Source organism: Lysinibacillus zambalensis (assembly GCF_040183165.1).
Classification (GTDB): domain Bacteria; phylum Bacillota; class Bacilli; order Bacillales_A; family Planococcaceae; genus Lysinibacillus; species Lysinibacillus zambalensis.
Genome location: NZ_JBEGDG010000009.1, coordinates 1 through 57,671 on the forward strand (window position 1 = coordinate 1; position 57,671 = coordinate 57,671).

The 57,671-nt window shown below is 36.8% G+C and carries 49 protein-coding genes (1 of these 49 running past the window's edge); 36 read left to right on the top strand and 13 right to left on the bottom strand.

Annotated features, from left to right (window positions below):
• Positions 1-527 precede the first annotated feature (527 nt).
• The 7 genes from ABNX05_RS13055 to dnaA form a co-directional block, all read right to left on the bottom strand.
• Positions 528-1,610 carry an HD-GYP domain-containing protein gene (locus ABNX05_RS13055; RefSeq protein WP_349660152.1) on the bottom strand — a complete coding sequence of 361 codons (1,083 nt, stop codon included), beginning with the start codon at positions 1,608-1,610 and terminating at the stop codon, positions 528-530.
• A gap of 148 nt (positions 1,611-1,758) precedes the next feature.
• Positions 1,759-4,245 carry a DNA gyrase subunit A gene (gene gyrA, locus ABNX05_RS13060; RefSeq protein ID WP_349660153.1) on the bottom strand — a complete coding sequence of 829 codons (2,487 nt, stop codon included), beginning with the start codon at positions 4,243-4,245 and terminating at the stop codon, positions 1,759-1,761.
• Between the two features lie 25 nt (positions 4,246-4,270).
• Positions 4,271-6,205, bottom strand: a complete 1,935-nt coding sequence (gyrB, locus tag ABNX05_RS13065) for a DNA topoisomerase (ATP-hydrolyzing) subunit B (RefSeq protein ID WP_349660154.1) — start codon at positions 6,203-6,205, stop codon at positions 4,271-4,273.
• Positions 6,206-6,297: 92 nt separating this feature from the next.
• On the bottom strand, positions 6,298-7,413 hold the full coding sequence (recF, locus tag ABNX05_RS13070; protein ID WP_349660155.1) for a DNA replication/repair protein RecF: 1,116 nt from the start codon (positions 7,411-7,413) through the stop codon (positions 6,298-6,300).
• Between the two features lie 3 nt (positions 7,414-7,416).
• Positions 7,417-7,641, bottom strand: a complete 225-nt coding sequence (gene yaaA / locus ABNX05_RS13075) for a S4 domain-containing protein YaaA (protein ID WP_349660156.1) — start codon at positions 7,639-7,641, stop codon at positions 7,417-7,419.
• Positions 7,642-7,807: 166 nt separating this feature from the next.
• Positions 7,808-8,944, bottom strand: coding sequence for a DNA polymerase III subunit beta (dnaN, locus tag ABNX05_RS13080; protein ID WP_349660157.1), 1,137 nt, complete (start codon positions 8,942-8,944; stop codon positions 7,808-7,810).
• 170 nt (positions 8,945-9,114) lie between these two features.
• Positions 9,115-10,464: a chromosomal replication initiator protein DnaA gene (gene dnaA, locus ABNX05_RS13085; protein ID WP_349660158.1), complete on the bottom strand. Its 1,350-nt coding sequence runs from the start codon at positions 10,462-10,464 to the stop codon at positions 9,115-9,117.
• A gap of 557 nt (positions 10,465-11,021) precedes the next feature.
• Here dnaA and rpmH point away from each other — a divergent pair.
• The 11 genes from rpmH (at position 11,022) to ABNX05_RS13140 (ending at position 22,319) form a co-directional block, all read left to right on the top strand.
• Positions 11,022-11,156 carry a 50S ribosomal protein L34 gene (rpmH, locus tag ABNX05_RS13090; RefSeq protein WP_004233310.1) on the top strand — a complete coding sequence of 45 codons (135 nt, stop codon included), beginning with the start codon at positions 11,022-11,024 and terminating at the stop codon, positions 11,154-11,156.
• A 101-nt stretch (positions 11,157-11,257) separates the two neighbouring features.
• Complete coding sequence (gene rnpA, locus ABNX05_RS13095; RefSeq protein WP_197142962.1) at positions 11,258-11,602, top strand: ribonuclease P protein component; 345 nt, start codon at positions 11,258-11,260, stop codon at positions 11,600-11,602.
• Between the two features lie 289 nt (positions 11,603-11,891).
• Entirely contained in the window at positions 11,892-12,662 is a 771-nt protein-coding gene (gene yidC / locus ABNX05_RS13100; protein ID WP_349660159.1) for a membrane protein insertase YidC, read from the top strand.
• Positions 12,659-13,456: an RNA-binding cell elongation regulator Jag/EloR gene (jag, locus tag ABNX05_RS13105; RefSeq protein WP_349660160.1), complete on the top strand. Its 798-nt coding sequence runs from the start codon at positions 12,659-12,661 to the stop codon at positions 13,454-13,456. Before yidC ends, jag begins: the two co-directional genes overlap by 4 nt.
• 436 nt (positions 13,457-13,892) lie before the next feature.
• On the top strand, positions 13,893-15,278 hold the full coding sequence (mnmE, locus tag ABNX05_RS13110) for a tRNA uridine-5-carboxymethylaminomethyl(34) synthesis GTPase MnmE (RefSeq protein WP_349660161.1): 1,386 nt from the start codon (positions 13,893-13,895) through the stop codon (positions 15,276-15,278).
• A gap of 28 nt (positions 15,279-15,306) precedes the next feature.
• Positions 15,307-17,202 carry a tRNA uridine-5-carboxymethylaminomethyl(34) synthesis enzyme MnmG gene (gene mnmG, locus ABNX05_RS13115; protein ID WP_349660162.1) on the top strand — a complete coding sequence of 632 codons (1,896 nt, stop codon included), beginning with the start codon at positions 15,307-15,309 and terminating at the stop codon, positions 17,200-17,202.
• Between the two features lie 426 nt (positions 17,203-17,628).
• Positions 17,629-18,345 (top strand): 16S rRNA (guanine(527)-N(7))-methyltransferase RsmG, encoded by a 717-nt coding sequence (gene rsmG, locus ABNX05_RS13120; RefSeq protein WP_349660163.1) that lies wholly within the window; start codon positions 17,629-17,631, stop codon positions 18,343-18,345.
• A gap of 179 nt (positions 18,346-18,524) precedes the next feature.
• Entirely contained in the window at positions 18,525-19,424 is a 900-nt protein-coding gene (gene noc / locus ABNX05_RS13125; protein ID WP_349660164.1) for a nucleoid occlusion protein, read from the top strand.
• A gap of 497 nt (positions 19,425-19,921) precedes the next feature.
• A complete protein-coding gene (locus ABNX05_RS13130; RefSeq protein ID WP_079563360.1) occupies positions 19,922-20,683 on the top strand; it encodes a ParA family protein in 762 nt (253 codons plus the stop codon).
• Positions 20,676-21,524: a ParB/RepB/Spo0J family partition protein gene (locus ABNX05_RS13135; RefSeq protein WP_349660165.1), complete on the top strand. Its 849-nt coding sequence runs from the start codon at positions 20,676-20,678 to the stop codon at positions 21,522-21,524. Before ABNX05_RS13130 ends, ABNX05_RS13135 begins: the two co-directional genes overlap by 8 nt.
• A 78-nt stretch (positions 21,525-21,602) precedes the next feature.
• Positions 21,603-22,319 (top strand): DUF554 domain-containing protein, encoded by a 717-nt coding sequence (locus ABNX05_RS13140; protein ID WP_349660166.1) that lies wholly within the window; start codon positions 21,603-21,605, stop codon positions 22,317-22,319.
• Here the strand turns inward: ABNX05_RS13140 and yyaC are convergent.
• Positions 22,236-22,868 carry a spore protease YyaC gene (yyaC, locus tag ABNX05_RS13145; RefSeq protein ID WP_349660167.1) on the bottom strand — a complete coding sequence of 211 codons (633 nt, stop codon included), beginning with the start codon at positions 22,866-22,868 and terminating at the stop codon, positions 22,236-22,238. The genes ABNX05_RS13140 and yyaC overlap by 84 nt on opposite strands.
• Positions 22,869-22,961: 93 nt before the next feature.
• Here yyaC and ABNX05_RS13150 point away from each other — a divergent pair, with 93 nt between their 5' ends.
• The 4 genes from ABNX05_RS13150 (at position 22,962) to ABNX05_RS13165 (ending at position 26,557) form a co-directional block, all read left to right on the top strand.
• Entirely contained in the window at positions 22,962-23,846 is an 885-nt protein-coding gene (locus ABNX05_RS13150) for a mechanosensitive ion channel family protein (RefSeq protein ID WP_349660168.1), read from the top strand.
• 1 nt (position 23,847) lies between these two features.
• Positions 23,848-24,048, top strand: coding sequence for a DUF951 domain-containing protein (locus ABNX05_RS13155; RefSeq protein WP_349660169.1), 201 nt, complete (start codon positions 23,848-23,850; stop codon positions 24,046-24,048).
• A gap of 287 nt (positions 24,049-24,335) precedes the next feature.
• Positions 24,336-25,436, top strand: coding sequence for a redox-regulated ATPase YchF (ychF, locus tag ABNX05_RS13160; RefSeq protein ID WP_049662606.1), 1,101 nt, complete (start codon positions 24,336-24,338; stop codon positions 25,434-25,436).
• Positions 25,437-25,516: 80 nt separating this feature from the next.
• Positions 25,517-26,557: an acyl-CoA dehydrogenase family protein gene (locus ABNX05_RS13165; protein ID WP_349660170.1), complete on the top strand. Its 1,041-nt coding sequence runs from the start codon at positions 25,517-25,519 to the stop codon at positions 26,555-26,557.
• Positions 26,558-26,628: 71 nt separating this feature from the next.
• On the opposite strand, the gene ABNX05_RS13170 is transcribed toward ABNX05_RS13165, so the two are convergent.
• Complete coding sequence (locus tag ABNX05_RS13170) at positions 26,629-27,189, bottom strand: DUF3267 domain-containing protein (RefSeq protein ID WP_349660171.1); 561 nt, start codon at positions 27,187-27,189, stop codon at positions 26,629-26,631.
• Positions 27,190-27,362: 173 nt separating this feature from the next.
• Here ABNX05_RS13170 and rpsF point away from each other — a divergent pair, with 173 nt between their 5' ends.
• From rpsF to ABNX05_RS13210, 8 genes are all read left to right on the top strand, one after another.
• Positions 27,363-27,650 carry a 30S ribosomal protein S6 gene (gene rpsF, locus ABNX05_RS13175; protein ID WP_068985806.1) on the top strand — a complete coding sequence of 96 codons (288 nt, stop codon included), beginning with the start codon at positions 27,363-27,365 and terminating at the stop codon, positions 27,648-27,650.
• Positions 27,651-27,690: 40 nt separating this feature from the next.
• The gene (gene ssb / locus ABNX05_RS13180; protein ID WP_079563368.1) at positions 27,691-28,263 is read left to right on the top strand and encodes a single-stranded DNA-binding protein; all 573 of its coding nucleotides are present in this window, start codon (positions 27,691-27,693) and stop codon (positions 28,261-28,263) included.
• Between the two features lie 38 nt (positions 28,264-28,301).
• The gene (rpsR, locus tag ABNX05_RS13185) at positions 28,302-28,538 is read left to right on the top strand and encodes a 30S ribosomal protein S18 (protein ID WP_012296211.1); all 237 of its coding nucleotides are present in this window, start codon (positions 28,302-28,304) and stop codon (positions 28,536-28,538) included.
• A gap of 692 nt (positions 28,539-29,230) precedes the next feature.
• Positions 29,231-30,172: a YybS family protein gene (locus ABNX05_RS13190; RefSeq protein WP_349660172.1), complete on the top strand. Its 942-nt coding sequence runs from the start codon at positions 29,231-29,233 to the stop codon at positions 30,170-30,172.
• A 12-nt stretch (positions 30,173-30,184) separates the two neighbouring features.
• Positions 30,185-32,158: a DHH family phosphoesterase gene (locus ABNX05_RS13195; protein ID WP_349660173.1), complete on the top strand. Its 1,974-nt coding sequence runs from the start codon at positions 30,185-30,187 to the stop codon at positions 32,156-32,158.
• Positions 32,155-32,601 (top strand): 50S ribosomal protein L9, encoded by a 447-nt coding sequence (gene rplI, locus ABNX05_RS13200; RefSeq protein ID WP_349660174.1) that lies wholly within the window; start codon positions 32,155-32,157, stop codon positions 32,599-32,601. The genes ABNX05_RS13195 and rplI overlap by 4 nt, the downstream gene beginning before the upstream one ends.
• 13 nt (positions 32,602-32,614) lie before the next feature.
• Positions 32,615-33,976, top strand: a complete 1,362-nt coding sequence (dnaB, locus tag ABNX05_RS13205; protein WP_349660175.1) for a replicative DNA helicase — start codon at positions 32,615-32,617, stop codon at positions 33,974-33,976.
• A gap of 378 nt (positions 33,977-34,354) precedes the next feature.
• On the top strand, positions 34,355-35,647 hold the full coding sequence (locus ABNX05_RS13210) for an adenylosuccinate synthase (protein ID WP_349660176.1): 1,293 nt from the start codon (positions 34,355-34,357) through the stop codon (positions 35,645-35,647).
• 610 nt (positions 35,648-36,257) lie between these two features.
• On the opposite strand, the gene ABNX05_RS13215 is transcribed toward ABNX05_RS13210, so the two are convergent.
• Positions 36,258-37,070 (bottom strand): YitT family protein, encoded by an 813-nt coding sequence (locus ABNX05_RS13215; protein WP_346655559.1) that lies wholly within the window; start codon positions 37,068-37,070, stop codon positions 36,258-36,260.
• Between the two features lie 519 nt (positions 37,071-37,589).
• Here ABNX05_RS13215 and ABNX05_RS13220 point away from each other — a divergent pair.
• The 11 genes from ABNX05_RS13220 to ABNX05_RS13270 all read left to right on the top strand — a co-directional run bounded on the left by ABNX05_RS13220 (position 37,590) and on the right by ABNX05_RS13270 (position 51,790).
• Entirely contained in the window at positions 37,590-39,032 is a 1,443-nt protein-coding gene (locus tag ABNX05_RS13220; RefSeq protein ID WP_349660177.1) for a peptidoglycan DD-metalloendopeptidase family protein, read from the top strand.
• Between the two features lie 514 nt (positions 39,033-39,546).
• Positions 39,547-40,260 carry a response regulator YycF gene (gene yycF / locus ABNX05_RS13225; protein WP_053482923.1) on the top strand — a complete coding sequence of 238 codons (714 nt, stop codon included), beginning with the start codon at positions 39,547-39,549 and terminating at the stop codon, positions 40,258-40,260.
• Between the two features lie 6 nt (positions 40,261-40,266).
• A complete protein-coding gene (walK, locus tag ABNX05_RS13230; RefSeq protein ID WP_349660178.1) occupies positions 40,267-42,135 on the top strand; it encodes a cell wall metabolism sensor histidine kinase WalK in 1,869 nt (622 codons plus the stop codon).
• Entirely contained in the window at positions 42,132-43,451 is a 1,320-nt protein-coding gene (locus tag ABNX05_RS13235) for a YycH family regulatory protein (RefSeq protein WP_349660179.1), read from the top strand. Before walK ends, ABNX05_RS13235 begins: the two co-directional genes overlap by 4 nt.
• Entirely contained in the window at positions 43,438-44,265 is an 828-nt protein-coding gene (locus tag ABNX05_RS13240) for a two-component system regulatory protein YycI (protein ID WP_349660180.1), read from the top strand. Before ABNX05_RS13235 ends, ABNX05_RS13240 begins: the two co-directional genes overlap by 14 nt.
• Positions 44,265-45,053 (top strand): MBL fold metallo-hydrolase, encoded by a 789-nt coding sequence (locus tag ABNX05_RS13245; protein ID WP_349660280.1) that lies wholly within the window; start codon positions 44,265-44,267, stop codon positions 45,051-45,053. The genes ABNX05_RS13240 and ABNX05_RS13245 overlap by 1 nt, the downstream gene beginning before the upstream one ends.
• A 282-nt stretch (positions 45,054-45,335) precedes the next feature.
• Positions 45,336-46,634 (top strand): S1C family serine protease, encoded by a 1,299-nt coding sequence (locus ABNX05_RS13250; RefSeq protein ID WP_349660181.1) that lies wholly within the window; start codon positions 45,336-45,338, stop codon positions 46,632-46,634.
• Between the two features lie 239 nt (positions 46,635-46,873).
• Positions 46,874-47,038 carry a CxxH/CxxC protein gene (locus ABNX05_RS13255; RefSeq protein ID WP_082337409.1) on the top strand — a complete coding sequence of 55 codons (165 nt, stop codon included), beginning with the start codon at positions 46,874-46,876 and terminating at the stop codon, positions 47,036-47,038.
• Positions 47,039-47,128: 90 nt separating this feature from the next.
• Positions 47,129-47,608: a 23S rRNA (pseudouridine(1915)-N(3))-methyltransferase RlmH gene (gene rlmH / locus ABNX05_RS13260; protein ID WP_079563384.1), complete on the top strand. Its 480-nt coding sequence runs from the start codon at positions 47,129-47,131 to the stop codon at positions 47,606-47,608.
• A gap of 656 nt (positions 47,609-48,264) precedes the next feature.
• Positions 48,265-49,932 (top strand): methyl-accepting chemotaxis protein, encoded by a 1,668-nt coding sequence (locus ABNX05_RS13265; RefSeq protein ID WP_349660182.1) that lies wholly within the window; start codon positions 48,265-48,267, stop codon positions 49,930-49,932.
• A 457-nt stretch (positions 49,933-50,389) separates the two neighbouring features.
• Complete coding sequence (locus ABNX05_RS13270; RefSeq protein ID WP_349660183.1) at positions 50,390-51,790, top strand: TcaA 3rd/4th domain-containing protein; 1,401 nt, start codon at positions 50,390-50,392, stop codon at positions 51,788-51,790.
• A gap of 242 nt (positions 51,791-52,032) precedes the next feature.
• Here the strand turns inward: ABNX05_RS13270 and ABNX05_RS13275 are convergent, their stop codons facing one another.
• On the bottom strand, positions 52,033-54,387 hold the full coding sequence (locus ABNX05_RS13275; protein WP_349660184.1) for a M13-type metalloendopeptidase: 2,355 nt from the start codon (positions 54,385-54,387) through the stop codon (positions 52,033-52,035).
• A gap of 452 nt (positions 54,388-54,839) precedes the next feature.
• On the opposite strand from ABNX05_RS13275, the gene ABNX05_RS13280 reads away from it, so the two are divergent.
• Positions 54,840-55,157 (top strand): hypothetical protein, encoded by a 318-nt coding sequence (locus ABNX05_RS13280; protein WP_349660185.1) that lies wholly within the window; start codon positions 54,840-54,842, stop codon positions 55,155-55,157.
• On the top strand, positions 55,102-55,701 hold the full coding sequence (locus ABNX05_RS13285; protein ID WP_349660186.1) for a hypothetical protein: 600 nt from the start codon (positions 55,102-55,104) through the stop codon (positions 55,699-55,701). Before ABNX05_RS13280 ends, ABNX05_RS13285 begins: the two co-directional genes overlap by 56 nt.
• 117 nt (positions 55,702-55,818) lie before the next feature.
• On the opposite strand, the gene ABNX05_RS13290 is transcribed toward ABNX05_RS13285, so the two are convergent.
• Both ABNX05_RS13290 and ABNX05_RS13295 read right to left on the bottom strand, forming a co-directional pair.
• Positions 55,819-57,462, bottom strand: coding sequence for a thiamine pyrophosphate-binding protein (locus ABNX05_RS13290; RefSeq protein WP_349660187.1), 1,644 nt, complete (start codon positions 57,460-57,462; stop codon positions 55,819-55,821).
• 37 nt (positions 57,463-57,499) lie between these two features.
• A protein-coding gene (locus ABNX05_RS13295; RefSeq protein ID WP_349660188.1) for a bifunctional diguanylate cyclase/phosphodiesterase crosses the window boundary here: on the bottom strand, positions 57,500-57,671 show its 3' portion. 2,606 nt of this gene lie beyond the right edge of the window; the window shows 172 of its 2,778 coding nt (coding positions 2,607-2,778); its start codon lies off the right edge, out of view; it ends in the stop codon at positions 57,500-57,502.

Sequence of the window (57,671 nt, forward strand, 5' to 3'; positions counted from 1 at the left end):
TTTGATTAGCTCAAATTGTTTTGCTGGCATCATGTTTGATGTCCAAAATTTTGTTTCGTTCACCAACTCAAGGTTAGCTATTAAAAACTTTATTGATTACGTTTTGCTTGTTCAGTTTTCAAGGTTCATTAATCTTTTTTTAGTGTCACCTCTTGGCGACTCACTAATAATATCAAGAATCTAAAATTATGTCAACACTTTCTCAAAATTAATTAATAGTTTTTTAAAATCTATTATTCGTCTACACCACTATGTTCAGAGGATTAGTCCGGAAGTGAGAAACTTCAGTAGCTGACGTTTCACTTTCGTTACATAAAACATTTGCTGAAAGAAGTTAACTAATTTCAAAGAATTCATTTCTCTATGTGACTTGATTTTTATGAGATCCATCTTCTCGTACTTAGCTCGCTTCATTTAAACGTTGAAGTCTTTGTTGATACTTTTGTTTTATCACCTATATAATTTATCGATCGAATTAAAAAATAAAAAAAGGCGAACTCCAATGTAAATGGGTTGCCTTTCAACTATTATAAATTTGTTATAATACGTGAAATATAGAAGGTACGATTTTTACCTAAATCAAATATCTCCCCTGATTGGCTTAATTTGATAAGTGGTCGAGTTGGTGCAAATTTATTTACAAACATCACTTCGCCTTGTTCCAGATTAGATAGTTCAACGATTGTCCCTATAGGAAGGTCAGCAACAATATCTATCAGTGCACGTACTACTTTAATATCGAACTTCCCAAATTCAGATTCATTAATCATCTCTATGACTTTAAAAGAAGATTGCTTTGTTCTATACACTCGCTCACATGTCATTGCATGGAATACATCTGCAACAGCGATAATTTGAGCGAAAGTAGAAATATTAGCGATTTTTTCTCCTTTCGGATAACCACTACCGTTTAAACGCTCGTGGTGCTGGAAAATAGCCTCTTTCATTGTATCCTTTAAGATTGTTACATCTTTGACCATACTATAGCTATAAATCGGATGCTTATAAATTTCATTAAACTCCTGCTCTGTTAAGGTTGTTTTTTTATCGCGGATACGCGGATGAACTTTTGCCATTCCACAATCAGCTAATAACCCTCCAATTGCAACTTGAATTGTAATTCCTTTGTCATAGCCTAATTTTTGTGCAATCACCGAAGAAATCAATGCTGTTGCTACACAATGGTGGTACAAATAGTCTTTTGGATTTGAATACTCATTTAAATCAAAAATTATTGTACGATCTTCTAAAACCATTTCTAATAGTGGCAAAATAATTTTCCGTGCTTTCGCAATATCTACCTTTGCTCCAGCTTCCCAATTTTTAAATTCCTTTTTAAATTGTTCAACTGAATTGTCATAAATCTTTCTAAAAGTCGGTATAGGCTCTGTTGGAGCAATTAAATCTGTTTCTTTTACTTCTGATTGAGTTTCTACACCTTCTTTATAAACAGGAACTCTTGAAATATTAAAAGCAAAAAAAACTTGTAAATGCTCGTGAGAAATTATTGTGTTTTTAAAAATTATTGGATATTGTGTATTAACAAAAATATCTTCAGAAATTACTTTACCAATGCGTAACTCCGAAATTGGGACATGTATAGTTTCCACGCAATTAACTCCTCTTCACTATTTCACTTCCATAAATTTAAGGTTAAATTTATTTTATCATGGAATTCAAAATAATTACTTATTTTTAATGATTTATGTAAAAAAACCGATGAACGGCAAACATTAGCTGTCGTCATCGGTCTTTTTATTATTCTTCTACTTGGGCATTTTCTTCATTCGATTCTTCTTCGATCGATTCTTCTTCTTCTTCTTTTTCAACCTTCGCTACAGTTGCAACAAGCTCGTCATCGCCTAAACGAATTAAACGAACACCCTGTGTACTACGACCAATTAATGAGATATCATTCACATCCATACGGATTAGCATGCCGTTAATTGTGATCAGCATTAAATCTTCTGAACCATCAACCGTTTTTACAGCTACCATTGGACCGTTTTTATCAGTGATTTGAATTGTTTTTAATCCAACACCACCACGGCTTTGTAAACGATATTCCTCTTCAGATGTACGCTTACCGTAACCTTTTGCTGTAACAACTAAAATTTCCTGTTCCGGTTCAACGATTTCCATACCAACTACTTCGTCACCATCACGTAGTTTAATACCTCGCACACCACCTGCAGTACGGCCCATTGAACGAATATCATCCTCTTGGAAACGTACAAGCATTCCATCACGCGTACCGATAATCACTTGTTTCTCGCCATCTGTTAAACGAACAGAAATAAGATCATCATCTTCTCGCAAACTTATAGCTATTAAGCCGTTTGTTCGGATATTAGCAAATTGAGATACTGGTGTACGCTTTGTAATACCTGTTTTAGTAGTGAAGATAAAGTATGCATCCTCATCGAATGAACCTACACGGATCATTGCGGTTACTTTTTCACCTTTTTCAATATTGAGTAAGTTAACAATCGGTAATCCTTTCGCTGTACGACCATATTCCGGAATCTCATAACCTTTTGCTCTAAACACTTTCCCTTTTGTAGTGAAGAATAAAATTGTATCGTGTGTAGAAGTATTCATAAGATGCTCTACAAAATCATCTTCATTTGTGCCCATACCTTGTACACCACGACCGCCACGTTTTTGACTACGATATGTATTCGCAGCTAAACGTTTGATATAACCATTGTGCGTTAAAGTTACGACTGAATTTTCGACTGGAATTAAATCCTCGTCCTCAATCATTTCTAAACCGCCAGAAGTAATTTCAGTGCGACGTGTATCATTAAAGCGATCTTTTACTTCTAATATTTCAGTGCGAATAATATCAACAATTTTAGCCTCATCCGCTAAAATTGCTTTTAATTCAGCAATTAATATTTGAAGCTCTTGGTATTCTGCTTCAATCTTTTCACGTTCTAATCCACTTAAACGAACTAAACGCATATCTAAAATAGCTTGCGCTTGACGTTCAGATAAATTGAATCGCTCCATTAATTGAGGTTTCGCTTCATCACCACTACGTGAACCACGAATAATAGCAATAATTTCATCAATATGATCAAGAGCAATACGTAAGCCCTCTAAAATATGTGCGCGATCTTCCGCTTTCCTTAAGTCAAATTCAGTACGACGACGAATAATAACCTTTTGGTGCTCTAAATAATGATGCAACATTTCTTTTAAGCCCATTACTTTAGGCTGACCATTTACTAATGACAGCATATTAATACCGAAGCTCGATTGCATAGCTGTTTGTTTATATAAATTATTTAAAACGACATTGGCATTTGCATCTTTACGAACTTCAATGACTACTCGCATACCACGTCGGTCAGATTCATCACGTAAATTTGTAATACCATCAATTTTTTTATCGCGTACAAGCTCTGCTATTTTTTCAATAAGCTTAGCTTTATTCACTTGGTATGGTAATTCATGAATAAGAATCGTTTCTTTACCATTTGATTTTTGTTCAATCTCTACCTTTGCGCGAATAATGATGGAGCCACGACCAGTATCATAAGCACGGCGAATACCACTACGACCTAAAATTAATCCACCAGTTGGGAAATCAGGTCCTGGAATGATTTCCATCAATTCTTCTGTTGTGATAGCTGGATTTTCTGAAAGTGCTATCACTGCATCTATCGTTTCCCCAAGTTGATGTGGCGGAATATTTGTCGCCATACCAACTGCAATTCCTGCCGCTCCATTTACTAATAAGTTTGGATAGCGACTCGGAAGGACGATAGGTTCCTTTTCTGAACCATCATAGTTATCTGTATAGTCAATTGTGTCTTTATTGATATCACGAAGCATTTCCATTGCAATACGAGACATACGTGATTCTGTATAACGCATTGCTGCCGCTCCGTCGCCATCGACAGATCCAAAGTTACCATGACCATCGACTAACATGTAACGATAGCTGAAATCTTGCGCCATACGTACCATTGCATCATAAATAGATGAGTCACCATGTGGGTGGTATTTACCCATTACGTCCCCAACAATACGTGCTGATTTTTTGTACGCTTTATCAGCTGTATTCCCTAGTTCCTGCATGCCATATAAAATACGGCGATGTACAGGCTTTAATCCATCTCGTACGTCTGGTAATGCACGAGAAACGATTACACTCATCGCATAATCGAGGAAGGATGTTTCAATTTCTTTTGTTATATTAACTCCTTTAACACCGGAGCGTTCTTGTTCTGACAAAGTGTAGACCTCCTCTCAAGAAAAATTAAATATCTAAATTAGCATATACTGCATTCTCTTCGATAAATTGACGACGTGGTTCAACTTCATCGCCCATTAAACGCTCAAATGCTTGGTTTGCTTTAATTGCATCATCTAATTCTACTTGTAACAATGTGCGGTGCTCAGGATCCATTGTAGTTTCCCAAAGCTGCTCTGCATTCATTTCTCCAAGACCTTTGTATCGTTGTACATTTGGTTTTGGCATTTTCGGTAACCGTTCTAAAATTCCCTGAAGAGTAATATCATCATAGCAATACTCAACATGTTTACCTTGCTTAACTTGATAAAGAGGTGGCTGTGCAATATAAATATAACCTGCCTCTATGAGAGGTCGAAGGAAACGGAAGAAGAATGTTAAGAGTAATGTGCGGATGTGCGCACCATCAACATCGGCATCTGTCATAATAACGATTTTATGATAACGAGCCTTTTCTAAAGTAAACTCTTCACCAATACCTGTACCAAATGCTGTAATCATTGCACGAATCTCTGCATTCGATAAAATTTTATCTAAACGTGCTTTTTCAACGTTAAGGATTTTACCACGTAACGGTAAGATTGCTTGGAAGTGACGGTCACGTCCAGATTTCGCAGACCCTCCGGCAGAGTCACCCTCAACGATATAGATTTCACATTCAGATGGATTAGTTGATGAACAGTCAGCTAATTTACCTGGCAAACTCGATACTTCAAGTGCATTTTTACGACGTGTAAATTCACGTGCTTTTTTAGCAGCGACACGTGCACGAGCAGCCATTAAACCTTTTTCTACAACCTTACGAGCAACTGTAGGATTTTCTAACATAAATCGTTCAAAACCATCTGAGAACAAGGAGTTAGTAATTTGGCTAACTTCAGAGTTACCAAGCTTTGTTTTTGTTTGTCCTTCAAATTGTGGATCTGGATGCTTAACCGAAACAATAGCCGTTAACCCTTCCCGAACATCTTCACCAGTAAGATTTGCATCTGACTCTTTTAAAAGTCCATTTTTTCGTGCGTAATCATTAATAACACGTGTTAGAGCCGTTTTAAAACCAGACTCATGTGTACCGCCTTCATACGTATTAATGTTATTAGCAAATGAAAAAATATTAGAAGAGAATCCAGCGTTATATTGCATAGCAATTTCAACTGAAATACCATCCTTTTCTCCAAGAACATCTATCGGATCATGGATTGGCTCTTTAGATTGATTCAAATGCTCTACATAAGAACGAATACCACCTTCATAATGATACGTAGTAGAACGTTCTTCACCTTCACGTTCATCAGCAATTGTAATCTTAATACCACGATTCAAATAAGCTAATTCACGAATACGATGTGCTAAAATGTCATATTCATAAACAGTCGTTTCTTTAAATATTTCAGGGTCTGCTTTAAAACGTGTAGTTGTACCGTTACGATCTGAATCACCGATAATCATTAAATTTTGAATCGTTTTTCCACGTTCAAATTTAATTTCATGAATATGACCCTCACGATGAACTTGAACGATCGTCTCAATTGATAGAGCATTTACAACAGATGCCCCTACACCATGAAGACCGCCTGAAACTTTGTATCCTCCACCGCCGAACTTACCTCCAGCATGGAGCACTGTCATAATAACTTCAACAGCAGGCTTACCCATTTTCTCTTGAATACTTACCGGAATACCACGACCATTGTCCTCTACACGAATCCAATTATCTTGTTCTATCGTTACTTTTATATCTGTACAAAATCCTGCAAGTGCCTCATCTATACTATTATCAACAATTTCCCATACTAAATGGTGAAGCCCTTTAGAGCTTGTTGAACCAATATACATCCCTGGTCTTTTACGTACAGCTTCTAATCCTTCTAATACCTGTATCTGATCGGCTTCATAAGCTTGATTTTGTAAACCTTCGTTCTCTATAGCCACGGCTTTCATCTACTCCTTCATAACATCATTGTGTGTAAATGAATGAACAGTCAACCGAGCTGACTATTACCATTCTTTTGTAATCTAAAAAACTCCCCGGGCTAACTTTCTTCAATCGCTCCTTGTTTCACGTGAAACAGCTGTGCATGCTCCATCGTTTCATGATGAATTCCATCAACACTTGTAGTCGTAACAAAGGTTTGAACTTCACCTTGAATGGTGTTTAATAAATGCGATTGACGATAATCATCGAGTTCCGACAATACATCATCTAAAAGTAGTATGGGTGTTTCATTTGTTTCTTGTTTAATTAATTCAATTTCAGCAAGTTTTAATGAAAGAGCGGTTGTACGTTGTTGTCCTTGTGAACCGTATGTCTGAACATCGTAGCCATTTACTAAAAACTGTAGATCATCTCGGTGTGGACCAACTAGTGTTACACCTCGATCAAATTCACGGTCTTTAGCTTCTAGTAGCTTTTTATACAAAAAGCCTTCAATTTCACTGGAAGTATGTTCTTTTTCAACACCCGCTACTGTACGGTATTTAATAGATAACGTTTCTTTCCCTTGTGAAATACCTGCGTGAATTGGCTCTGCCCACTCTTGCAATAAATCCATAAATTGAAATCTTTTTCGAATAATTTGGGTAGCTGCGTGAATATATTGTTCATTATAAACTTCGTACATCACGTCATCTGACATTTTTTTACCTTGATTCATTTTTAAAAAATGGTTACGTTGCTTTAAAATTTTTTGAAAGGTTAATAAATCATGCAAATAAACAGGCGAAATTTGCCCAATCTCCATATCAATAAAACGTCGTCGTAATTGCGGACTCCCCTTTACGACGTTTAAATCTTCGGGTGCAAACATAACGACATTCATTTGGCCAATATAATGACTGAGGCGGCTTTGTTCTATATGATTTATCTTACCTTTTTTGCCTTTTTTCGTAATCGTAAGCTCAATCGGTAAAATACCATGCCTTTTTTGAACGGCCCCTTCTATTTTACCATAGTCTGAATCCCAACGTATTAATTCTTTATCGTTCGTCGTTCGATGGGATTTAGCCATCGCCAATACGTAAATAGATTCCATAACATTTGTTTTCCCTTGTGCATTTTCACCAATGAAAACATTAATTTTTGGAGAGAAGTTTAATGCTAAATCATCATAGTTACGGTAATTTGTAAGTTTTAACTGCTCTATCCGCATAATCTACTGTCCAGCTGTGCCAACGATACGAAATCGACCACATCCAGGAATATTTACAATGTCACCATCACGCAATTTACGACCGCGGCGATCATCTATTTCTCCATTTACATAAACATCATTTTCATGTAAAAACCACTTAGCCATGCCACCAGAGCTAATAGCATCGGTCATTTTTAAAAGTTGCCCTAATGTGACAAATTCTACATCAATTTTAATGTCCTTCATAGTTGAGTTCCCCTCCAAATACAGACTGTCTATCTCTCTATCATACCTAAAATTCCGCCATAAGTAAAAAAAGATAGCCGCAACTAGCGACTATCAGAACGTTTTTCAAAGCATTTAGAGCTTGAAGTTATGGAGTTTATTCTCTCCAACCAAAACTGTTTGAAATTTAATAAGTTCGTACAGGTAAAATTAACTGTAGAATTGCATCGTCATGAACAGAACGTAAAATAAACGGTCTCATAGCTCCTGTGAATTGAATAACTACTTCTTGACCATCTATTGCTTTCAATGCTTCCATCATGTACTTCGCACTGAAAGAAATTTTTAAGTTCTCCCCTTCTAATGACTCAACAGGAATTTCTTCTTGGACCTTCCCAATTTCTGGAGAGTTAGAAGAAACTTCAACAGATTGATTATCAAAAATCTCAAAACGTACAACATTATTACGGTCACCTCGAGCAACAAGAGATGCACGATCGATTGCTTGTAATAACGATTTACCGTTAATCGTTAGATTTGTTTGATATTCTTCTGGGATTAAACGAGTTGTATCTGGGTAGTTACCTTCAAGTAAACGTGAGAAGAATAATACTTCTCCAGTTTTAAATAACACTTGCTGGTTTGTAATAACGATTTGAACAAGATTTGTTGAATCCTCTAAAACTTTATTTAACTCATTTAAGCTTTTACCAGGAATAACAACACTATGTTCAACCTCAGGTAAATTTTCCAGTTGAACTTTACGTCTTGCCAAACGGTGGCTATCTGTTGCAACACAGATTAATGCTTCGTTTTTAATCTGCCAGTTTACACCTGTCAACACCGGTCTACTTTCTGAAGTGGCAACAGCAAATACTGTTTCACGGATAATTGACTTTAATAGGTCTGCGGGAATAGTAAATTTTTGATCCTCTGTTAATTCAGGTAATAAAGGATATTCTGTAGCATCTGAGCCAATTAAGTGGAATTCAGATTTACCTGAGCGGATATGAGTTTGGAAACCAGCTGTTACTTGAATTTCAACCTCATTTGTTGGTAACTTACGCACAATTTCATTAAACATACGAGCTTGTACAACAATTGATCCTGTTTCTGTAATATGAATTATTTGTTGGCCATCTTCTTCAACTGGAATAAATGTTTGTATAGTAATATCAGCGTCACTACCTGTTAAACGAATACCCTCTGTTGTTACATCGATTTTAATCCCCGTTAAAATTGGAATAGTTGTTTTAGAACTTACGGCTTTCATGACATCATTTAAACCCTCTAATAAACGGTCACGTAAAATATCAAATTTCATTCGTTTTCCCTCACATATTTATATTATTTATTATATATAAAATAAAAAAGATATAGTAATAGGCCCTGTGGATTTGTGGATAAGTGTGTTTAAGTGAATAAAATCAGTCTATCCACATGTAGATAGACTGTGTATAAGTTTGTGTTTAAACGTATGGGTTGTCCACAGTATTATTTCCCTAGCATGCTTCGAATTTGTTTAATATCTTGCTGAAGCTGAGTGTCATTTTTCAACATAGAAGATATTTTTTCGTGAGCATGTATAACAGTAGTATGGTCGCGTCCACCAAATTCTTCGCCAATTTTCGGCAGCGAAAAATCTGTTAATTCGCGAGATAAATACATCGCGACTTGACGTGGAAAGGCAATTAATTTTGTACGTTTTTTCGCGGCGAAATCCTCTAAACGAATGTTAAAGTGCTCACCTACTGCATTTTGAATGTCTAGTATAGTGACAGTTCGTGGCTTCGAATTAGGAATAATATCCTTTAGTGCCTCAGCAGCCAAAGTCGCATTAATATCCTTGTTAACAAGCGATGAATAGGCAACGACGCGAATAAGCGCACCTTCAAGCTCCCGAATATTGGAGTCAATCTGGTTCGCAATATAGAGCATGACTTCATTTGGCACTTCTAGACCATCAGCCTTTGCTTTTTTTCGAAGAATGGCGATACGAGTTTCCAAATCTGGGGGCGCAATATCTGTAATTAGTCCCCATTCGAATCGAGAACGTAAACGATCTTCCAATGTCGGAATTTCCTTAGGAGGACGGTCACTGGAAATAACAATTTGTTTCGATTCTTCATGCAATGTATTAAAAGTGTGGAAAAATTCTTCCTGAGTAGATTCTTTTCCAGCTAGAAATTGAATATCATCAATTAACAGCACATCTACATTGCGATATTTATTGCGGAAATCAAGTGCCTTATTATCTCGAATTGAGTTAATAAATTCATTTGTAAATTTTTCAGATGATAAATAGACTACCTTTGCATTTGGATTATGTTCCAATACATAATGGCCAATCGCATGCATTAAGTGTGTTTTGCCAAGCCCTACTCCCCCATAGATAAAAAACGGGTTATAAGCCTTCGCAGGTGCTTCTGCAACAGCTAGCGAGGCAGCATGTGCAAAGCGGTTACCAGAGCCAATAACAAACGTATCAAAAGTATACTTCGGGTTTAACATACCTGGTGAAATATCATGGTGATCGTCATTTTTTGCTTGGATAATCGGCGCTGGTAAATCGAAATCGTCCGAATCCTGGTTTTTTTGAACAACAAATTTAATAAGCAAGTCTTCGCCTGTAAGCTCCGTTAATATACCTGTAATCAAATGAATATAATGATTCTCAAGCCAGTCTCGAGCAAACGAATTTGGCGCAGCAATCGTCACAGTAGAACCACTACCATTGTAGGAAAGTAGTTTAGTAGACTTTAGCCACGTTTCGAAGCTTGGTTTAGAAATTTTTTGTTCAACTTGAGCCAGGACATTATTCCATAGTTCTTCTAAATGTTCCAAGCTGCTAATCTCCTTTACAGTTCAATACAAATTAAAAATAGCGCATTTATAGAAACGGTAAACACGTTCATTTTACAACTAGTCCACAAACTCACAAGTTGTGGATAAAAGTTAACCAAAGGCTGTGATAAAAATTATCCACAGCATATTAACAGTTGTGGATAAAATAATAAGTAATTTCAGTTTTCAACAAAGTGAAGCACAGATATCGTATCAGAAAAACAAAGCCATTTCAATAGTTTGTGAAACTTATCCACATACCTTTTATTTATGCACGTTCAAGTTGTCCACAAGGTCTGCTTATGTGAAAAAGGTGTAGATAAGTGTTGTGGATAAAAAAATATGCAAAAAATACTATACACAACTCTGTGTAAAAAAAACAAGTATTCTGTGGATAATTTATTTTATTCAGGAGAAGAGGATTTTAGGGAATATAGATATGGATTTGCACAAATATATAAATTTATAAAAGTCATTGACAAAATAACTAGTTACTTTATATAATATTCAGGTCTGTATGTTGAAAAATTCAACTCATTCAGGAGGTGTCTATATAAATGAAACGTACTTACCAACCAAAGAAACGTAAGCACAGCAAAGTTCACGGTTTCCGCGCACGTATGAGCACGAAAAACGGTCGCAAAGTTCTTGCTGCTCGCCGTCGTAAAGGAAGAAAAGTATTATCAGCATAAAATAAGTCCACTGAGACACATCAGTGGTCTTTTTTTTCTTTATTTTTGGGAAAACTAGAAATGAGGATCAAAGGATAATTATCGAGTAGCAGGTGAAAGTAATGAAAAAACGCCAACGAGTGAAAAAAAACGATGATTTTCAAAAGGTGTTTAAGAAAGGTAAATCTTTCGCTAATCGTCAGTTTGTCGTATATTTTTTAGAAAAAGAGGGACAAACAGAGTTTCGTGTAGGATTATCGGTTAGCAAAAAACTTGGGAATGCAGTAACACGCAACCAGATCAAGCGCTATATTCGACAAAGTATTCATGAATTAAAAGATGAAGTGAAGCAGAATATGGACTATGTTATTATCGCCAGACAACCGGCGGCCACTATGGATTTTCATGAAGTAAAACAAAGTTTGCAGCATGTACTACGAATCGCGAAGGTTTTGAAGAAGACGTAATATGGATGGCAACCAAAGTGGTGAAATAAAAGCGTTTCTGCGTGAATGTGAAATTACTAAAAATACACATAGGGGTATTTGAAAGTGAGATTTCACTGCGATATGTGAATGATTAGTAACATTACTTAGCAAATATATGTACATTGTTAGAATATTTAGTAGAGTGAAACGTTATATGCATGATAAAATAACTGATAACTTTATTCAGTAGCAGGAAACTGTAAATGTATAAAGAAGAGAATGCATATAGTTTTAGAAAAAGTGAATAGTATTTGTAGGGGGAAGAAGGTTGAAGAAACAACTTTGGGTAATTTTGTCGCTAGTATCAGTAGTATTACTACTATCTGGTTGTACAGAATTCAATGAACCAATCTCCAAAGAAAGCACAGGCTTCTGGAATGAATTCATTGTTTGGCCATTAGTGTCAGCGATTAAATACTTTGCTGATATCCTTGGTTCATATGCATGGGGGATTATTGTTGTAACGATTTTTATTCGTTTAGCTATTCTTCCATTGATGATTAAACAAACAAAGAGCTCTAAAAAAATGCAAGAAATTCAGCCAAAACTGAAGGAATTGCAAAAGAAGTATGCTTCTAAGGATGCACAGACACAGCAACAGTATCAGCAAGAGATGATGAAGCTTATGAGTGAGTCTGGTGTCAATCCACTTGCTGGATGTTTACCTGTATTCATTCAAATGCCAATTTTAATTGGTTTCTACCATGCGATTAGTCGTATGAATGCTACAGCTGCATTCGATTTAGGGAATTTCTTTATTTTCCCGTTAGCAGATCCTGCACCGGCATTAGCAATTACTGCTGGTTTAATGCAATTTATCGTTTTACGTACGGGCCCTGCGATGGATAACCCTCAAATGAAAATAATGATGTACATTATGCCATTTATGATTATTGGTTTCGGTATGGCATTACCAGCAGCATTATCACTATACTGGGTAATCGGTAACATTATTTCGATTGCTCAAAACCTGTTTATTTATAAACCTTGGAAAAAAGATAAAACACAACCTGCTCAAAATGGAGGGGCTAAAAAGTGAAACAACTTACGCAAATAGGCGCAACAACACAAGAAGCGATCTCATTAGCGTTACAGAAACTTGGGAAAACCCGTGAACAAGTAGATGTTGAAGTTTTACAAGAAGGTAAAAAAGGATTTTTAGGTTTTGGGGCACGATCTGCAGAAGTTCGTGTAACAGTAAAAGAAGTACAGGTTCGGCCAACGATTGAGGCGGAAAAAGCTGAACAGCAAAATACGACTCAATTTGTCGAATCAACAGTAATAGATGATGTTGAAACAATAAGTTCACAAGTTTCTGAACAACTAAGTGATAGCGAAGCGGATCAACAAGTCGTAGAGGAACAAGATACCTCGATGAGCCCAATTGAAGATGCTAAGTCTTATTTAGTAAACATTGCTGAACAATTGGATATTCATGATCTTGAAATTGAAACGACACGTGAAGGGAAATATGTATTATTTCAGCTGAAAACCGAGAAAGCTGCACTGCTTATAGGGAAACGTGGTCAAACATTAAATTCCTTGCAGCAATTAACACATCTTGTGTTAAATAAAAGTGCCAAGCAGTTCTTAATGGTGAAATTAGACGTAGAAAACTATCGTGAACGTCGTCAAGAAGCATTGGAGTTACTGGCAGATCGTATGGCGGATAAAGCACTTCGCTTAAATCAGCGTGTAACGTTTGAGCCAATGCAGTCGTACGAAAGAAAAGTTATTCATAATCAATTGGCAAATCGCCTTGATATTGAAACATACTCAGAAGGAACGGAGCCTAATCGTTATTTAGTCATTGAACCTGTAAAAAACGACTAAGCTTCGTAAAAACATACAGACAAAACTAAAGTCATTTTATCGTCATGATAAAATGACTTTTTTATGTTGTTGAAAAACAAGATGGCCAAGGGAATCTTTGTGAATGTTGTGGAGCTTTAGATGAGGGTGAATTCCGTTCCAGGAAAGCGCTTATTCGGAACGGAATTCAACCCCCTCGTTTTGCTGAAGAGCCATACGTTATTCAGTGACGCCTTAATTTCATTGGCAAAATGATTTTTTTTATGATCTAGACTGAACGTTCTAGCACTCGCGGGATTTGTCGAAATACGTGCTATAATGTAGAGCTTTCTGATTATCCACAATTGGAAATTATCCTTACTTTAGATTTTGCGAAAAATATGTTAGTCTAAGGTGTTAGTAAGTATTGGTCGGTTTTTATTTATCCACATGTGGATAACGTTAAGGAGGTCATTAAATGGAGTTCGATACAATTGCTGCGATATCCACACCTATGGGTGAAGGCGCTATTGCTATTGTTCGTTTAAGTGGGGACGAAGCAGTCGCAATTGCAGATAAAATATTCAAATCGCCTGGTGGAAAAAGTTTAACAACTAAGGCTTCACATACAATTCATTATGGACATTTGGTCGATCCAAAAACGAATGAGGTTGTAGAGGAAGTAATGCTGTCATTAATGCGCGGACCTAAAACATTCACTCGTGAGGATGTAATAGAAATAAACTGTCACGGGGGACTTGTTTCAGTAAATCGCGTATTAAAGCTAGTATTAACTAATGGAGCAAGACTAGCGGAGCCAGGTGAATTTACAAAACGTGCATTTTTAAATGGACGCATCGATTTATCACAGGCTGAAGCAGTCATGGATTTAATAAGAGCGAAAACTGATAGAGCGATGAATGTAGCGTTAGGACAAATGGATGGCAAATTATCGCGTTTAATTGGTGACTTACGCCAAGCATTACTAGAGACATTAGCGCAAGTTGAGGTTAATATAGATTATCCGGAGTATGATGATGTAGAAGAAATGACAGTACCAGTATTAGTAGAAAAATGTACATGGGTACGAAATGAAATTATAAAACTTTTGCAAACATCTTCTCAGGGAAAAATATTACGAGAGGGTCTATCAACTGTTATTTTAGGTCGCCCAAACGTTGGGAAATCTTCTCTTTTAAATAGTTTAGTACAGGAGAATAAGGCTATTGTGACAGATATAGCAGGGACAACTCGTGATATTATAGAAGAGTACGTGAATGTACGTGGCGTTCCGCTTCGTTTAGTCGATACAGCTGGTATTCGAGAAACAGAGGATATCGTTGAACGAATTGGTGTTGAACGTTCACGTGAGGCGTTGCGTGGCGCAGATTTAATTTTATTTGTTTTAAACTACGCAGAAGAATTGACTGCCGAGGATGAGCGTCTATTCGAAACGATTAAAGCGATGGATTACATCGTTATTGTGAATAAAACAGATCTACCGCAAAAAATTGATTTAGCACAAGTCAAAGTGCTAGCAGGCAACCGTCGCGTTGTGACAACTTCTCTTTTACAAGAAGAGGGTATCGCAGAACTAGAGGAAGCGATTGCCGCGTTATTCTTTGAAGGGCAAATTGAAGCGGGCGATTTAACATATGTTTCAAATGCAAGACATATTGCATTACTTCATCAAGCACAAGCAACGGTCGAGGATGCATTAGCTGCAGCACAAGCTGGTGTACCTGTTGATATGGTGCAAATAGATGTAACAAGAACATGGGAATTACTTGGTGAAATTATAGGTGACACAGTACAGGAAAGCCTAATTAATCAGTTATTTTCACAGTTCTGCTTAGGAAAATAATTTTATTAAAGAAAGGAAGATACGAGCTATGCCAACAAAATATGAGGCAGGCACGTTTGATGTTATCGTAATTGGCGCAGGCCACGCAGGTTCTGAAGCTGCATACGCCGCAGCCAAAATGGGTGCTAACACACTGATGTTAACAATCAATTTAGATATGATTGCATTTATGCCATGCAATCCTTCCATTGGTGGTCCTGCCAAAGGAATCGTAGTACGAGAAATTGACGCATTAGGTGGCGTCATGGGGAAAGTTATTGATAAAACGCATATTCAAATGCGTATGTTAAATACAGGTAAAGGTCCTGCTGTGCGTGCATTACGTGCGCAAGCGGACAAAGTTTTATACCAACAAGAAATGAAACGCGTGTTGGAGGAATCTGAAAACTTAACAATGCACCAAGGTATGGTGGAAGAGCTAATTATCGAAGACGGGGAAGTAAAAGGTGTTATTACACAAATCGGTGCTATTTACCGCGCTAAAACTGTTGTTATCACAACAGGTACATTCCTTCGCGGTGAAATCATTATTGGAGACATAAAGTATTCAAGTGGTCCTAATAACCAACAACCGTCTATTCGTTTAGCAGATAACTTAAAAGAGATTGGCTTTGACCTTGTGCGTTTTAAAACAGGTACACCACCACGAGTGAATAGCCGTACAATTGATTATGATAAAACAGAGATCCAACCAGGGGATGATGTTCCACGTGCATTTAGCTTTGAAACAACTGAATTCATCATGGATCAACTACCTTGTTGGCTAACGTATACAAGCCTAGAAACGCATGAAATTATCGAAGCAAACCTACACCTTTCACCGATGTACTCAGGGATGATTAAAGGTACGGGTCCACGTTATTGTCCTTCTATTGAAGACAAAGTTGTGCGATTTAACGATAAACCGCGCCACCAAATTTTCTTAGAGCCAGAAGGTCGCGATACACGTGAAGTGTATGTACAAGGTTTATCAACTAGCTTACCAGAGCATGTACAAACACGTTTACTAAAATCAATTCCAGGCTTAGAAAAAGCAGAAATGATGCGTGCTGGCTATGCTATTGAGTACGATGCAATCGTGCCAACACAATTATGGCCAACGTTAGAAACAAAACGTATTAAAGGCTTATATACTGCTGGTCAAATCAATGGTACATCAGGTTACGAGGAAGCGGCAGCTCAAGGCTTAATGGCTGGGATGAATGCTGCTGCAAATGCGCTTGGAAAAGAAGAATTAATCTTAGGTCGTTCAGATGCTTATATTGGCGTATTAATTGATGATCTAGTAACAAAGGGAACAAATGAACCGTATCGCTTACTAACATCTCGTGCGGAATATCGTTTACTACTTCGTCATGATAACGCTGATTTACGTTTGGTAGAGCAAGGGTTTAATATGGGAATGATTCCTGAGGAAAGATATGCAAAATTCAATGAGAAAAAAGAGCTGATTGATAACGAAATTGCACGTCTTCGTGAAGTTATTATTAAACCAAACGAAACAACACAAGCTGTTATTCGCTCTGTAGGTGGCAGTGAACTAAAAGATGGTATTCGTGGAGCAGATTTATTAAAACGTACAGAAATGAATTATGGTTTAATTTCTTCATTAATTCCAGCAGACATAGAGTTTTCGGATGAAGTGAAGGAACAAATTGAAATTCAGCTTAAATATGAAGGCTATATTGAAAAAGCATTGCAACAAGTTGAAAAGCTTCATAAAATGGAGAATAAAAAAATCCCTGAAAATATTGATTACGATGCTATTTCAGGTCTAGCAACAGAAGCTCGACAAAAATTAAAACAAGTTACACCACTTTCCATCGCCCAAGCATCGCGAATCTCTGGTGTAAACCCAGCAGATATTTCAATATTACTTGTTTATATTGAGCAAGGTAAAATCGCACGCGTCAGCGGCGAATAATTAAGAACAGTAAAGTGAATAAGAGGCGGGCATACCTTTGTGCCCGCTTCCTATTTTTAACTTCTTTCAGCGTTCATCTCCCATCTCCATAGGTGGTGAGATGAATGCGGTTTTAAGTCACTATTTCAGCGGGTGTCCAAACATCCGTAGAAATAGAGGAACTCAGTCTAAGAACGCCACGTCCTGTGGCATTACCGAAATGACCGACATCATGTCGGCCCTCGTGTTGCTGACGCTACGTTAGCACTGCGCTTTCGCACAAAAAACATCTGCAGGCCTAAGCACAAAGCCGATTCAGGACGCAATTATGCCGAGACATAATTGATGGCTATGCTATTTTCTCATTGTTGATTTTAGGAGCGAGCGAATACATGCTTAAAAGTCAATGTTGGGATAGTAAAGCCATATAGAAAAAGGAGACTTTACATGAACGAACAACAATTTATCGAGGCTTTAAAGAAAAAGGGTATCGAACTCTCTGAAAAGCAGATTGCTCAATTCAAAAAATATTTTGAGTTACTTGTTGAGTGGAATGAAAAGATGAACTTAACAGCTATTACCGATTTAGAAGGTGTTTATTTAAAACATTTTTATGATTCGATTAGTGCCTCTTTCTATTTTGATTTTTCAAAAGTAACAACAGTTTGTGATGTAGGAGCAGGTGCTGGTTTCCCAAGTATTCCAATTAAAATCTGTTTCCCACATTTACATGTAACAATTGTCGATTCTTTAAATAAAAGAATTACATTTTTAAATCATTTAAGTGATGAGTTACAATTAGAGAATATGAATTTTGTACATGCACGTGCAGAGGAATTTGCTCAAAATGCGAAATATCGTGAACAGTTTGATGTTGTAACAGCTCGTGCAGTAGCCCGCTTATCGGTTTTATCAGAGTTATGTGTACCACTAGCGAAACAAGGTGGTTATTTTGTTGCTTTAAAAGCAGCAGCTGGTGCGGAAGAATTAAAAGATGCCAAAAAAGCATTGACTACATTAGGGGTTGCACTAAAAGAAGAGTTTTCTTTCCTGCTACCTGTTGAAGAAAGTGACCGCATGTTATATATCTTTGATAAAATAAAAGGAACACCAAAAAAATATCCGCGTAAACCAGGTGTACCAAATAAATCACCGATTCAATAATTAGTGTTTCATATGAAACTTCTCAAAGTAGAAAATATTTTTTCTATTTTGAGCATACATACTAGTTATGGATGGTTCACGCAAATGACATCTACGAACTATATACATTTTAGGAAATATAATAAATAATAATAGAATAAAACAGAGCAAGATAGTTACTTAAAGGTGGTGCCACTTGGATGAAAAGTCCTTTTTCACGTTTTTTTGGAGGCGGAAATAAAACTGAGCCTATTGTGAAAAATGAAGTAGAACAAGCAGAGACGGTTCATGCAGCGGAAGAGGTAATAAAGCTGCCGATTGATCAAATTGTACCTAACCGTTTTCAGCCACGTACTATTTTTGATGATGAAAAAATTGAAGAGTTATCAAGAACCATTCATACGCATGGTGTAATTCAGCCAATTGTTGTACGTAAAACAGCAGAAAACCAATATGAAATTATTGCTGGTGAGCGTCGTTATCGAGCAATGAAAAAGCTACAATGGACAGAAGTTCCGGCAATTATAAGAAATTTAACTGATAAGGAAACAGCCTCTATCGCGTTAATTGAGAACTTACAGCGTGAGGAGTTAACAGCAATTGAAGAAGCTGTTGCCTATCAAAAATTATTGGAGCTTCATGAGCTGACACAAGAAGCTCTAGCCCAACGACTTGGAAAAGGACAATCCACGGTAGCCAATAAATTGCGTTTATTAAAGCTTCCTGAAGAAGTACAGCATGCTATTTTAAAACGTGAAATCTCTGAACGACATGCACGTGCATTAATTGCAATTAAAGATCAGCCACTACAGCTAGAAGTTTTACAACAAACGATTGAAAATGATTGGAATGTTCGTCAGTTAGAAGAGCAAATTTATTCTTTATTGCATCCAGAGTTGGAAGTACAAGAAGAAGCAGAGCCGAAGAAAGTAAAGCCGAAGCGTAAGGCCATTAGTAAAGACGTACGCATTGCTTTAAATACGATTAAACAATCGTTATCAATGGTAACAAAGAGCGGTATTACAGTTAAGACTGAAGAAGAAGATACAGAGGAATATTATCAAATTACAGTGAAAATCCCTAAAAAGAAAAAGTCTTAAGTCGTGATTGAAGTTTTATTAGAAAAATAAAAAATGACTTTTATGACATCATCAAAATTGAGGATGTCATCTGTATACCATTTATATAGGTTGATTAGAGTGGAGGCTGGGCGACTCATTGAGGCTCATCGGACGTCCTCAGGAAGCTTTGCTCTGCGCGAAAGCGAAGCGGCAGCGACAAATGTTTTATCTGCGCGAAAGCGAAGCGGCAGCGACAAATGTTTTATCTGCGCGAAAGCGAAGCGGCAGCGACAAAGGTCCAACCGGAACGGAAATCAATCCCACGGTATGATGATAAGTCGCTTTTATATCTCTGTACGAAGGAGACATCTTAGTAATATTTCTGAGATGTCTCCTTTTTTGCATATATTCTTAATATTTTATACAACTCTGTTCTGTTTTTTTGATAGAATGAAAGTAAGATAGACGTATTTACTAGTGATTTTACAAATGATTTGTCAAAGTGGACTTTGATGGATGAAAGCAGGTGCTTTTAAATGGGTAGAATTATAGCAATCGCCAATCAAAAAGGTGGCGTAGGAAAAACAACGACATCGGTCAATTTGAGCGCTTGTCTAGCATATTTAGGAAAGAAGGTGCTCCTAATCGATACTGATCCACAAGGAAATACAACAAGTGGACTTGGTGTTAATAAGGGAGAACTTCACGGCTGCATTTATGATGTGTTAATTGATGATGAAAAAGTTGAGAACGTCATTCAACAAACAAATGTCGAAAACTTAGCAATCATTCCGGCAACCATTTCATTAGCAGGAGCAGAAATTGAATTAGTTTCGACTATTTCCAGAGAAGTACGTTTAAAGCATGCTCTTCAAGATGTAAAAGAAGACTATGATTATATTATTATCGATTGTCCGCCTTCATTAGGGCTACTAACAATTAATGCTTTAACGGCTTCGGATGCACTCATTATTCCTGTACAATGCGAATATTACGCATTAGAGGGATTAAGCCAGTTGTTATCAACTGTCCGTTTAGTGCAAAAACATTTAAATCAGCAATTATACATTGATGGTGTATTATTGACGATGCTTGATGCACGTACAAACCTTGGCTTACAAGTTATTGATGAAGTAAAAAAATATTTCCAAGAAAAAGTATACAAAACAATTATTCCTCGTAATGTGCGATTAAGTGAGGCTCCAAGCCATGGACAGCCAATTATCACTTATGACGCAAAATCAAGAGGTGCAGAAGTGTATTTAGAGATGGCGAGGGAAGTGATTAAAAATGGCTAAAGGTTTAGGAAGAGGCATAAGTGCACTATTTCCTGGGGAGTCTTTAGAACAAAGTGGGCAAGTGGAAGAGATACAATTAGAACTTATCGTCGCAAACCCATTTCAGCCACGTAAAATATTCGATGAAGAAACTTTACAAGAATTAGCTGACTCTATACAGGAACATGGCATTTTACAGCCTATTGCCGTACGTAAAAAGGGACGTAAATATGAAATCGTAGCGGGGGAACGCCGTTATAGAGCAACTCAATTAGCAGGGTTAGAGGTTATTCCAGCTATTATAAAAGAGCTAACAGATACGCAAATGATGGAGCTAGCTATTTTAGAAAATCTGCAGCGTGAAGATCTGACAGTTATTGAAGAGGCAGAGGCATACCAAAGCTTAATGGAAAACTTACATTTAACACAAGAGGAGCTATCCAAACGATTAGGGAAGAGTAGACCACATATTGCCAATCACGTTCGTTTACTTGCATTACCAGAGGATGTTCGTAAGTTTATGAACGATGGAACATTATCGATGGGACAAGGACGAGCATTACTAGGATTAAAAAATAAAAGAAGAATATCAGAAGTGGCTAATAAGGTCATTAAACAAGGTTTAAATGTGCGACAAGTTGAAATGTTAGTACACAACTTAAATGAAGAAGTTTCACGTGAAACAACTCAACCGAAGAAAAAGGATATATTTGTTGCAGCTAAGGAATCACAGTTACGTGATTATTTTGGAACAAATGTACAAATTAGAAAAGCTAATCATAAAGGGAAAATTGAAATTGAATTTTACTCTGAAGATGATTTAGAACGCATTTTAGAAATACTAAATTTACAAGAAGAGTAAGAGAAATATCGATAACGTAATCAGAGCGCCAAACTACAAGGCGCTCTCTATTTATCTAGAGAGAAGGAAGGTAGGGACGTGGTATTACTAGGGGCATTCATTAACGCGCTGCTAATCATGGTAGGAGCATTGGTAGGACGTATTTTTAAAAATATACCTGAATCGATGAAGTCTACTGTATTATCGATTATCGGCTTAGCAGTTGCACTTTTAGGGATTAAAATGGGCTTTGAAAGTGATAATTTTATTATTTTAATGATAAGTTTAGTGGTCGGTACAGTAATTGGTGAGTGGTTAGATTTAGATAAGCAAATGAATAGACTTGGACAATGGGTAGAATCTTTATTCAGTAAAAAACGAACTGATAATAATCAAATTAGTATAGCAGAAGGCTTTGTAACGGCTTCTTTAATCTTTGTAGTTGGCTCTATGGGCGTCATTGGTGCACTCGATAGTGGTCTGCGTAATGATCATAATGTACTGATTACCAAAGGATTAATCGATGGATTTATATCGATCATCTTAACATCTACATTAGGTATTGGTGTGCTATTATCTGCAATACCTGTATTTGTCTATCAAGGATTAATTGCACTTTTCGCGGGTGTTATCAGCTCTTTTATACCTGAGGCAGCACTACAAATGTTTATTCATGAAATGACTGCTGTAGGCGGTGTTATGATTTTTGCCATTGGTTTAAATATAGCAGGTTTAACTAAAATCAAGGCTGCTAACTTGTTGCCAGGTATCCTTATTGTCGGTATTGTGGTTGCTATCTTCTATATTTTTCAATGAGTAACGATGGGCAGCGAGCAATAGAGCTCTTGAAAGCTTTTCAGCCATTGCATAGGAAATATGAAGTCTTGTATTTTGTAAAACAAGCATTTCCATAAAGCCTCCAACATTGACGATTCCTTTAATGGAAATGTCACCGATTGGGGGTAATTGTTTTTTTACAGCTTTTCCCGGAAAAATAGGTCCGTTCTGTACAGAAATATGTCCAACATTTTGTTCACTTCCAAGACATGCATCAATCGCAATAATGAAAGGTTTTATAGTATGATTGTGTAGCTGTTGCATAGTAGTGTCTAAATTAAGGGCATGCAAAGGATTTTCTAAAGAGCCTACAATTTCATAGGGAAAACTAACTGACTTTTTTAGGAAGCTACCTGTTAACGGCCCAAGCGTATCACCTGTACAACGGTCACTTCCAATACAACAGAAAATAAGGCGTTCATGATGAAAAGGTATATGTTCTAAAAATAATGTACTTAATTGCCAAACGATATTTTTACTTTCATGATGAAGAGAATAAGGGAGTAACAATTTTGGTATAGTATTCATAGAAAAACTCGCTTTCTTTTTTATTTGTAAGAAGTGCTCGATTTTTATGCAGTATACGCAAATTTTTAGCAAGTTATTCAAGAGGTGGTAATAATGGATTGGTTTAGTGAAAGGGTATTAAATAACTTATGGGATAAGCTGATGTCAGAGAAGCTTTGGGAAACGATAATGACTGCTTCAATTAAGATAACGGTTATTTTGATCGCATCGTGGTTAGCTGTCCGATTAGGTAAAAAATTTATTAAAAAAGTGTTTTTAATGCGTATGCGTTCGCCTTTAGATCATTCAGAACGTCGCCAAACAACAATTTCAAGATTATTACAAAGTGTCATTTCCTATGCTGTATATTTTTCAGCAATCATTGCTATTCTCTCTATATTAAACATTAAGATAGCAGGGTTACTGGCAGGAGCAGGGATTGTCGGTTTAGCCATTGGTTTTGGTGCGCAGAGCTTAGTAAAGGACGTCATTACGGGATTCTTTATTATTTTTGAAGATCAATTTGGTGTTGGCGATTATATAAAAATCAATGCAGCTGAAGGAACTGTTGTAGAGATAGGCTTACGTACGACAAAGATTAATGGTGCTACAGGGGAGCAGTTTATTATTCCGAATGGTTCGATTGGCGATGTTGTCAATTACTCTGTCAACAACTCTAAAATTTATATAGATTTACAAATGACGACGGATGCCAATTTTGAAAGAGCTGAATCTATTATTCAAAAGTATTTAAATACTTTACCTGAAATTCATAAGGAACTTGTAGCAGTACCTGTCTTTTTAGGAGTACAAAATGTTAAGGGGACAGAAGTAACGATTCGTATAGCCGCAGAAACATTACCACAGCAACAATATGGAGTGGCTCGTACTATTCGTCGTGATGTTACAAAACTCTTTGAAGAAAATAATATACCAATGGCTCATCCGAAAATGATGTTCTATGGTGTGAATGGAAATGAAGAGGGGAGAAGTGAGTAATATGGACGCAAAGAAATTTGGTTTAAATGATATTGTTGAAATGAAAAAGCAACATCCATGTGGCACAAATGAGTGGAAGATTATTCGGATGGGGGCAGATGTACGCATTAAATGTGAAGGCTGTCAGCATAGCGTCATGATTCCACGCCGCGAATTTGAGAAAAAAATGAAGAAGGTTTTAATTTCCGCTAGTGAAGACTAGTTTTTATCTTCAATCAGTAGGTGTTCTGATACCCACTGATTGAAGATAAAGCCTTTGGCGGATGTCACGGATTTTGAAAGGAATGAATTATGCCCGCACAATTCAAAATCCGGACGCAATTACGCCAAGGCGAAATAGATGTGTATTAGACTTTTTATGAGTGAATCAATATAATAGATAAGGTTATACAGTGATTCATCAGTGAGGACTTCTGTAACCTCACAGTATCCGTTAGTACGGGAAAAAAGAACAAATTTGAACAGATCATAGAAAGGTTGTGTCCATTTATGGCATTAACAGCTGGAATCGTTGGTTTACCTAACGTTGGAAAATCAACATTATTTAACGCAATTACAAAAGCGGGCGCATTGGCTGCAAACTATCCATTCGCAACAATCGATCCGAACGTCGGTATTGTTGAAGTACCAGATGCACGTTTAGATAAATTAACAGAATTAGTAACACCTAAAAAAACAGTACCAACAGCATTTGAGTTCACAGATATTGCTGGGATCGTAAAAGGCGCTTCAAAGGGTGAAGGGTTAGGGAACAAATTCCTTGCTCATATTCGTGAAGTAGATGCAATTTGCCAAGTTGTGCGTTGTTTTGTTGATGAAAATATTACGCACGTATCAGGTGGAGTAGATCCGATTGACGATATTGAGGTCATTAATTTAGAGCTTGCACTTGCTGATTTAGAATCTGTTGATAAGCGATTACAACGTGTTGGCAAAATGGCAAAACAAAAAGACAAAGAAGCAATGATCGAAGAACCAATTCTTGTAAAAGTTAAAGAACAATTAGAAAACGGTCGTCCAGCACGCGCTGCAGAGCTTTCAGAAGACGAGCTAAAGGTTATTAAAGGACTTCATCTTTTAACAATTAAACCTATGCTTTATGTGGCAAACGTTTCAGAAGATGAAGTTGCTGACGCAGATAATAACGAATATGTGCAAAAAGTACGTGAGTATGCAGCTACTGAAGGAGCTCAAGTTATCACAATTTGTGCAAAAATCGAGGAAGAAATTTCTGAGCTTGATGATGAAGAAAAAGCAATGTTCTTAGAAGAACTAGGCATTAAAGAATCTGGTTTAGACCAATTAATCCGTACTTCATATGATTTACTAGGGCTAGCAACTTATTTCACTGCTGGAGTACAAGAGGTACGTGCATGGACGTTCCGTAAAGGTATGAAGGCACCACAATGTGCAGGAGTCATTCATACAGACTTTGAACGTGGATTTATTCGTGCAGAAACAGTTGCTTTCGATGATTTAGTAGAAGCTGGTTCTCAACCTGCTGCTAAAGAAGCTGGTAAAGTACGTCTTGAAGGTAAAGAGTATGTTGTACAAGATGGCGATATTATGTTATTCCGTTTCAATGTGTAAAAAACGAACAGAGGCAATCTTTCAATAGATTGCCTTTTTTGTATATATTTTTATCTGAATTTTCAATCTGGAGGATTAGTATGAACATATTACAAATAAAAGATCGTGGTTTAGAAATTGAGGAGCTAGGTAGATTACCAAAAGATATAGTGGAGCTTATTTATGAGCAGCAATTGTTTAAGCTATTCACTGCAAAGGAATTAGGCGGGAAAGATTTAGAGCTACTAGAGGGCATTAAAGTATTCCAACAGATGTCTGCACTTGATGGCAACTTTGGGTGGCTTGTTACAATAGGGACAGGGGGTAACGCGTTTATTCCAACATTGAATAAAGAGATTTGTGAAAAAATATTTTCACCAAGAAATGCAGTCATAGCAGGCAGCGGCTATCCTTCGGGCATAGCGGTAAAAGTAGTTGGGGGCTATCGTGTAACAGGTCAATGGAAGTATTGTAGTGGAGCAGATTATGCTACAACTTTTACGATGAATTGCTTTGTCGAGTATGAGGGTATTAGAACTGATAAAATAATAAGTTGCTCAGTAAATTGTGATCAAGTAGAGGTTCTTAATGATTGGCGAGCGATGGGCTTAAAAGCGACAGCTAGCCATACGATTCGTGTGCAAGATGTTTGGGTACCTGAAGAGGAAACATTCCAATTAGGCATAATTAAAAACAAGTATGGAAGTGCGGTACATAGTTTTCCGTTTGGTGCATTTGCAGAAGCTTCATTTGTAAGTGTTTGTCTTGGAATAACAGAAAATTTTTTAGAAGCGGCGTCTGTTTTAGTAAAGCAAAGGAAGCATGATCCAAGCTGTACCGAACGTTTGGGTGCAATACAATTTTTATTGATGCAGCAACAGAAAAATTTTAAACAGCTTGAAGAGCGATATTATTTAATGTTGAATGAACACTGGAAAAAACATAAAGAAGATCATGAGTTGACTGAAGAAGAACTACAACAATTTTCACGAATAAGTAAAGATACTGCAGCGGCTTGTGTAGATATCGCCAATAGCTTAATACGTAGACTTGGCATGGATGCAATTACGGAGACATCTTCAATTAATCGTATTTGGAGAAATTTATATACAGCTGCACAGCATAGTTTTTTAACGCCATAAATTTGTGTTAAAAAAAATAGAATCTGTTTGGAGACAAGCAGATTCTATATGTAACGTGACGCTCAGTAAAGTTATTTCTTTTCCTGGGGCATATATACATACAGCTTAGGTAGATGAGGATCATCCTGTATTAACGCGTTCTTTGGGTATTTGCGCAATTCTTTATACATGGAAAAATCACCTACTGCTCCAGCGATTAAAAAGGCTCCCACTAACACTAAAACAGTACTATTAAAATAGAAACCAGCAATTGTCGGGAGAACGCCAGTTGTCCAGAATGGGAGTAATAAAGCTTTTTTCATTGCATGATTCGGTAACGGTTGTTCAGTTGTTGCGTACGCTATGCCAAGCTCTAAATTAAGGCCATATTTCAACGATTTAAAGGGTACGCTTCCAAAGAGCATAAAGCCAATTAAATGAAAGGCTTCATGTAAGACAATGAAAATAATATATAGAATAACAAAAAGGATAGATCCAAGTATTATATTCCAAAATGAAAAATCAAAATTTTTAAAGCAAATATATTGAATAGCTACAAATAATATGACAAGGCCACTTGTGACAACTATATTGTCCATCATTAGTTTTTTTATATCCAACTCTATTACGATTGGTTCTTTATCTGGTAGCATGAAGATCCTCCGTTCATTCATGAATTAAGTTCATTATATAGAAAGAATTGTTTAGTTGCGACTTGAAAGACATGTATCTATATGTTACAATTCATTGATGTGAGTAATAATTATTACTTGCTCCTTGCTCCCTGTATACAGGAGAGCCTAAGTCCATAAGGAGGTGTAAACAGATGAGAAAATACGAATTAATGTACATCGTACGTCCGAACATTGAAGACGAAGCGAAGAAAGCTTTAGTTGAACGTTTCAACGAAATCTTAACTTCTAACGGTGCAGAAGTCATCGAATCAAAAGAGTGGGGCAAACGCCGCTTAGCTTATGAAATTCAAGACTTCCGCGAAGGTTTCTACCAAATCGTTAAAGTAAACGCTACTTCAGATGCAATTAACGAATACACACGTCTTGCTAACATTAGCGAAGATATCATTCGTCACATTGCGGTTCGCCAAGAAGCATAATCATTTAACAAAATGCTGAAAAAAGGAGGTTGCATTTCTGATGATAAACCGTGTCGTATTAGTTGGAAGACTAACAAAAGATCCTGAGCTACGCTATACGCCTAATGGTGTTGCGTCTACAAGATTTACAGTTGCTGTAAATCGAACATTCTCAAACCAACAAGGTGACCGCGAAGCTGATTTCATTAGCTGTGTTGCTTGGCGCAAACAGGCCGAAAACCTAGCGAACTTCATGCGAAAAGGAAGTTTAATTGGAGTTGAAGGTCGCATTCAAACAGGCAGTTATGAAGGACAAGATGGTAAGCGAGTATACACAACAGATGTAGTGGCCGATAGCGTACAGTTTTTAGAACCTCGTAATGGTGGCGGTGCTCCTGCATCTCCTCAATATGGTGGTGGACAGACTTACGGTAATAACCAACCGTCATATGGCGGTGGTCAACCACAACAACAGTTTGGTGGTGCTATGCCAGGACAGGGTTCATTTGGAGGCGATGCTTATCAGCAAAATCAACCACCTGTGAATCAGCCAAATTATACACGTGTAGATGAGGATCCATTTGCTAATAGCAAAGGACCGATAGAAGTATCTGAGGACGACTTACCGTTCTAATACTTCTAAAATAAAAAATGATAAGGAGGAGACACACTATGGCACCACGTCGCGGAGGCCGCAAACGCCGTAAAGTTTGCTACTTCACTGCTAATAACATTACGCATATCGACTATAAAGATGTGGATTTACTTAAAAAATTCATCTCTGAGCGCGGTAAAATCTTACCACGTCGCGTAACTGGCACTAGCGCTAAGTACCAACGTAAATTAACTTCAGCTATCAAAGTTTCTCGTATCATGGGATTACTTCCATTCGTAGCAGAAGACAAATAAGATATAAATAAAGGCACAACAAGGTTTAATCGCTTTGATTGTGCTTTTTTTATTTGTGAAAATGGAGTCGCTAACCTTGTAACCTCTGAGATGGAAATTTATAAGGTGTAACTTGTGAATAATCACATAGGGTAGGGCAATCGAGAATGAATATCCCGATTTTAGTAATATTGTTTATTTTACCGAAAGATGAGGATGGTTAAAACGCATGTCATGTTGGTTGGAAATCAACTCCCATGCTATGGTAGCTTGGTTTATCTCAGTAATTGCTCTATATATTACCGTTTGCTATTATGATAAGAATTTATTACACTCTTAATAGACATGAATAAAGAAAAGATGGAACGTTAGAGATTGAGAAACAATCGACTAAGGACATTTTTAAAACAAAACGGCTTATAATCACTTCGATTAAAAGCCTTTTTTCATGTATTAGTAACTGTCGTAAGTTGCTTTTTTTATTGCTAAAAAAATTTAAAAATAATATATATAGAAGAACATAACCAATAAATGAATTTGTTATGCTTTTTCGGTAAAAAATCTCCTATATAGCTATATGTTTTATGCTTTAGTCATTGGTTCTACAAAATTAATGACAAAGCATAAGTTGTTCTTAGCGTTTTTTGTTCAATAACCTGAAAAAATGGTACAATAAAGGTCAGTAAGTTTGACTAAAAAAAGGAAGGTTTTCAATGCCGAATAATCAAACAAAGGCGCTTGTACAAGGCTCAATGATGGTCGCAATCTTTACGATTCTAATGCTTATTTCTGCATATGTACCACTCATTTTTATAGTAGGTCTACTATTTGCCCCACTACCGATTGCTTGGTATAGCGCAAATTACAAGCGTTCATCATCAATACTCGTAGCAGTAGTAGGATGTATCTTAACCGCTTTAACGAGTGGCATAATTATGCTACCATTTGCCTTTATTTTGGCGTTACTTGGTATCGTTATAGGAAGTGCAATTAATCAAAAGAAGAGCAAACTTTACCTATTCATGTCGTCTGGGGTGGCTGTTCTTCTGTCAATGGCAATTGTCTATGTAGCCTATGTTCAATTTGCTAATATCAATATTATTAGCATGAGCATAGATCTTTTACGCGAAAATTATGAGCAATCAAATGAACTTGCAAAAACGGTGACAGGTCAAGTAGTGTTTCAGCAAGAACAAATTGAGGCTATGTTAAAAACAATTGAGCTGACAATACCTGCAACAGTAACAATCACTGCATTTATGACAGCATTTATTATCATAACGTTAAATTTACCTGTATTAAAACGTCTTGGTTTAGACGTACCAAAATTTGCACCGTTCCAAAATATGCGTTTACCACGATCTATTTTATGGTATTACATGATTGTTTTATGCATTAATTTATTTGTGCGTCCGGAGTTTGGATCTACATTAGATATTATTGTGTTAAATGTTTCTTCTATCTTATGGATGTTATTAATCCTGCAGGGGATTTCCTTTATACATTACTTTATTTCTAAAAAGGAAATGCCTAATGCTGTTAAGTGGATAGCAACTTTGTTAGCTTTACCACTATCATCCATTATGATATTGCTAGGCATCGTAGATTTAGGTTTCGACTTACGTTCACTTGTGAAAGGGAAAACCAAAGAATAAGGGGCTGATGTAATGGGGACTTTTAGAAAACGACCAATCCGCTATCCGCTTTTTGTTCTTTCCATTTTTGGCATTGTGACGTTCGTGCTTCTATGTATTTGGAATATCGGGATAGGTATCGGTTATGGAGTAGGTTTTGTTCTATTAATGGCCTATACGTGGAAGGTAGAAAAGATTACCTTTGAAGAAACAGAAAAGCATATTGAATCCATCTCTTTCCGCATGAAAAAAGTTGGGGAAGAGGCATTGCTTGAAATGCCAATTGGGATATTACTTGTCAATGATCAATATGAAATAGAATGGTCGAATCCATATATGCAAAATGTTTTAAATATGGAGAATTTAGTAGGTGAAGGAATCGTTAATATATCTGACGACATTTACGTGCTAATGAAAACCGAGGAGACAAACGAAGATACGATTACGCTTCGTGATCGTAAGTACCGAGTTTATTATAAAAAAGAAGAGAATTTATTATATTTCTTTGATATCACTGAGCAGATAGCTATTGAAAAACAATACTATGCTGATAGTACAGTTATTGCGATTTTATTTGTTGATAACTATGATGAAATTACACAAGCAATGGACGACCAGCCACGTAGTTTAACGAATACGCTAGTGACATCAATTGTTAATGATTGGGCAGCTGAGCAAGGGATATTTGTGAAACGAATATCATCCGATCGTTTTTTAGCTGTATTAAACGAATCGATTTTAATGGAGCTTGAAAAGAAAAAATTTGCTATTTTAGATACAATTCGAGAAAAAACGGCGCAAAAAAATATGTCATTAACATTAAGTATTGGCGTAGGCGCGGGGTCATCTTCATTAGTAGAACTTGGTGAACTAGCACAATCAAGTTTAGACCTTGTTTTAGGTCGTGGTGGTGATCAGGTTGCCATCAAGCAACCTACAGGAAAGCTGAAGTTCTATGGCGGGAAAACGAACCCGGTTGAGAAACGTACACGCGTTAGAGCTCGTGTTATTTCCCATGCACTACGCGATTTAATTCAGGATAGTGATCAAGTGTTTGTTATGGGGCATAAAAATCCGGATATGGACTCTATTGGCGCCTCTGTTGGTGTACGTAAAATGGCACAAATGAACGATGTGAAGGGCTACGTTATCATAAATTTTGAAGAATTAAACGGAAGTGTAACCCGTTTAATGAATGAAATTGAGAGTAAATCGGATTTCTATGAACATTTCCTAACACCAGAGGAAGCTGCGACAAAAATGACAGAAAAATCATTGCTCATTATTGTTGATACACATAAACCGAATTTAGTCATCGATTCACACCTATTGAAGTTGGCTGAAAAAGTTGTGGTCATTGATCATCATCGTCGCAGTGAGGATTTTATAGAAAATCCAACGCTTGTTTATATGGAGCCATATGCATCGTCAACAGCTGAGCTTGTGACAGAATTACTCGAGTATCAACCAAAACGTGCGAAGATTAATATGCTAGAAGCTACTGCATTGCTAGCGGGAATTATTGTCGATACGAAGAGTTTTACACTGCGTACGGGAGCCCGTACGTTTGAAGCGGCTTCTTATTTAAGGACAAATGGTGCCGATACAGTGCTAGTACAGCGATTATTAAAAGAAGATGTAGATACGTATATTGAACGTTCTAAAATAGTGCAGACTGTTAAGTTCTTGAAACCGGGTATTGCTATTGCTGTAGGTGAAGAAGCGAAAGTGTATGACTCTGTACTAATTGCGCAAACAGCAGATATATTACTAACGATGAAGGATGTCGGTGCTTCCTTTGTCATTGCGCATCGGTCAGATGGAAAAATTGGCATAAGTGCAAGATCACTTGGCGAAGTAAACGTACAGCTTGTTATGGAGAAACTAGGCGGCGGCGGGCATTTAACTAATGCAGCTTGCCAAGTCGAATCAAATTCCATTGCTGGAGTAAAAAAATATTTAGAAGAGGCCATAAATGAGGTACTCGAAGGGAGTTCTGAATCATGAAAGTAGTATTTTTAAAAGATGTTAAAGGAAAAGGGAAAAAAGGCGAAATAAAAAATGTAGCAGATGGCTATGCACAAAACTTCTTAATTAAAAATGGTTATGCTGCTGAAGCAAATGCACAAGCATTAAGTCAATTAGAAGGTCAAAAGAATTTAGAAGCTAAAAATGCTGCTGCCGAATTAGCTGATGCTAAAGCATTAAAAGAAACATTAGAAGCTTTAACGGTTGAACTAAAAGCAAAATCAGGTGAAGGTGGTCGCCTATTTGGTTCAGTATCTTCAAAGCAAGTTGCCGATGCACTTCAAAAAAAGCATGGCATAAAAATTGATAAACGTAAAATGACTTTAAGTGATGGAATTCGTGCGCTAGGCTTTACAAATGTACCTGTAAAACTACACCATGAAGTTTCTGCTACATTAAAAGTTCATGTAACGGAAGAATAAGGGGCGACAATCCATGAGCGAACCGATGATGGATCGCGTTCCACCGCATAACCGGGAAGCCGAGCAATCGGTTATCGGTGCGATTTTCCTCGATCCTCAATCGTTAATCACTGCATCTGAAATTTTACTAGCAGATGATTTTTATCATAATGCACATAAGCAAATTTTCGAAACGATGCTACGTTTAAGTGATCAGGGAAAAGCGATAGATGTTGTCACAGTTACTGAAGAATTATCAGCTAAAAAAGAAATTGAGGATGTTGGCGGGCTATCGTATTTACTAGAGCTCGCCAATGCTGTCCCTACGGCTGCTAACGTCGCACACTATGCGAAAATTGTCGAAGAAAAGGCTCTATTACGTCGTTTAATTCGTGTCGCTACTAAAATAGTAGAAGATGGCTATACTCGTGAAGATGAGGTAGAGGCATTACTTGGTGAAGCAGAGAAGAAAATGATGGAGGTAGCCAATCGTAAAAATGCGGGTGACTTTAAGCATGTTAAAGACGTATTGGTGGAAACCTTTGATAACATTGAGAAGCTTCAATCACAAAAAGGTGATGTTACAGGTATTCCGACAGGATTCCGTGACTTAGACAATATAACAGCTGGCTTCCAGCGTAACGATTTAATTATTGTTGCGGCACGTCCATCTGTAGGGAAAACAGCCTTTGCATTGAATGTCGCACAAAGCGTTGCCGTTCAAGCACGGGAAAATGTTGCGATCTTCTCCTTAGAGATGGGTGCTGAGCAGCTAGTTATGCGTATGCTTTGTGCAGAGGGAAATATAGATGCACAAGTTTTACGTACAGGTGCTTTAACAACGGAAGATTGGGGTAAACTAACTATGGCAATGGGGAGTTTATCGAATTCAGGAATTTTTATTGACGATACACCGGGTGTACGTATCAATGAAATTCGCGCAAAATGTCGACGTTTAGCACAAGAGCATGGCCTCGGTATGATTTTAATTGACTATTTACAACTTATTCAAGGTAGTGGTAAACCAGGGGAGAACCGTCAGCAAGAGGTATCTGAGATTTCACGATCTTTAAAAGGTTTAGCGCGTGAATTAAAGGTTCCAGTCATTGCATTATCACAGCTATCTCGTGGCGTTGAGCAACGTCAAGATAAGCGACCAATGATGAGTGACTTACGTGAATCGGGAAGTATTGAGCAAGATGCTGATATTGTTGCCTTCTTATATCGTGATGATTATTACGATAAGGAGTCCGAGAGTAAAAATATGATTGAGATTATTATTGCTAAACAGCGTAACGGTCCAACAGGTACAGTTACACTTGCCTTTAAAAAAGAATTCAATAAATTCATTAATGTGGATTGGTCGCAAATGCCGCCACCACCTCCACGTGACTAAATATGTATTTGGCTCATCATCAGTAGTTGAAAATGAAATTTGTAAAAACATATGCCATGTATATAAGTTGATCTGCGTTACGATTGGACAACTCCAGGAAAGCGCCCTGTCGGAACGGAAATCAACCATACACTATGTTGGCCAAATACTGATTGAAAAAGAGGGACATAACGTTTGCGACTATACCAAAACGGAATTAATCTGAATGTTAGATAATATTCATATCATTCTGTTATTAAACACGAACGTTGAATCATATTTTTTGATTTTACGTTCGTGTTTTTAAGTATTTTTGTTGACTAGGCGTTTCTATCATTGTTACAATAATTAACGGCTTAAAAATTGAGATACAAATTGTATCTAACGGAGGTGCTGACTATGACATCAGTTGTAGTTGTAGGAACACAGTGGGGAGACGAAGGAAAAGGTAAAATTACAGATTTCCTTTCACAAAAAGCCGATGCAATCGCTCGTTTTGCAGGTGGTGATAACGCAGGACATACAATTAAATTTGATGGTGAAACGTATAAGTTACACTTAATCCCATCAGGTATTTTCTATAAAGATAAAGCTTCAGTAATCGGAAATGGTTTGGTTGTAAATCCAAAGTCATTAGTGACTGAGCTTAGAGGCTTACAAGAGCGTGGCATTAATACAGATAATTTACGAATTTCTAACCGTGCGCATGTTATTTTGCCATATCATATAAAGCAAGATATCGCTGATGAGGAAAGCCGTGGCGATAATAAAATTGGTACAACTTGTAAAGGTATTGGGCCATGTTATCAGGATAAAGTAGCACGTATCGGTATCCGTATGGCTGATTTACTAGACAAGGATGTATTTGAAGAAAAACTACGTCAAAATTTAGTAATTAAGAATAAGTTGTTTGAGAAATTTTACGAAGTTGAAGGTGTAACATTCGAAGAAATTTTCGAAGAATATTACAGCTATGGACAAGAAATCGCAAAATATGTAACAGACACGTCTAAAATCTTAAATGATGTACTAGATGAAGGCGGCAAAGTGTTATTTGAAGGAGCACAAGGCATTTTACTTGATGTCGATCAAGGTACGTATCCATATGTAACATCTTCAAATCCTGTTGCCGGCGGAGTAGCGATTGGTGCTGGTGTTGGCCCATCACGAGTTACAAGTGTTATTGGTGTATCTAAAGCCTATACATCTCGTGTTGGTGATGGACCGTTCCCTACTGAATTATTTGATGAAGTAGGTCAACAAATTCGTGAAGTTGGCCGTGAGTACGGTACAACAACTGGTCGTCCACGTCGTGTAGGCTGGTTTGATACAGTAGTTGTGCGCCATTCACGCCGAGTAAGTGGTATTACGCATCTTGCGCTTAATTCAATTGATGTTTTATCTGGCTTAGAAACAGTGAAAATTTGTACTGCGTATAAATATAAAGATGAAACAATTACTGAGTATCCAGCAAACCTTCATATTATTGAACAATGTGAACCAATTTATGAAGAGCTTCCTGGCTGGGCAGAAGATGTTACAGGCTGCAAAACATTAGAAGAGCTACCTGAGAATGCACGACGCTATGTAGAACGTGTAAGTGAATTAACTGGTATTGAAATCGCTACTTTCTCTGTTGGTCCTGCACGTGAACAAACGAACGTATTAGTGGACGTTTGGGAAGCAAAATAATTATAAATCAAAAAAGGACGTACCATATGCGGTACGTCCTTTTTTATACCTCTTTCCTTACTTTGAATTTTCGGGCGAGACGCAATTATTGTCCATGATATTTTATGCATTTAAAATTAAGTAAGACTCTTCGGCAAAATGAGGGGTTGATTTCCGTTCCGGCTGAGCGCTTTCCTGGGGGCGTCGGGGCAACAGGATGTTGGTCACGAAGGCGTTATCACAGGACGTGATGCTTTTAGCCTTCGTTCCTCTACCCGCTTCACTCGCGCTGCTCGCTCCAGGGTCTCATCTGTGACGCTGATCCCCAAGGAGTCGCTCAGTCTCCACTCCAATCAACCACTTCACTTAGTGTATATTTTCTGGCATATTACTCTAAATTTATAGTTATAATATGTGAAAATATAGCGGTAGTAATAGATGACTTTTGTGTGAAAGCGAAGCAGAAGCAATAGATTCTTTCTGCAAAGGTAGCTACACAAAATGTAAAATAGCGTCACTGTAATAAGCCTATTCAATTAGATTATGGTAAGTAGCCATAATATTTACTTTCATAGATGTATTTCAACAACATTAAAAGGGACGTGCCATATACGGTACGCCCCTTTTGTCATTAGTGAATATCTCTTTTCTTGAAGCGACCACCTCTAACCTCTGCAATATTACCAATTGCTAGGAATGCATGATCATCAATTTCAGCAACGATTGATTTAAGTTTCGATTCTTCTAATCGAGTAATGACGGTAAAAATAACTTTTTTATCGTTACCCGTATAAGCCCCTTCACCATGAAGGAAAGTTACACCTCGACCAAGTCGGTCCATAATGGTCTGTCCGATTTCATCAATTTCGTCACTAATGATATAAACAGATTTTGATTCCTCCATCCCTTGAATGACGATGTCAATCATTTTATAGGCAATATAGTATGCCAGGATAGAGTACATGGCTTGTTCCCATGTGAACACAAATCCTGCTACCGTAAAGATGAGTACATTGCAGAACATAATAATTTCACCAACGGAAAACGGCGTTTTACTATTAAATAAAATAGCTAAAATTTCTGTCCCATCTAAAGAGCCACCATAACGAATGACGATTCCGACACCAATACCTAAAATCATGCCTCCAAAAACTGTGGCCAATAGTGTGTCTTGAGTAAATGGTTTTATATTATGTAAGAAAAGTGTTGCTAATGAGAGTACTGTAATTCCGAGTCCTGATGAAAGTGCAAAAGTTTTACCAATCTGTTTATAGCCTAAAAAGATAAAAGGTAAGTTTAAAATGAAGATAAAAATACCAAGAGGTAAATTTAATAAATGCGAAGTGATAATGGATACGCCTACGATTCCACCATCCATAATGTTGTTTGGTACTAAAAATAGCTCCAGCCCTAGTGCCATAATGACTGCACCTAATGACACCATAATGGTCCTCATTATAAGTTTACGAACAGTATTTTTGTTTTGGGGCTTTCTTACTTTAGTGGTTATTCCAGAGGTTTGTGAATCATTCAAATTAATCGCTCCAATCAACTAGTATATCTCTTTTCTATTTTATCGGAATATTAAAAAACTAAAAAGTGGTAAGTCTTAAATCATACTAAAAATAAATACAATACTACATTTTTCTCAAACGCTCCAAATTTACAGAAAGAATTCAGTAAATGTCTTTTGTACACCGAAAGCGAAACGTATTGAGTGAAATCTACATCAGATCTCCTTTGAAAAGACACGACTGAAGAGAATATCCGCGCTTACAATTATTTTTATTTATTGCTACAAAAATAGTAATTTTGTAACAAGTAGTAGAGAAATAATACATTTACATTACAAAAAGATGAAAATAATCTAACCGTATTTTCTTTATGGTACAGTATATTGGTGCAAAAAATCCTTGTGGGTAATTAATCCTGCTAAAGGTTAAAGTTGGAAGGAGCTTTACTGATGAGTTCGTCTTGGTCAAGAAAAGAAAAAAATTTTTCTTCAATTAAAAAGATATCCATTATTACAGTGTTAATGACAAGTTTAACGTTTGATGTAGGTTTTGCAAAAGAAAATCATAATGAAGATTTGAATAAAATTTATCACGTTTACGTGGGAAATAAATATATAGGTGCGGTCTCAAATGAGAAAGCTGTTGAAGAAATTATTGCGTCCAAGGAAAAAGGAGCAAGTCAACAATACAAAGAGGTATCGATCGATGCTAGTTCTTCTGTCAAAATAATCCCAGAGAAAGTATTTAGTAATCAAACTAAAGATGTGGAAATTTTGGAGAAATTGGAGCAATCTTTAGTAGTTCAAGCTCCATCATTTACATTATCTGTAGATGGTGAGCCTGTAGTTTCTTTAAAAGATGCAAAAGACTATGAAGATACTATTCGTATGCTAAAACTACAATATGTTTCACAGCAAGAGCTAAATAGTTTATATGTTAACCAACAATCAACGAATATTCCACCATTACAGACTGGTGAAGCGCGCCTTGTAGACGTTTCTTTTAAACAGGAAGTTTCAGGTGCAATACAAAAAGTAGCACCCAATGCTATTGTAACGCCTACGGAAGCCGTGAAATACTTAATGACAGGCTCTCTTGAACAAGAAACATATAAAGTTCAATCAGGTGATGTTTTAGGATCGGTTGCCCAAAAACATGGATTAACAACAACTGAGCTAGTAGCTTTAAATCCTGGTATCACTGTGGATACAGTTTTACAGATTGGACAAGCATTAAACGTAACAGTCGCTAAACCATTTGTAACACTTGAAGTAAAACAGGAGAAGAAAGTTACTGATATTATTCCGTTTAAGAAAATAGTTGAAGAAGATCCGACGATGTATAAAGGTGAGAAAGTGATAAAACAACAAGGTGTTAATGGAAGTAAAGAAACATCTTATTTATTAACGTCTGAAAACGGAACTCGTATATCCAAAGTTGCATTAAAAGAAAATATTATACAACAACCAGTTGATGAAATTGAAGTAGTTGGTACGAAAGTGATTTCTTCCCGTGGTACGGGTGAATTTACATGGCCAACAGTGGGTGGTTATATTTCAAGTAAGATGGGCCAACGTTGGGGGGAGCTCCATCGTGGTATTGATATCGCTCGTCCTAATAATTATAATATTTTAGCTTCAGATAATGGTGTTGTTGTCGCTGCTGGTGTCTCAGGCAGCTACGGTAATCGTATCGTAATTGATCATCATAATGGTTATACAACGCTTTACGGACACCTTTCTTCGATTGAAGTAAAAGTAGGGCAAGTGGTAGAAAAAGGTTCTGTTATAGGTATTATGGGCTCTACTGGAAATTCAACAGGTACACATCTACACTTTGAAGTTGAAAAAAATGGTTCGTTAGAAAATCCATTAACATATGTAGGGCGTTAATCAGTTCGAATAGAAGACAGTCCAAAATAGGGCTGTCTTTTTGTATACGTTGTATTTAAATCTATGTTATTTCCCGAGAAATATTTGTCGAAATATAGTTAGATACAATATCGTATAAAGTCTTAGGATTTAGAATAATGCATAGAAGCAAAAAGCATGGTAGAGTTAAGAGTAGTTACTTTAACTTCTTTCAGTAAAATACCCCACCTTTATAGGTGGTGAGTTGAATACGGGGTGAAGTTATTTTTCAACGGGTGTCCGCAGAAATAGAGGAACTTAGGCTAAAAACTTCACGTCCTATGAAAACGCCAAGGAGTGCTTATAGGATATTCGCCTAAAATCATCGATTCCATGCGATAACGGCTAACTGACCTGCATCGTGTCGGCCCTCATGTTGTTGCTGCGCTTCGCTTTCGCACAAAAGACAACTGCAGGCCTAACTACAAAGCTAAATCATAATAGATAAAATACTCATTGTTTAAGAATAGATAAAAAGCGAAAGGGAGAGAAATATATGGACAAAACCATTTTAGTTGTTGACGATGAAAAACCAATCGCAGATATTTTACAGTTTAATTTAATAAAAGAAGGGTACAAAGTTATTTGTGCTTATGATGGAGATGAAGCCCTAGAGAAGGTTGAGGAAGAGCAACCGGATTTAATGCTTTTAGATATAATGTTACCTAAGCGTGATGGAATGGAAGTTTGTAGAGAAATACGAAAAAAATATGATTTTCCAATCATCATGCTAACGGCAAAAGGCTCTGAGATCGATAAAGTATTAGGATTAGAAATGGGCGCAGATGATTATGTGACGAAGCCATTTAGTACACGAGAGCTGATTGCGCGTGTAAAGGCAAATATGCGTCGCTTACAGGTAGTAGCCCCTACTGCTGAAGAGGTCGAGGAAGAATCCAATGAAATTGTAGTTGGCTCTCTTGTTATTCAGCCAGACGCTTACTTAGTATTGAAACGTGATGAAGCAATTGAACTAACGCATAGGGAGTTTGAGTTATTACATTATTTAGGTAAACATATCGGTCAAGTAATGACGCGTGAACATTTACTGCAAACTGTGTGGGGGTATGACTATTTCGGCGATGTACGAACAGTTGATGTAACTATTCGTCGTCTACGAGAAAAAATAGAGGACAATCCTAGTCATCCTGCTTGGATCGTTACACGCCGTGGTGTAGGTTATTATTTACGAAATCCTGAACAGGAGTAAAAAGGAATGCAGAAAGTAAGCTTCTTTAAATCAATTCATGTCAAGCTAGTACTAATTTACATTTTGCTCATCTTACTTGCATTGCAAATAATAGGAATCTATTTTTCGCAAGAATTAGAGCAAAATTTAAAAAGAAACTTCCGAGACTCCATTTTTCAACGTGTCGATTTGATGGAATATAGCATTCGTGAAGAAATGTTAAAAGAACGCGATGAAAGTAGTATGCCATCTCTTGAAGATAGCCTGAAAACGATAGTTATGGAGTTTTCAACAGGATTGAGGGAAGTTTCTAATGGCGATATTTTAGAGATCCGTGTCATTGACAATAGACAACGTATTCGCGCCACATCTGAGGTGGACAATCAAAGTTTGATTGGACAGCGTTCGAATAATGATCTCGTACGGCGTGCAATCTCTGCAGAAACTTTATTTGAAAACATTAAACTTGATAATAAAACAAGAAATCGAGTGTGGGTATTAGCTTCACCAATTCGAGAGGGTGCAGGTCCTGATGATGAAATCATAGGGGTACTCTACATTGAAGCTAATATTGAATCTGTTTTTGAACAAGTGAATAACATTAACGGTATTTTCCTTGGGGGTACGGCTGTGTCCTTGGTGATTACTATCTTTTTAGGAATTTTAGTGGCACGAACAATTACACAGCCAATTTCAGATATGCGTAAGCAGGCACAGGCTATGGCTAAGGGTAACTATTCTCGAAAAGTGCGGGTTTATGGTACAGATGAGATAGGACAGCTTGCAATCACCTTCAATCATTTAACGAATCGCTTGCAGGAGGCGCAATCTACTACAGAGGCAGAGCGGCGAAAGCTCGATTCGGTTCTTAGTAATATGACGGATGGTGTTATTGCTACAGATCGAAAAGGGCGTATCATTCTTATTAATGATCCTGCACTAGAACTGCTGCATATTTCAAGAGATATTACATTAGGTCGTCCGATTGCATCTGTTTTAGGTATTGACCAAGAGTATAGTTTTGAGGATTTAATTCATATGAATGATGCGGTGAATCTAAATTTCAGTACAGCAGACGCGCCGTATATTTTACGTGCAAATTTCTCGGTTATTCAAAAAGAAACAGGCTTTATTAATGGGCTTATTACCGTACTGCATGATATTACGGAGCAAGAAAAAATAGAGATGGATCGTAGAGAATTTGTATCGAATGTGTCACACGAATTACGGACACCATTAACGACGATGCGTAGTTATTTAGAGGCGTTAGCTGATGGTGCATGGAAAGATGAAAATATTGCTCCAACATTTTTGAATGTCACACAAACGGAGACAGAGCGTATGATCCGTTTAGTTAATGACTTATTGCAGTTATCGCGAATGGATAGTTCAGATTATGAGTTGAATAAAGACATTGTTCTATTCAATTCATTCTTTAACCGTATTATCGATCGTTTTGAAATGTCTAAGTCAGACAAAGTGAGATTTGAACGTTTATTACCAGAGGCATCTTATTATGTAGAGATTGATACAGATAAGGTGACACAGGTTATCGATAATATCATTTCCAATGCTATTAAGTATTCACCAGATGGAGGTAATATCCGCTTTGGCTTTACAGTGCAAGGAGATATGCTGAAGGTTATGATTTCTGATGATGGTATGGGAATTCCTAAGGAAAATGTGGGACGTATTTTTGACCGTTTCTATCGAGTAGATCGAGCTCGAGCTCGTTCTATGGGAGGCACTGGTCTAGGGCTAGCTATTGCCAGAGAAATGATTGAAGCTCATGACGGTAAAATATGGGCTGAAAGTGAGGAAGGACATGGAACAACAGTGTTCTTCACATTACCACTTAATTTAGATGACTTTGACGAGGCAGGTGAGTGGGAATGAAATATATAGAACCAGTTAAATCAGTTGTATTATTTCTACTCGTTGTGCTAAGTGTAGCTTTAACTTTTATGATTTGGACATACACGCCAGATTATAAATATATTGAAAAGACCGAGGGCAAAGAAATCCTGATTGGACCACAAAAAAAAGTGGCAGATGTCATTCGTCCATATAAAGCTATTTATCGTTTTGATAAGGAATTTACCGGAACGGTTTCTAATGGCGTCATGGAAGATATTATGAAAACATTTGAAGGATGGAATGTTCTAGATTTAATGCCTGTAAACAATAATCTTACGGCCGGCTCTGTAAACGAGATGATTCGTACTAATAATTGTATGACTGTCTTTTTTACTGGTGAGATTCCTTACTCTGCCTTTAATACAATTTTTCAATTTGCTGATAAGGAGCTACCTGAAACAACCTTTAATCGTATGATTATAGATTGGAGTACTTATAGTAACAAAGAGTTACAGGTGTTTTTCATTAGTGGCAATAATGAATTATTGATGCGTTCGCATGTAAGTTTAGAAAATGCTAATCAGTTTGTACGAAATATTATTGAGCCAGCGAAAACATATGGCACTTTTACAGAGGTGGAGCGAGAGGGCTTTACCTCACTATATATTGCAAATGATAAAGTTGAATCAGCAAAGTATACGTATTTTATTGAAGAGAAACCTGAATTATTTAAAGATGTATTATTTACAAATCTAAAAAATGTCCGGCGCACTGATGAAAGTGCAACTACTGAAAGATATCAAGATGGAATGTCAAAGATGGTGCTTGATTCAAAATTGAAATCATTGACCTATGCAAATCCAGCTGCAGAAAGTAGTTTAAGAATAGAGCCTTCCAAGCTCTTGAAAGATAGTTTTGAATTTATCAATGAACACGGAGGCTTTACAGATGATTATCGCTTAGTATCAACAAGTACAAGCAATAACCAATTAGATTATCAGTTATATATACATGGATTACCGATTTATAGTGATCAGGCTATAAATAGAATTTCAACCGTTTGGGGAGATAATCGTATTTTCGTCTACAAACGTCCATACTTTTCTTTTGAGAAAGAGATTTCACCCGAAAGAGAGATGAAAGAACTCCCGTCAGGAACGGAAGTCGTTGAAAAAATTAAAAAGCTAAATAACATTGCTTTATCAGATATAGATGATATTGTTGTGGGGTTCTATTTGACTTATGATCAAAGTACAATTGTGACATTAGAGCCGTGCTGGTTTGTCATTCGTAATGGTGTATCCACGAGACTGACGCCTGAAGTAGTAGGGGGTGTCAAAAATGGATTGGAATAGAACAAAATCTATTTTTATATTCGTTTTTTTAATCTTAAATATCTTCTTATATTGGTTGTATTTAGAGCGTTATAATGAAGCACAGAGCGTAGAAATACTAGGTGAAAAAACAATAGAAGCCCGTTTGAAAGATGATAATATTACGTATGGACCACTGCCTAATGGTAACGAGTTTGCTTCTTATCTTACAGGCGAAGTGCATGTTTTTAAAAATACTGCTCCTGATAATAATCAGAGAGTGAGTTTCATGGATGACAAACATACACAAATAAGTGCTATTTTTATCAACCCTGTGAAATTACGAAATATTAATGATGATGCCAGTTTTATCGATTTTGTCCACACAAACGTTAAAGATGGAGATTCTTATGCATTATGGGAGGTAGACCGTGAGGAACGGGTCGCAGTCTTCTTCCAGAAGAAAAATAATCGAATGTTCTATTACAATGATAGTGCCGTATTAAAAGTACACTGGAATATGGATGACGAAGTGGTAGAGTATGAGCAGACAATGATCGACAATTTCCAAGAGATGGATCAACAGGAAACTGTTATTCCACCACTTCAAATTTTCCAAACACTTTATAATAAAACGCTATTAAAGCCAGACTCAAGTATTTCGCAAGTAAAGTTAGGTTACTCGACATTTAGTAAATTAGATAAAACGCAAGTGTTGATACCAACATGGGAAGTACAAGTGAAATTATCGGACGGAGAAAAAGAAGAGTACTTCGTTGATGCTATTGATGGAAAAATTATCGAAATTCAAGGAGATAAGCAACAAGGTGAAGAGGAAGACTGGGGAGTTGAATGATGCGATTTAGTGTTTTAGCAAGTGGCAGTACAGGAAATTCGATTTATGTAGAAAATGAAGATCATGCATTTATTGTCGATGCTGGTCTAAGTGGCAAAAAGATGGAGCAACTATTTACAAAAATCGACCGTAATATGAAACAACTAAGTGGCATTTTCGTTACACATGAGCATAGTGATCATATTAAAGGAATAGGTGTATTGGCACGAAAATATAATGTACCTATTTATGCAAACAACAAAACATGGCAAGCAATGGACGGGCTAGTTGGTGATATACCTTTAGAGCAACGTTTTGAATTTGAAATGGATACTGTAAAGCATTTTGGTTCATTAGCTGTTGAATCCTTTGCTGTATCACATGATGCAGCAGATCCAATGTTCTATAGTTTTCATGAAAACGGGCGTAAGCTTGTTGTTATTACGGATACAGGTTATGTTAGCGACCGTATGAAGGGTATCATTCGAGGTGCTGATTCCTTTGTATTTGAAAGTAACCACGATGTAAATATGCTGCAAATGGGGCGCTATCCATGGTCTATCAAACGTCGTATTTTAAGTGATGTAGGGCACGTTTCAAATGAGGATGCAGCTATAGCAATGAGTGAAGTAGTATTTGAAAAACCGACAAATATTTATTTATCACATTTAAGTAAAGATAATAATATGAAAGAGCTTGCGCGCATGAGTGTCACACAAACTTTGCAATCCTGCGGCATTATTGCCGGAGAGTATTTAAACTTATTTGATACAGATGCAGAAGAGCCGACAAAATTAGTTACTGTGTAACTTTTTTCAGCAAATGTTTTATATAACGTAAGTGAAACGGCAGTTAGAAATGTTTTATGTAACGTTAGCTACATTTGCTTTTGGCTTAATGTGAGTTAATCATATCGAATTATACAATAAAAAAATGAAGCTTTAATGAGGCTGTTCAATCACATTTTATAGAAAATGCATTGAACAGCCATTTTTATGTCCATTTTATTTATTTTTCATCTGATTTTAATGTTTGAATCGTAATATTAAGGTAACAACTAACAAATACTAATAAGAGGAAGGACGAGGAGAATGAGCTATTTTCAAGATGATGATAAAAACAATGATTTTCTAAAAAATGATGATATACAGAAATCACCTCTTCAGGAGCGACTCGAACAAGAGGAGCGAGAAACGCAAGAGAAGCGTCATAAAAAGAAAGGCGGTGGCGGAGGTAAGGGTGGTTATTTATTTACTGGTCTTATCGGTGTCATCATAGGCGCTTTACTCGTTTGGCTCATGATGCCTGGTCTTGTCAATCAAATGCCAGGTACAACGACAAGCAGCACAGGTAAAAATGAAACAACCATTAATCAAGTTGCAACAGAAGTGACTACTGATGTTACGAAAGCAGTAGATAAGGCTTCAGATGCTGTTGTAGGAATCACAAATATTCAAGAAGTATCAAGTGGCGGATTCTGGAGTCCGCAACCTGCAATAGATCAGCCTGCAGGAAGCGGTTCAGGTGTTATTTACAAAGTTCAAGGTGATAGAGCTTTTATCGTGACAAATAACCATGTTATTGAAGGTGCAAAACAGTTAGAAGTAACAATGCCAGATGGAACGAAAGAAGAGGCACAATTAGTTGGTTACGATGTTTGGACAGACTTAGCGGTTATTTCAATCAGCTCTAAAGATGTTAAGACAGTAGCGACATTTGGTAACTCAGATGTGTTAAAGCAAGGTGAGACAGTAATTGCGATTGGTAACCCACTTGGCTTAGAATTCTATGGCTCTGTTACTACAGGTGTTGTTTCTGGTAAGGATCGTTCTGTACCAGTTGACATGAACAATGATGGTTCAGTAGATTGGCAGCAAGAAGTATTACAAACAGACGCAGCTATCAATCCTGGTAATAGTGGTGGTGCACTTGTTAACCTTGCTGGTGAATTAGTCGGCATTAACTCCATGAAAATTTCGGAATCCTCTGTTGAAGGTTTAGGCTTCTCCATTCCGATTAATTCAGCAATTCCAATTATCGAGGAGTTAGAGAAAAATGGTGAAATGAAACGTCCAACAATGGGTGTTTCTTTAGTAGACTTAACGGATGTTCCGTCATACATCCAACAACAAACATTAAAATTGCCAAATGATTTAACAACAGGTGTTGTAATTAAAGATGTTGTGCCGAACTCTCCAGCTTCAAAAGCAGGCGTTAAACAATACGATATAATTGTTGAAATGGATGGCAAAAAAATTGAAACAGGAATCGATTTACGCAAACATTTATATAATGACAAAAAAATTGGTGATACATTAACGATGAAAGTATACCGCCAAGGTAAATTAGTGGATCTATCATTAACATTAACTAATGGCGATTCATTGTAAATTAAAAATCAGTGGGGATTATATGATCTCCACTGATTTTTTGTTGAAGTATTAAGAATGATTTAGAAAATATTGTGGATAACTAGAAAATTGTGAATAATAACATTAACATAGCGAGTGGCGGTATGAAGCCTATTCTTCCATACTTGCCTGTCCTTTGTTACAATAGATTGTGGATAACATAGACCGAATTGTGAATAAGTTTGTGGAAATTTCGGAAAATAAGAAGAGGTGTAAAAATGGAAAAATACAGCTGTGAAAACCATATAGAACACGCTTTAGACATGTTTGTGGCAGAGCAAAAAGAGTTCCCGATTATGGATAAAATCGAAGAGGATAAAAAGTTATCCACAAAATGTAGCTACTGTGAACAACCAGCAGAATATCTTGTATCAAGTAAATAACTTTACACAAGATATAGGAATGGCTTGTGGATATGTTGATAACTTTTGTGGATAATTTGTTTGTAAATGAAATGTAAAGGTGGATAACGTGTGAATATAACGATTGTATCAGTCGGAAAACTAAAAGAAAAGTACTTAAAAATGGGCATAGATGAATACGTAAAACGTCTCGGTGGCTACGCAAAAATGGATATAATCGAAGTACCAGATGAAAAAGCACCCGAACAGCTAAGCGAAGCAGAAATGGAAATCGTCAAGAAAAAGGAGGGTGAACGTATTCTATCTAAAATCGGCCCAGATACATACGTTATCGCCTTAGCCATTAACGGCAAAATGAAAACCTCAGAACAAATGGCGGCAGATCTTGAATCTCTAATGACCTACGGCAAAAGTAAAATTGCGTTCGTCATCGGTGGTTCCCTTGGATTACATGATGATGTGTTGAAACGAGCTGATGAGCAACAATCCTTCGGAAAGATGACATTACCACATCAGCTAATGAAACTTGTTTTGGTGGAGCAAGTTTATAGGAGTTTTAGAATTATGAAGGGTGAACCGTATCATAAGTAAGTGAGGTTATCTACTTTACTGACGATTAATTGTTACTAAAGATGATATAGCTGTGAGATGACAGCCTAGCTAAGAGATTAGTTGGGCTGTTTTTATTTTCTTGTGCTATGTATAATGCTATGACATATAGAGATTATGAAAATACATCCTCAATTATTATTAAATTTTATCCGACTGAAATTGTTATAGAAAACCCTGGCTCTTTCCTGACAGCGAAAATTCAAGTAAAGAAAATTTAGATTCTTTTCTAATATAGCTCAATACCTTTGCTGCTAACTTTGATGAACATACGAGGGATAAAGGGAGAACTAAAATAAACTTTGCTCCACATATTTTATAATTGTATAATTTATGTATAACTTATGTATAACTGGTTGATTTGAAACAGTGTATTACTATGAATATTAAGCCCTCCATCACAATAAAAAGGATTACAATATTTGCGTGAAGCAGGGATCTAATTGCAATTATGTGTATTATTATAGATAAAAGCTAAAATAGAAGGTGTAATGAAAATGGGTTTTCCCTTGATTGGAAGAAAAAAAATATTAAATACCAGGAGGACAACTAAGCGCTCTAAAAAAGAAAAATCTAGAAGTTTAGTATTTACGAGCTCGTTATTTCTCTCCGCCCTCATAATTATCGTTATCGGATTAATGATTTCCCTGTCCATACGCGATCAACGTGGGGCGTACTTTCGCCAATTTGATGAATATGGAAAAGTATTCACATCCATAACTCAACAAAATGAACCTCTTGTTGCCGAAGCAACGAAGACAATTCTTGAGCATCAACCATTGGAGGGAAAACCATTCGAGGAACTCCCCAATATTTTGAATTCTATGAACTCCAATCATATGGTAGTGGATGTCTATTTATTAACACCGGACATTATCAAGAAGGATGGCAAAGAATACTTATATAACTCAGAATATGGTCGGGATCCAGTTGAATATGCTGAAGAGTTAGGTACGTTATATGAAATAGATTCGGAATTTCTTAAAAGTTACGAAGATGCAATGAGAAACGGAAGCACATTAACGGATGTTTACACTGATGAAGGTGGAACTTTCATCTCGTATTTAGCGCCGATTAATGATGGAAGCGGGAAACCAGTTGCGTTGTTCGGTGTCGATTTCGATTACGGGATTGTTAAAAAGGAACTTCAACGGATTCTATGGACGAATATCACGGTTGGTATTTTTTTTGTACTTATGTTAATCGGGTTGGTTGTATTCATTCTTCGTAGAATGTTGCGCCCGCTTGCACGTTTAGCAGAAGTGTCTGAACATGCTTCGAAAGGTGATTTAACCGTTGAAATTCCTGTACTGAACCATAATGAGATTGGTAAGGCTGCAAGTTCATTTAATCAGATGATTAGCGGACTTCGGGTATTGACCCATAACATACAAAATTCTTCGAATGAAGTTGCTGTATCTTCTTCTCAATTACAAGAAAGCGCTGCCCAGACCGAAGCAGCTACACAAGAAATCACAAGTGCCATTCAAAACATTGCTGTTGGGCTCGATGAACAACTTCGTCATACTAATGAGTGTCAACAATCAATGAAGGAAATGGGAATGGGTATTCATAGAATCGTAGATGCATCATCCGTCGTCTCAGAATTGGCTTCGGTTACAGCAGATAGCGCAAATGCAGGAATGAAGGATATAGATACAACAGTTGCTCAAATGAGCACAATTGAACAAAACTTGAAAACATCAGTCGAAGCAATCCATGGACTGAAGAAATTAAGCGATCAAGTTAGTGAAATGGTTACATTAATAGGTAGCATTGCTAATCAGACCAATTTGCTTGCACTTAACGCATCGATTGAGGCATCGCGAGCAGGCGAGCATGGTAAAGGTTTTGCCGTTGTGGCTCAAGAAATTCGTATACTCGCTGAACGGTCCAAAATCTCTTCGGAGAAAATAACTGACATACTCCAAGGCATCAGCGATCAAACGAGTAAAACAGTGGTTTCTTTGGATAAATCAATGACAGAAGCCCAGGCAGGTACACACATTGCGAATAAGGCAGGGCAAACATTTAGTTCGATCGTGGAGTCGATTCAGAAAGTGTCCGATCAGATTGACGAAGTATCTGCTGCTTCGGAACAACTGTCATCAGGAAGTGAGCTAGTTGCGGCTTCACTAACAGTGCTGGAGGGTATCGCAGATTCATCTTCAGCCGACGCCGCTCACATCGCCGCTTCATCAGAAGAACAACTTGCAGCCATGCAAGAGGTAGCCAGTTTTGCAGCTATGCTTTATGGGCTGGCGGATGAATTGAAACAGAGTGTTGACCGTTTCCGTGTAAAGTAGGTTACTAGTTAAAACCGCACTTAGATGACAGCCTAGCTAAGAGATTAGTTGGGCTGTTTTTATTTTCTTGTGCTACGTATATATAGATTTTGGAAAATGTTTCATCGTTTGCTAATATATAAGATGGCAGAAAGTTCTTCAATGAGAGAATGGTGTAACTTCGGATTCAGTTTTTGGACTGATTGGTGACTCAATTCAAGAATAAAAAAACGCACTTAGTTAGAACAGTTACGGAGAACAGTATCATAAGTAAGTGAAAGTTACCTCAGTTTGAGAGTTAAACATTTTATTTTTGAAATGTAAGGGGGGCTAACATAGAGTAACGCTGTGTGTTGGCCTCCTTTTTGTGTATTTATTCTTTTGATTTGGGTGGTAGTTACTGTTTTTTAAGTAAAACTAGTACCCTTTTTCAAAAAAATGTATAATATGCTGATGTATATGTAAGGGGGAATAAAAAATGGATTTTTGTGTTCACTGTGGTTATCAAAATGCAGAAGAAACTAATTTCTGTGAGAACTGTGGTAAACCTATTAATTCGGTAAGGGAAACAAAATCTGAATCGAATAATTCTGTAGGACCTCAGTATTCTAAACAAAATGGAAAGAAGAAACCTATGTCGAGGAAGAGTAAGTTTACAATCATAGGTATTGCAGTAATAATCGGATTAGTTGTAATCGCAAATATTGCTATTACAAAAATGTTAGATCCGATGAAGCAGATTGAAGCGATGGATTCCGCATTGAAACAAGAAGATTATCAAGCGTTTTTAGAAGAATTCCAAATTCCTAAAGATTTGATTTATGATGCTGAAAGTTTTTCTTTGTATGTAAAGGAAAATGGGTGGAGCGCAATTCGTGATAATTTAATAGAGGAAGTAAATTCTTTAGAAAATGGTGAATTTGCAGATCCCATTAGTGATAGTCATGGTACAGATTTGATAACGGTTCTACAAAAGGATGTCTTGTTTGGGCTCTTTAAAAAGGTAGAATTCAAATTGGTGCCGATAGAAGTCTACACTGAAGCGCCATTAAAGGATATAGAAATTATGATTAATAATCATAAAGTTAAAACGGATAACGAAGGCACACAATTATTGGGGCAGTATTTGCCTGGTGTTTATGCCTGGAGTTATACGTATGATGGCCAGTGGGCTAACTTGGAGAATAGCGGCGAACTGACAATCCGAGGAAATGGATCTAATAAGCTAAAAATTGATATTGATTGGGATATGACATCTTTAGAATTAGATTCTGACATAGAAGATGCAATCGTTTATGTAAATGGGAAATCCACTAAATTGACTGTTTCAGAAATAGGGGAAATGTACCCTCTTTCAGCTAACGATATTATAAAGATTTATGCTGTTGCCAAAAACTCAAAAGGTCAAGATGTTCAATCAAATAGTATTACTTCAGATGCCCGATATGCTTACTTTGAATTTCCAGAAGATACAAATCAACCTACCTTTGAAGAAGAACAAGAAAAAGTTACAAATGGAAGTCAAAAAGATGAGTACATACAGAAGCTAGATTCGATTGATGCTGGTTTAGCAGATCTGGAGCATTTGTATACTAATAAAGATAATACAGAAATTTTAAAAGCAGAAAAAGAAACATATAATAGATGGGATAATATCTTAAACGAAATCTATGCTTTGTTAAAACAGCAACTTTCTAGTGGTGACATGCAGAGTTTAAAAGAAGTACAAATAGAGTGGATTAAAGACAAAGAGAGTTCTGCCAAAAATGCGGCTTCAAAGTATGCTGAAGATGAAATGAAAGAAATTACAAAGTATAAAATTGAAGCTCAATATACGAAAGAAAGATGTTATGAGCTAGTAAAAAATTATATGAAATAAACAAGTGAAAAAGAGAGTTTTAAAATCTATTACACAAGATATCTACATAAAAAAAACTAAAAAATTCTCTAAATAATTAAGTGTGCTCTTTAAAAAGCAAACCCCAAGAATGCTGTGAAATCACCATTCTTGGGGTTTTTATTTCGGTGTGTATCTACTCTAAAAAGAATGTCTTAGACAATCCCTTTGCGTTTATACACTGTTGTAAGAGCTATCGGAATTAGCTCTATCTGTTCGGATTTTTACCAGATGGAAACTCGCTCTTCCGGAGCTATATACATGCCATCTCCAGGCTTAATTCCATAGGTATCATAGAATTGTTGGAAGTTCACAATCGTGCGGTTTACCCGGATTTTATTGGCTGAATGTACATCATTTTTGCTCAGCATTGCTGCAAATTCTTTTGTAGTTGTGAATTTCCATACTTCTGCATTGCTTTCGAAATACGCTTTATAATCCGGACTACTCATTTGGGATACAACTTGCAATGAAGCTGCCATTCCACCTAAATCAGCGACATTTTCACTTAGTGTAAGCTGACCGTCGCTCAAAACACCGGGAATAATCTCAATTCCATTATAGAACTCAATCAGTTTCTGGTTTTTCTCTTTGAATTTCTTAAAGTCCTCTTCTGTCCACCAGTTATTTGCATTTCCGTTTTCGTCGTATGCAGATCCGTTGTTATCAAATGCATGGCTGATCTCATGGCCAATGACCATGCCAATGGCACCATAGTTTGCTTCAGGTTTAGCGTTAATATCATAGAAAGGCGCTTGGAGAATACCAGCAGGGAATGTAATTTCATTATTAAAAGGATTGTAGAAGGCGTTTACAGTATATACGCTCGTGCCCCATTTTGTTCGGTCCACTGGTTTTCCTAGCTTGGCTTTCATGTCATCAATGTATGCTTTGTTTACTGTGACAGTATTAGAGAGCAGTGAACCGCCTTCGTCATATGTCTTGATAGCTACTTTATCTAACGTCGTATCCCATTTATCTGGGTAACCGATCTTAACAATCATCGTCTCCAGCTTTTTAATTGCTTTAGCTTTTGTTGTCTCTGACATCCAATCAAGAGATTTAATTCTTTCCTCATACGTAGCAATTAACTTCTCTACCATTTGCTCAACATCTTTTTTAGCTTCTGGTGAAAAGTGTTTCTCGGCAAACATTTGCTCCAAATATCCGCCCATTGTGCCAGTTGTCTTGGCTACAGCGATTTCTTTAGCTGTTTTCTCACCTGTAACGCCGAATAACGTTGCGTCAAACTCAATAGCAGCATCTCTGAATTCATCTGACAACGAACCGCTTGTTGCTATAATCAATTGCACTTTGGCGTAAGCTTTAAGTACGTTAAGATTAGTCTCAGTCAAGAAATCCGTGCCTTTTTGCGCCAGCTTCACATCGGTTACGATCACTTTATCAGCACTGTCGATTTTCATCGATTTCAAGACTTGTTTCATATCTACTGTTTTGAACATGTCATCGAATTGTTCGATTGTATACGGATTATAGTATTTATTGACGTCGCTTTGTTCATGAGGCTCAAGTGATACGGAAGCTAAGCTTTTCTCCATATCATATATTTTTTCGGCAAGTGCATTTGCAGCAGACTTTTCCGCGCCAGATGCCACAAGAAGTTTAGTCATATATTGAACATAGGCTTTTTTCGCTTTCGCGTCTTCTGTTACAAAGCTGTTCTTATCCAGAACAGAAGTTAATCCAGAGTAATACAAAGCATTTTCACTGCTGTTCTTTGCATCGTTCATGATTGAGAAGCTAAATAATGAGGTTAGACCCAATTCTTTCTCCAGGATAAGATCTGCTTGAACGAGTTCATCAAGCGTTTTTGCCCCGTCAATTGCCTTTACATATTTTTGGATGGGCTCCATCCCTTGTTTATTTCTACTTTTTGAATCCAACGCTGTCGAATAGAAATCGGCAATTTTTTGTTCTTTTGTTCCTTCTGCGAACTGTTTGCCAGCGAGTTCATCTATTATTTTTTCTATTTTATCGTTATTTTGCTTGTGCAGCTCGGAAAATACGCCGTCCATGATTTCTCCTGCTGGAATTGCCGATTTATTTAACCATTCTTTATTGATTGCTTCATAAAAATCGTCATTTAAATGGGAGCCTTTAAGCGACCAAATTCTAGAAATTATATTTTGAAGCTCATCAATCGTAATAGTGTCAGTTGCGCCTAATGTGCCGTCAGGGTTGCCCGCCAGTACGCCTGCTTTTGCCAGTTTATCGATATCTTTCTTAGCCCAAGCCGGTACATCGGAGAACTCGACGCCGAATGTTCCACTGCGCAAATCATTTCCGACAGGCTTTGGCAATTTGCCGAATGCTCTGCTCAACATGACTAAAGCTTCAACCTTCTTAGCTGGCTCATTCTCTCTTAAATCGCCGTTTTTGGAGCCTTGCATAATGGCTTCTTTATTAATTCCTGGTTGATAAGCGTCTGCTGCCATCAACAAGGCTTTTACAATCTCTCCTCTTGTCGCTGATGGCGACTTTTCATCGGCATACACCGATACGCTAACGGATAGGACCATTATTATGGTCATGAGTAAGGATAAAACCTTCTTTTTCATCTTCGTGCTCCTCTAAATTGTAGTTGTATAAATAAAGATAAATGGGGATAATTTAGAATTTTATCCATTTGTATTCCATTGTAGTTTATTTATTTCAGTTTGAAAATATGTAAGGAGTTTTTTAAATTTCAAGAGAGCATAATTTATTCAATTTTAGCTGATAGAGCTTTTAAAATTTAAAAAGGATTTAATTTCGTTATTGCTTTTATTATATTCTGGAGTAACTTGTGTCATACAACTTGTGCGGGAAGTTTAGTTTTCAAAAAGGCGTGAAGGTTGATTACTTTAGGAAAGTAGACGAAGCACCTACTTATGATACGGTGAACTGTATCATAAGTAAGATTATTAAAAAGACCACCTATAACGTTGATATAACAATGTTTTAGGCGGTTTTATTAACTCTAAATTAAATTTATGATAAGCTAGAAAAAGGAAATTGAGGATAAATGAGCATGGGAAAACTATGGATGTTTTTTGCTCTAGCAGTAATTTATATAATTCGCATTGTTCTTGGTTTCTTATCGGGTGTATATCTTTTGGATGGTACAACAGCTTTAGATACAGAGAAAATTGACAACAACATGTTTAATGAACTATATGAACATGAAGAACGTCACCGTTCATTCTTTGTAAATATAAAAGTTAATGAACCGCGCTTAGACAATTTACAAAAACGTATTATAAGTAAGTGTGGTTTTTATCGGAGGTTTAACAATGAAAAAAGCAGAAGTGATGGACAAGTATTTGGACTCTTATGGAAAAAGAATTAGTAGTTCTGAGATTTGTCATGTTGTAGATTTAGTTTTCAAGATTAATTTAGATGAGACACCTATTTTATCAAAAGAGAAGGAAGAGGTAGATGAGATTGCTTCATCAACAGGGAGAGAGGTAATAGATTCCTATCTAAATCAATATGACAGGGACATAACAGGGGCAGAAATTCGAAAAATAATAAATGAAATTTTTGGTGTTAATTTAGAAGCGATATCTTCATTAGAAGGAGCAAGAATTTCTTTATATTCAAAAGGTCAGTGGATTGTTCAACATGAAAAAGACTTATTTGTAGTATATACTGGAGCAAGTGATGTTGACGTAAAGGTCTTTCCTACAAATTATTTCACTGAACAAACTGGGTTAGTAACATTACCTTCTGATTTACAACATGCTCTAACGAGTATAGGGTATCACTTCGATGAAAAAATCGATAGTTACTATTTCTCAAATCCAACAGGTGAGGCTGTTCCAGATGTATTTAAAGGAAAAACAATAGGCGCTATACTTAGTGTCATCCAACATTCATTCTCAAATTTATAAACAAACGAATACATAAATTAGTAAGTAATTGGAGATAGAAAATCTCTGTAAGAAAAAAAGTCATATAGGGGAATATGATTACCAGTCTATATGACTTTTCATATTGTTTAAAACCTCTTACTTTCCAAAGGAAGATAAAAATTTAACTCGATCTCCCATAGGAGGCGTGTTATTATCTGTTAAAACTACTTCCAAAACTGCTGGTCCATTTAAATTCATTAAGTTATTTATCGTATCTTGGTTAATATCTTCTAGTTCCGTTACTTGGAAATTCGGAATGTCCATAGCTGAAGCCAATGCACTAATACTAATTGGATTTTGCTCAAAAGATGGGTGAGTACGGTGGAACTGTAGAGCATGTCCATGGTATACCATTCCTAAGCGAGCATTATTCATAACAATAAACAAGATCGGTAGATTATATTCTTTTGCTGTTAATATTTCCATTCCATGCATGAAAAAGCAACCATCACCTGTGATACATACAACAGGGCGTTCAGGTTCAGCTAACTTTGAGCCAATGGCAGATCCAATTCCACTTCCCATTGCGCCAAAATGGACATTAATATCATAAGTATCATTATCTAAAACCTTCATGTGATGAATGACATAGGACATAAATTCACCAATATCAATTGTATATCTAGTGGAGGATGGTAAATGTTTTTGAATACTTAATAGAACGTTTTTCGTATTATATTCTTCCATATCTCCAAGAGGCTCTTTATTTTCTTTACCCTCAAGAGCAGTTTCTTTTGTTGTATGCCCTTTAGTTCTTAACTCTTCTATAAGTAATAGTAAACTTAAATTGATATCACCTAGCACAGGTAAATCAATCTCATATTTTCGATTGAACACCGATTGATCATAGTCCATTTGTATAGAAAAACGGTTTTTCGTAAGATTTAAGTTGTAGTTATTTGTAGCTGTTTCTCCTAAACTTGAACCCACGATTAACAATACTTGTCCATCGCCATCAGCTATTAATTCTGAGGCAGCCTCGTGGCCAGCAAAGCCGAAAACGCCAACTAGAAGAGGATGATTCTCTGGAATGTATCCTTTTGCTTGCGGTGTTGTTAGAATAGGCCAATTTAGAATTTCTGCTAACTCTAGTAATTGCTCAACTGAATTTCTTACGCCTTGTCCTACTAAAATGTATCCGTTCTTTCTCTTTATTAGCTCTTCAGCTACATTTTTAATAGTATCCATAGCAGGAACTATTGCTGTTCTTTTTGGTGGAGCTGGTATTTCTATGTTTTGCACTATTTCGTGTTGAACATCTATTGGTATAGCAATATGTACTGGACCAGGCACTCCGGATATAGCGATTTCGGAGGCTTTTACTACTTCTTTCAGTAAATCCTTTGATTCTTTAACTGTTACACTGTATTTAGTAACTGGTTGAAAGATCGGCTGAGCATCCAACTCTTGCGAAGCATTTAAGCCGATTGTGCTAACTGGAACAGCACCGGTTAAAAATAAAACCGGTAAATGCTCGCGCATAGCATTTGCAGCACCTGTTACTAGGTTTGTCCCACCAGGTCCACTACAACCAATACATACGCTCATCTGGTTTGTATATTTTGCGTAAGCTGCGGCCATATATGAAGCAGCGCCTTCATGTTTCGTTACAATCGGTGTTAAGTCTTTCATATCATACAGTTCATCAAAAAATGCATTGACTGAACCTGCTGGAATACCAAAAATATATTGAACACCGTTACCTTTTAAATATTCTAAGACCGTACGAGCTGCTTTCATTATAAATCTCCCTTTTTTTATAAAATAGAACGTTAAGTTAATAGAAATATTTTTTCACAATATCTTCAGCCTTCATGGGCTTACTAAATAAATAACCTTGCATTAAATAACAATTTTGTCTCAATAAAAAATCGGCCTGTTCTTTTGTTTCAACCCCTTCAGCAATAACTTCAAGCTTTAAATTTTGAGCGAGGGTAATAATTGTATTT

Coding starts and splice junctions, on each gene's coding strand:
- gyrB (WP_349660154.1), bottom strand. CDS start 6,205: ATGAAAGCCGTGGCTATAGAGAACGAAGGTTTACAAAATCAAGCTTAT.
- recF (WP_349660155.1), bottom strand. CDS start 7,413: ATGCGGATAGAGCAGTTAAAACTTACAAATTACCGTAACTATGATGAT.
- yaaA (WP_349660156.1), bottom strand. CDS start 7,641: ATGAAGGACATTAAAATTGATGTAGAATTTGTCACATTAGGGCAACTT.
- dnaN (WP_349660157.1), bottom strand. CDS start 8,944: ATGAAATTTGATATTTTACGTGACCGTTTATTAGAGGGTTTAAATGAT.
- rpmH (WP_004233310.1), top strand. CDS start 11,022: ATGAAACGTACTTACCAACCAAAGAAACGTAAGCACAGCAAAGTTCAC.
- rnpA (WP_197142962.1), top strand. CDS start 11,258: ATGAAAAAACGCCAACGAGTGAAAAAAAACGATGATTTTCAAAAGGTG.
- mnmE (WP_349660161.1), top strand. CDS start 13,893: ATGGAGTTCGATACAATTGCTGCGATATCCACACCTATGGGTGAAGGC.
- mnmG (WP_349660162.1), top strand. CDS start 15,307: ATGCCAACAAAATATGAGGCAGGCACGTTTGATGTTATCGTAATTGGC.
- rsmG (WP_349660163.1), top strand. CDS start 17,629: ATGAACGAACAACAATTTATCGAGGCTTTAAAGAAAAAGGGTATCGAA.
- noc (WP_349660164.1), top strand. CDS start 18,525: ATGAAAAGTCCTTTTTCACGTTTTTTTGGAGGCGGAAATAAAACTGAG.
- ABNX05_RS13130 (WP_079563360.1), top strand. CDS start 19,922: ATGGGTAGAATTATAGCAATCGCCAATCAAAAAGGTGGCGTAGGAAAA.
- ABNX05_RS13135 (WP_349660165.1), top strand. CDS start 20,676: ATGGCTAAAGGTTTAGGAAGAGGCATAAGTGCACTATTTCCTGGGGAG.
- yyaC (WP_349660167.1), bottom strand. CDS start 22,868: ATGAATACTATACCAAAATTGTTACTCCCTTATTCTCTTCATCATGAA.
- ABNX05_RS13150 (WP_349660168.1), top strand. CDS start 22,962: ATGGATTGGTTTAGTGAAAGGGTATTAAATAACTTATGGGATAAGCTG.
- ABNX05_RS13155 (WP_349660169.1), top strand. CDS start 23,848: ATGGACGCAAAGAAATTTGGTTTAAATGATATTGTTGAAATGAAAAAG.
- ychF (WP_049662606.1), top strand. CDS start 24,336: ATGGCATTAACAGCTGGAATCGTTGGTTTACCTAACGTTGGAAAATCA.
- ABNX05_RS13165 (WP_349660170.1), top strand. CDS start 25,517: ATGAACATATTACAAATAAAAGATCGTGGTTTAGAAATTGAGGAGCTA.
- ABNX05_RS13170 (WP_349660171.1), bottom strand. CDS start 27,189: ATGCTACCAGATAAAGAACCAATCGTAATAGAGTTGGATATAAAAAAA.
- rpsF (WP_068985806.1), top strand. CDS start 27,363: ATGAGAAAATACGAATTAATGTACATCGTACGTCCGAACATTGAAGAC.
- ssb (WP_079563368.1), top strand. CDS start 27,691: ATGATAAACCGTGTCGTATTAGTTGGAAGACTAACAAAAGATCCTGAG.
- rpsR (WP_012296211.1), top strand. CDS start 28,302: ATGGCACCACGTCGCGGAGGCCGCAAACGCCGTAAAGTTTGCTACTTC.
- ABNX05_RS13190 (WP_349660172.1), top strand. CDS start 29,231: ATGCCGAATAATCAAACAAAGGCGCTTGTACAAGGCTCAATGATGGTC.
- ABNX05_RS13195 (WP_349660173.1), top strand. CDS start 30,185: ATGGGGACTTTTAGAAAACGACCAATCCGCTATCCGCTTTTTGTTCTT.
- rplI (WP_349660174.1), top strand. CDS start 32,155: ATGAAAGTAGTATTTTTAAAAGATGTTAAAGGAAAAGGGAAAAAAGGC.
- dnaB (WP_349660175.1), top strand. CDS start 32,615: ATGAGCGAACCGATGATGGATCGCGTTCCACCGCATAACCGGGAAGCC.
- ABNX05_RS13210 (WP_349660176.1), top strand. CDS start 34,355: ATGACATCAGTTGTAGTTGTAGGAACACAGTGGGGAGACGAAGGAAAA.
- ABNX05_RS13215 (WP_346655559.1), bottom strand. CDS start 37,070: ATGGTGTCATTAGGTGCAGTCATTATGGCACTAGGGCTGGAGCTATTT.
- ABNX05_RS13220 (WP_349660177.1), top strand. CDS start 37,590: ATGAGTTCGTCTTGGTCAAGAAAAGAAAAAAATTTTTCTTCAATTAAA.
- yycF (WP_053482923.1), top strand. CDS start 39,547: ATGGACAAAACCATTTTAGTTGTTGACGATGAAAAACCAATCGCAGAT.
- walK (WP_349660178.1), top strand. CDS start 40,267: ATGCAGAAAGTAAGCTTCTTTAAATCAATTCATGTCAAGCTAGTACTA.
- ABNX05_RS13235 (WP_349660179.1), top strand. CDS start 42,132: ATGAAATATATAGAACCAGTTAAATCAGTTGTATTATTTCTACTCGTT.
- ABNX05_RS13240 (WP_349660180.1), top strand. CDS start 43,438: ATGGATTGGAATAGAACAAAATCTATTTTTATATTCGTTTTTTTAATC.
- ABNX05_RS13245 (WP_349660280.1), top strand. CDS start 44,265: ATGCGATTTAGTGTTTTAGCAAGTGGCAGTACAGGAAATTCGATTTAT.
- ABNX05_RS13250 (WP_349660181.1), top strand. CDS start 45,336: ATGAGCTATTTTCAAGATGATGATAAAAACAATGATTTTCTAAAAAAT.
- ABNX05_RS13255 (WP_082337409.1), top strand. CDS start 46,874: ATGGAAAAATACAGCTGTGAAAACCATATAGAACACGCTTTAGACATG.
- ABNX05_RS13265 (WP_349660182.1), top strand. CDS start 48,265: ATGATTTCCCTGTCCATACGCGATCAACGTGGGGCGTACTTTCGCCAA.
- ABNX05_RS13270 (WP_349660183.1), top strand. CDS start 50,390: ATGGATTTTTGTGTTCACTGTGGTTATCAAAATGCAGAAGAAACTAAT.
- ABNX05_RS13275 (WP_349660184.1), bottom strand. CDS start 54,387: ATGAAAAAGAAGGTTTTATCCTTACTCATGACCATAATAATGGTCCTA.
- ABNX05_RS13280 (WP_349660185.1), top strand. CDS start 54,840: ATGGGAAAACTATGGATGTTTTTTGCTCTAGCAGTAATTTATATAATT.
- ABNX05_RS13285 (WP_349660186.1), top strand. CDS start 55,102: ATGAAAAAAGCAGAAGTGATGGACAAGTATTTGGACTCTTATGGAAAA.
- ABNX05_RS13290 (WP_349660187.1), bottom strand. CDS start 57,462: ATGAAAGCAGCTCGTACGGTCTTAGAATATTTAAAAGGTAACGGTGTT.